At 60.4% G+C, this 55,488-nt stretch carries 55 protein-coding genes and 2 pseudogenes (1 of these 57 only partly in view); 38 read left to right on the plus strand and 19 right to left on the minus strand.

Translation table 11 applies throughout. The annotated features are described in order from the left end of the window. From J3P93_RS06780 to gap, 3 genes are all read right to left on the minus strand, one after another. A protein-coding gene (locus J3P93_RS06780; protein WP_434596042.1) for a FecR family protein crosses the window boundary here: on the minus strand, positions 1 to 127 show its beginning. Its footprint begins 839 nt before the window's first position; 127 of the gene's 966 nt are visible here — the first part of the coding sequence; the start codon lies at positions 125 to 127; the stop codon falls past the left edge of the window. Positions 128 to 235: 108 nt separating this feature from the next. Next, entirely contained in the window at positions 236 to 763 is a 528-nt protein-coding gene (locus J3P93_RS06785) for an RNA polymerase sigma factor (RefSeq protein ID WP_434596044.1), read from the minus strand. A 192-nt stretch (positions 764 to 955) separates the two neighbouring features. Further along, complete coding sequence (gene gap / locus J3P93_RS06790) at positions 956 to 1,957, minus strand: type I glyceraldehyde-3-phosphate dehydrogenase (protein ID WP_203419217.1); 1,002 nt, start codon at positions 1,955 to 1,957, stop codon at positions 956 to 958. Between the two features lie 220 nt (positions 1,958 to 2,177). Here gap and edd point away from each other — a divergent pair, with 220 nt between their 5' ends. The 11 genes from edd (at position 2,178) to J3P93_RS06845 (ending at position 15,778) form a co-directional block, all read left to right on the plus strand. Further along, on the plus strand, positions 2,178 to 4,004 hold the full coding sequence (gene edd, locus J3P93_RS06795) for a phosphogluconate dehydratase (RefSeq protein WP_203419216.1): 1,827 nt from the start codon (positions 2,178 to 2,180) through the stop codon (positions 4,002 to 4,004). Further along, on the plus strand, positions 4,001 to 4,951 hold the full coding sequence (locus J3P93_RS06800; protein WP_434596047.1) for a glucokinase: 951 nt from the start codon (positions 4,001 to 4,003) through the stop codon (positions 4,949 to 4,951). Before edd ends, J3P93_RS06800 begins: the two co-directional genes overlap by 4 nt. Positions 4,952 to 5,116: 165 nt before the next feature. Continuing rightward, entirely contained in the window at positions 5,117 to 5,848 is a 732-nt protein-coding gene (locus J3P93_RS06805; RefSeq protein ID WP_434596049.1) for a response regulator, read from the plus strand. Beyond that, positions 5,838 to 7,307 carry an ATP-binding protein gene (locus J3P93_RS06810; RefSeq protein ID WP_434596051.1) on the plus strand — a complete coding sequence of 490 codons (1,470 nt, stop codon included), beginning with the start codon at positions 5,838 to 5,840 and terminating at the stop codon, positions 7,305 to 7,307. The genes J3P93_RS06805 and J3P93_RS06810 overlap by 11 nt, the downstream gene beginning before the upstream one ends. A 224-nt stretch (positions 7,308 to 7,531) precedes the next feature. Further along, the gene (locus J3P93_RS06815) at positions 7,532 to 8,791 is read left to right on the plus strand and encodes an AGE family epimerase/isomerase (protein WP_434596053.1); all 1,260 of its coding nucleotides are present in this window, start codon (positions 7,532 to 7,534) and stop codon (positions 8,789 to 8,791) included. A 118-nt stretch (positions 8,792 to 8,909) separates the two neighbouring features. Next, on the plus strand, positions 8,910 to 10,211 hold the full coding sequence (locus J3P93_RS06820; protein ID WP_093099046.1) for an ABC transporter substrate-binding protein: 1,302 nt from the start codon (positions 8,910 to 8,912) through the stop codon (positions 10,209 to 10,211). 118 nt (positions 10,212 to 10,329) lie between these two features. Continuing rightward, a complete protein-coding gene (locus tag J3P93_RS06825) occupies positions 10,330 to 11,238 on the plus strand; it encodes a carbohydrate ABC transporter permease (RefSeq protein ID WP_042607263.1) in 909 nt (302 codons plus the stop codon). Then, the gene (locus tag J3P93_RS06830; protein ID WP_016773534.1) at positions 11,231 to 12,076 is read left to right on the plus strand and encodes a carbohydrate ABC transporter permease; all 846 of its coding nucleotides are present in this window, start codon (positions 11,231 to 11,233) and stop codon (positions 12,074 to 12,076) included. Before J3P93_RS06825 ends, J3P93_RS06830 begins: the two co-directional genes overlap by 8 nt. Positions 12,077 to 12,078: 2 nt before the next feature. After that, the gene (locus tag J3P93_RS06835) at positions 12,079 to 13,239 is read left to right on the plus strand and encodes an ABC transporter ATP-binding protein (RefSeq protein WP_434596056.1); all 1,161 of its coding nucleotides are present in this window, start codon (positions 12,079 to 12,081) and stop codon (positions 13,237 to 13,239) included. A gap of 221 nt (positions 13,240 to 13,460) precedes the next feature. After that, positions 13,461 to 14,810 carry a carbohydrate porin gene (locus J3P93_RS06840; RefSeq protein WP_434596058.1) on the plus strand — a complete coding sequence of 450 codons (1,350 nt, stop codon included), beginning with the start codon at positions 13,461 to 13,463 and terminating at the stop codon, positions 14,808 to 14,810. Positions 14,811 to 14,923: 113 nt separating this feature from the next. Beyond that, the gene (locus J3P93_RS06845; RefSeq protein ID WP_336355260.1) at positions 14,924 to 15,778 is read left to right on the plus strand and encodes a D-hexose-6-phosphate mutarotase; all 855 of its coding nucleotides are present in this window, start codon (positions 14,924 to 14,926) and stop codon (positions 15,776 to 15,778) included. Positions 15,779 to 15,900: 122 nt separating this feature from the next. Here J3P93_RS06845 and J3P93_RS06850 read toward each other — a convergent pair whose 3' ends face one another. Then, the gene (locus J3P93_RS06850; RefSeq protein ID WP_169842436.1) at positions 15,901 to 16,761 is read right to left on the minus strand and encodes a MurR/RpiR family transcriptional regulator; all 861 of its coding nucleotides are present in this window, start codon (positions 16,759 to 16,761) and stop codon (positions 15,901 to 15,903) included. Between the two features lie 226 nt (positions 16,762 to 16,987). On the opposite strand from J3P93_RS06850, the gene zwf reads away from it, so the two are divergent. The 4 genes from zwf (at position 16,988) to J3P93_RS06870 (ending at position 20,598) form a co-directional block, all read left to right on the plus strand. Further along, positions 16,988 to 18,454 carry a glucose-6-phosphate dehydrogenase gene (zwf, locus tag J3P93_RS06855; RefSeq protein WP_434596060.1) on the plus strand — a complete coding sequence of 489 codons (1,467 nt, stop codon included), beginning with the start codon at positions 16,988 to 16,990 and terminating at the stop codon, positions 18,452 to 18,454. Beyond that, the gene (pgl, locus tag J3P93_RS06860) at positions 18,441 to 19,154 is read left to right on the plus strand and encodes a 6-phosphogluconolactonase (protein WP_434596061.1); all 714 of its coding nucleotides are present in this window, start codon (positions 18,441 to 18,443) and stop codon (positions 19,152 to 19,154) included. The genes zwf and pgl overlap by 14 nt, the downstream gene beginning before the upstream one ends. Positions 19,155 to 19,171: 17 nt before the next feature. Beyond that, the gene (locus tag J3P93_RS06865; RefSeq protein WP_090285536.1) at positions 19,172 to 19,837 is read left to right on the plus strand and encodes a bifunctional 4-hydroxy-2-oxoglutarate aldolase/2-dehydro-3-deoxy-phosphogluconate aldolase; all 666 of its coding nucleotides are present in this window, start codon (positions 19,172 to 19,174) and stop codon (positions 19,835 to 19,837) included. Between the two features lie 185 nt (positions 19,838 to 20,022). Beyond that, positions 20,023 to 20,598, plus strand: a complete 576-nt coding sequence (locus J3P93_RS06870) for a hypothetical protein (RefSeq protein ID WP_434596064.1) — start codon at positions 20,023 to 20,025, stop codon at positions 20,596 to 20,598. Here J3P93_RS06870 and J3P93_RS06875 read toward each other — a convergent pair. After that, entirely contained in the window at positions 20,595 to 21,776 is a 1,182-nt protein-coding gene (locus tag J3P93_RS06875; RefSeq protein ID WP_434596066.1) for an aminotransferase class V-fold PLP-dependent enzyme, read from the minus strand. The genes J3P93_RS06870 and J3P93_RS06875 overlap by 4 nt on opposite strands. A gap of 31 nt (positions 21,777 to 21,807) precedes the next feature. Then, positions 21,808 to 22,044: a DUF3820 family protein gene (locus J3P93_RS06880; RefSeq protein WP_025112833.1), complete on the minus strand. Its 237-nt coding sequence runs from the start codon at positions 22,042 to 22,044 to the stop codon at positions 21,808 to 21,810. Positions 22,045 to 22,247: 203 nt separating this feature from the next. Here J3P93_RS06880 and J3P93_RS06885 point away from each other — a divergent pair, with 203 nt between their 5' ends. Further along, positions 22,248 to 22,715, plus strand: a complete 468-nt coding sequence (locus tag J3P93_RS06885) for a ferritin-like domain-containing protein (RefSeq protein ID WP_090285529.1) — start codon at positions 22,248 to 22,250, stop codon at positions 22,713 to 22,715. Positions 22,716 to 22,982: 267 nt separating this feature from the next. On the opposite strand, the gene J3P93_RS06890 is transcribed toward J3P93_RS06885, so the two are convergent. After that, positions 22,983 to 23,453 (minus strand): MaoC family dehydratase, encoded by a 471-nt coding sequence (locus tag J3P93_RS06890; RefSeq protein ID WP_003227420.1) that lies wholly within the window; start codon positions 23,451 to 23,453, stop codon positions 22,983 to 22,985. Between the two features lie 42 nt (positions 23,454 to 23,495). Beyond that, positions 23,496 to 24,440, minus strand: coding sequence for a lysophospholipase (locus J3P93_RS06895; RefSeq protein WP_434596069.1), 945 nt, complete (start codon positions 24,438 to 24,440; stop codon positions 23,496 to 23,498). Positions 24,441 to 24,640: 200 nt separating this feature from the next. Between J3P93_RS06895 and fadD2 the strand changes: the two genes are divergently transcribed. Further along, a complete protein-coding gene (gene fadD2 / locus J3P93_RS06900; protein ID WP_434596071.1) occupies positions 24,641 to 26,329 on the plus strand; it encodes a long-chain-fatty-acid--CoA ligase FadD2 in 1,689 nt (562 codons plus the stop codon). Positions 26,330 to 26,683: 354 nt separating this feature from the next. Then, positions 26,684 to 28,381 (plus strand): long-chain-fatty-acid--CoA ligase FadD1, encoded by a 1,698-nt coding sequence (gene fadD1 / locus J3P93_RS06905; RefSeq protein WP_090285522.1) that lies wholly within the window; start codon positions 26,684 to 26,686, stop codon positions 28,379 to 28,381. 155 nt (positions 28,382 to 28,536) lie between these two features. Here fadD1 and J3P93_RS06910 read toward each other — a convergent pair whose 3' ends face one another. Next, complete coding sequence (locus J3P93_RS06910) at positions 28,537 to 28,914, minus strand: hypothetical protein (RefSeq protein ID WP_007917843.1); 378 nt, start codon at positions 28,912 to 28,914, stop codon at positions 28,537 to 28,539. 194 nt (positions 28,915 to 29,108) lie between these two features. Between J3P93_RS06910 and J3P93_RS06915 the strand changes: the two genes are divergently transcribed. The 3 genes from J3P93_RS06915 (at position 29,109) to def (ending at position 30,957) form a co-directional block, all read left to right on the plus strand. After that, positions 29,109 to 29,300, plus strand: coding sequence for a CsbD family protein (locus J3P93_RS06915; RefSeq protein WP_090285520.1), 192 nt, complete (start codon positions 29,109 to 29,111; stop codon positions 29,298 to 29,300). Positions 29,301 to 29,464: 164 nt separating this feature from the next. Then, complete coding sequence (locus J3P93_RS06920) at positions 29,465 to 30,415, plus strand: YihY/virulence factor BrkB family protein (RefSeq protein ID WP_090285518.1); 951 nt, start codon at positions 29,465 to 29,467, stop codon at positions 30,413 to 30,415. 2 nt (positions 30,416 to 30,417) lie between these two features. Continuing rightward, positions 30,418 to 30,957, plus strand: coding sequence for a peptide deformylase (def, locus tag J3P93_RS06925; RefSeq protein ID WP_090285516.1), 540 nt, complete (start codon positions 30,418 to 30,420; stop codon positions 30,955 to 30,957). Between the two features lie 122 nt (positions 30,958 to 31,079). Here def and J3P93_RS06930 read toward each other — a convergent pair whose 3' ends face one another. Further along, on the minus strand, positions 31,080 to 31,496 hold the full coding sequence (locus J3P93_RS06930) for a GNAT family N-acetyltransferase (RefSeq protein ID WP_434596075.1): 417 nt from the start codon (positions 31,494 to 31,496) through the stop codon (positions 31,080 to 31,082). Positions 31,497 to 31,652: 156 nt separating this feature from the next. On the opposite strand from J3P93_RS06930, the gene J3P93_RS06935 reads away from it, so the two are divergent. From J3P93_RS06935 to J3P93_RS06960, 6 genes and pseudogenes are all read left to right on the plus strand, one after another. After that, positions 31,653 to 32,594, plus strand: coding sequence for a fatty acid desaturase (locus J3P93_RS06935; RefSeq protein WP_434596076.1), 942 nt, complete (start codon positions 31,653 to 31,655; stop codon positions 32,592 to 32,594). Positions 32,595 to 32,735: 141 nt separating this feature from the next. Next, on the plus strand, positions 32,736 to 33,524 hold the full coding sequence (locus J3P93_RS06940) for a phosphate/phosphite/phosphonate ABC transporter substrate-binding protein (protein ID WP_434596077.1): 789 nt from the start codon (positions 32,736 to 32,738) through the stop codon (positions 33,522 to 33,524). 113 nt (positions 33,525 to 33,637) lie between these two features. Next, on the plus strand, positions 33,638 to 34,165 hold the full coding sequence (locus J3P93_RS06945) for a sigma-70 family RNA polymerase sigma factor (protein ID WP_434596078.1): 528 nt from the start codon (positions 33,638 to 33,640) through the stop codon (positions 34,163 to 34,165). Then, positions 34,162 to 35,175: an ABC transporter substrate-binding protein gene (locus J3P93_RS06950; RefSeq protein WP_434596079.1), complete on the plus strand. Its 1,014-nt coding sequence runs from the start codon at positions 34,162 to 34,164 to the stop codon at positions 35,173 to 35,175. The genes J3P93_RS06945 and J3P93_RS06950 overlap by 4 nt, the downstream gene beginning before the upstream one ends. Before the next feature lie 659 nt (positions 35,176 to 35,834). Beyond that, a pseudogene (locus J3P93_RS06955) lies at positions 35,835 to 36,458 on the plus strand (PAS domain-containing protein); the annotation flags it as partial. A 162-nt stretch (positions 36,459 to 36,620) separates the two neighbouring features. Beyond that, positions 36,621 to 37,049, plus strand: a pseudogene (locus J3P93_RS06960) (methyl-accepting chemotaxis protein); the annotation flags it as partial. 198 nt (positions 37,050 to 37,247) lie between these two features. Here the strand turns inward: J3P93_RS06960 and J3P93_RS06965 are convergent. Together J3P93_RS06965 and J3P93_RS06970 are read right to left on the minus strand one after the other, a co-directional pair. Beyond that, the gene (locus J3P93_RS06965; RefSeq protein ID WP_434596080.1) at positions 37,248 to 38,672 is read right to left on the minus strand and encodes an MFS transporter; all 1,425 of its coding nucleotides are present in this window, start codon (positions 38,670 to 38,672) and stop codon (positions 37,248 to 37,250) included. A gap of 127 nt (positions 38,673 to 38,799) precedes the next feature. Next, a complete protein-coding gene (locus J3P93_RS06970) occupies positions 38,800 to 39,240 on the minus strand; it encodes a PACE efflux transporter (protein ID WP_434596081.1) in 441 nt (146 codons plus the stop codon). A gap of 123 nt (positions 39,241 to 39,363) precedes the next feature. Between J3P93_RS06970 and J3P93_RS06975 the strand changes: the two genes are divergently transcribed. Continuing rightward, the gene (locus J3P93_RS06975; RefSeq protein WP_434596082.1) at positions 39,364 to 40,236 is read left to right on the plus strand and encodes a LysR family transcriptional regulator; all 873 of its coding nucleotides are present in this window, start codon (positions 39,364 to 39,366) and stop codon (positions 40,234 to 40,236) included. A 155-nt stretch (positions 40,237 to 40,391) separates the two neighbouring features. Here the strand turns inward: J3P93_RS06975 and J3P93_RS06980 are convergent, their stop codons facing one another. Continuing rightward, positions 40,392 to 41,423: a LacI family DNA-binding transcriptional regulator gene (locus J3P93_RS06980; protein WP_434596083.1), complete on the minus strand. Its 1,032-nt coding sequence runs from the start codon at positions 41,421 to 41,423 to the stop codon at positions 40,392 to 40,394. A 216-nt stretch (positions 41,424 to 41,639) separates the two neighbouring features. On the opposite strand from J3P93_RS06980, the gene J3P93_RS06985 reads away from it, so the two are divergent. After that, positions 41,640 to 42,173, plus strand: a complete 534-nt coding sequence (locus tag J3P93_RS06985; protein WP_093099113.1) for a gluconokinase — start codon at positions 41,640 to 41,642, stop codon at positions 42,171 to 42,173. An 82-nt stretch (positions 42,174 to 42,255) separates the two neighbouring features. Next, entirely contained in the window at positions 42,256 to 43,608 is a 1,353-nt protein-coding gene (locus J3P93_RS06990) for a GntP family permease (RefSeq protein ID WP_093099116.1), read from the plus strand. A gap of 195 nt (positions 43,609 to 43,803) precedes the next feature. Here the strand turns inward: J3P93_RS06990 and alaC are convergent, their stop codons facing one another. Next, positions 43,804 to 45,012, minus strand: coding sequence for an alanine transaminase (gene alaC, locus J3P93_RS06995; RefSeq protein WP_434596084.1), 1,209 nt, complete (start codon positions 45,010 to 45,012; stop codon positions 43,804 to 43,806). Positions 45,013 to 45,150: 138 nt separating this feature from the next. Between alaC and J3P93_RS07000 the strand changes: the two genes are divergently transcribed. The 3 genes from J3P93_RS07000 to J3P93_RS07010 all read left to right on the plus strand — a co-directional run bounded on the left by J3P93_RS07000 (position 45,151) and on the right by J3P93_RS07010 (position 46,943). Further along, entirely contained in the window at positions 45,151 to 45,813 is a 663-nt protein-coding gene (locus tag J3P93_RS07000) for a LysE family translocator (RefSeq protein ID WP_434596085.1), read from the plus strand. Between the two features lie 69 nt (positions 45,814 to 45,882). Beyond that, positions 45,883 to 46,368, plus strand: a complete 486-nt coding sequence (locus J3P93_RS07005; protein WP_434596086.1) for a GyrI-like domain-containing protein — start codon at positions 45,883 to 45,885, stop codon at positions 46,366 to 46,368. Positions 46,369 to 46,454: 86 nt separating this feature from the next. Then, complete coding sequence (locus tag J3P93_RS07010; RefSeq protein ID WP_434596087.1) at positions 46,455 to 46,943, plus strand: GNAT family N-acetyltransferase; 489 nt, start codon at positions 46,455 to 46,457, stop codon at positions 46,941 to 46,943. A 135-nt stretch (positions 46,944 to 47,078) separates the two neighbouring features. Here the strand turns inward: J3P93_RS07010 and J3P93_RS07015 are convergent, their stop codons facing one another. Together J3P93_RS07015 and J3P93_RS07020 are read right to left on the minus strand one after the other, a co-directional pair. Next, a complete protein-coding gene (locus J3P93_RS07015) occupies positions 47,079 to 47,684 on the minus strand; it encodes a pyridoxamine 5'-phosphate oxidase family protein (protein WP_434596088.1) in 606 nt (201 codons plus the stop codon). Positions 47,685 to 47,702: 18 nt separating this feature from the next. Then, positions 47,703 to 48,188, minus strand: a complete 486-nt coding sequence (locus tag J3P93_RS07020; RefSeq protein WP_434596089.1) for a GNAT family N-acetyltransferase — start codon at positions 48,186 to 48,188, stop codon at positions 47,703 to 47,705. A 138-nt stretch (positions 48,189 to 48,326) separates the two neighbouring features. On the opposite strand from J3P93_RS07020, the gene J3P93_RS07025 reads away from it, so the two are divergent. From J3P93_RS07025 to J3P93_RS07035, 3 genes are read left to right on the plus strand one after another with little or no spacing between them, the layout of a single operon-like run. Continuing rightward, positions 48,327 to 48,752, plus strand: coding sequence for a YybH family protein (locus J3P93_RS07025; RefSeq protein ID WP_090285484.1), 426 nt, complete (start codon positions 48,327 to 48,329; stop codon positions 48,750 to 48,752). A gap of 40 nt (positions 48,753 to 48,792) precedes the next feature. Then, complete coding sequence (locus tag J3P93_RS07030; RefSeq protein ID WP_008081988.1) at positions 48,793 to 49,137, plus strand: YciI family protein; 345 nt, start codon at positions 48,793 to 48,795, stop codon at positions 49,135 to 49,137. After that, positions 49,130 to 50,359 carry an RNA polymerase sigma factor gene (locus tag J3P93_RS07035; RefSeq protein WP_434596090.1) on the plus strand — a complete coding sequence of 410 codons (1,230 nt, stop codon included), beginning with the start codon at positions 49,130 to 49,132 and terminating at the stop codon, positions 50,357 to 50,359. Before J3P93_RS07030 ends, J3P93_RS07035 begins: the two co-directional genes overlap by 8 nt. 130 nt (positions 50,360 to 50,489) lie before the next feature. Here the strand turns inward: J3P93_RS07035 and J3P93_RS07040 are convergent, their stop codons facing one another. Next, complete coding sequence (locus J3P93_RS07040) at positions 50,490 to 51,344, minus strand: LysR family transcriptional regulator (protein ID WP_434596091.1); 855 nt, start codon at positions 51,342 to 51,344, stop codon at positions 50,490 to 50,492. Positions 51,345 to 51,433: 89 nt separating this feature from the next. Between J3P93_RS07040 and J3P93_RS07045 the strand changes: the two genes are divergently transcribed. Further along, positions 51,434 to 51,871, plus strand: coding sequence for a multidrug/biocide efflux PACE transporter (locus J3P93_RS07045; RefSeq protein WP_434596093.1), 438 nt, complete (start codon positions 51,434 to 51,436; stop codon positions 51,869 to 51,871). 47 nt (positions 51,872 to 51,918) lie between these two features. Here J3P93_RS07045 and J3P93_RS07050 read toward each other — a convergent pair whose 3' ends face one another. Further along, positions 51,919 to 52,677, minus strand: coding sequence for an SDR family NAD(P)-dependent oxidoreductase (locus tag J3P93_RS07050; RefSeq protein WP_434596094.1), 759 nt, complete (start codon positions 52,675 to 52,677; stop codon positions 51,919 to 51,921). A 122-nt stretch (positions 52,678 to 52,799) separates the two neighbouring features. Between J3P93_RS07050 and J3P93_RS07055 the strand changes: the two genes are divergently transcribed. Further along, positions 52,800 to 53,696, plus strand: coding sequence for a LysR family transcriptional regulator (locus tag J3P93_RS07055; protein WP_434596095.1), 897 nt, complete (start codon positions 52,800 to 52,802; stop codon positions 53,694 to 53,696). Between the two features lie 125 nt (positions 53,697 to 53,821). Here the strand turns inward: J3P93_RS07055 and J3P93_RS07060 are convergent, their stop codons facing one another. Further along, a complete protein-coding gene (locus tag J3P93_RS07060) occupies positions 53,822 to 55,435 on the minus strand; it encodes an inorganic phosphate transporter (protein WP_434596096.1) in 1,614 nt (537 codons plus the stop codon). Positions 55,436 to 55,488 lie beyond the last annotated feature (53 nt).

Here is a 55,488-nt window from a genome sequence, read left to right on the forward strand (position 1 = left end):
CGTGGAACTGCCGGGTCTGCTCCTCGTCCGGGCTGCCGAGCACGATGAGCCAGTCCAGTGCCTGGTCCATTGCGTTGGCAGCGTCCTGCGCCGAATCCGGCGAAGGCGAGCGGTGGGTGTCCGTCACGGTGTTTCCTCAGGCTTCTGGCGAAGCAGTTTCCAGCTTCAAGCGTCAAGCTGCAAGCCAAAGCCGGATGCCTTGTGTTGCTGTTCGTTTTTACTTGCCGCTTGAAGCTTATAGCTTGCCGCTGCCGTCGAGGCGCTCAGCAACGCCGATGCAGATCGACATGATCAGTTTCAGTTCTTTTTGTACGGTGCTGAGGGAGACGTTCAGTTCGTCAGCAATCTCCTGATAACTGTTCCCGTGCAAACGGCTGAGGATGAAAATCTGCTGCTGGCGCGGGCTGAGTTGACCGAGGCTCACGTTCAGGCGCTCCAGCATCTGTTCGGCATGGGCGGCGTCTTCGGCGCTGCTGGCGGGGGCGGCGATGCTGTGCACTATGTCCGGCGGCACGTCATCGACCATGGTTCGCGCGTGGATTTTGCGCGCACGCAGATGATCCAGCGCCAGATTGCGCGCGGTCTGAAACACAAACGGTTCGAGGTGGTCAATGGCCCGCTCGCTCAAGGCGCGCGTGACGCGCAGGTAGGTTTCCTGCAGCAGGTCTTCAGCGGTACTGTGATTGTTGACCATGCGCTGCAGCGTGCGCAGCAGGGACGTGCGCTGGGCAAGGAAGACATGATTGAAGCGCGATTGACTCACGGGAGGACCTGATCCATTTCAAGCGAATGATAATGCTTATCATCTGGCCGAATGGTCAAGCAATGATTTCAAATGCCTCACAAGAGCCCTGTAGGAGTGAGCCTGCTCGCGATTGCGGTATCACATTCACCATTTTAGCTGGCTGACAGATAGCTATCGCGAGCAGGCTCACTCCTACAGAAGAGCGGCCGCTTACTCGGCGTTACACAACGCCAGGCAGTTATCCAGCATGCGGTTGGAGAAGCCCCATTCGTTGTCATACCAGGCCAGCACTTTCAGCAGTTTGCCGCTGGATTTGGTGTGGTTGGCGTCGAAGATCGACGACAGCGGGTTGTGGTTGAAGTCGCTGGAGACCAGCGGCAGCGTGTTGTAACCGAGAATTTTTGAATGCTGACTGGCGGCTTTGAGCAGGGCGTTGACTTCGTCGGCGCTGGCTTCTTTCTTCAACTGCACGGTCAGGTCCACCAGCGACACGTTGATCACCGGCACACGTACGGCCATGCCGGTCAGTTTGCCGGCCAGTTCCGGCAGCACCAGGCCTACCGCTTCGGCGGCGCCGGTCTTGCTCGGGATCATGTTCTGCGTGGCCGAGCGCGCGCGGTACGGATCGGTGTGATAGACGTCGGTGAGGTTCTGGTCGTTGGTGTAGGCGTGAATGGTGGTCATCAGACCGCTTTCGATGCCCAGCTCGCGGTGCAGCACCTGCGCGACCGGCGCCAGGCAGTTGGTGGTGCACGATGCATTGGAAATGATCTGGTGCGACTGGCGCAGAATGTCGTGGTTGACGCCGTAAACCACGGTGGCGTCGGCGCCTTTGGCCGGGGCCGAGATGATCACTTTGCGTGCGCCGGCGCTAATATGCGCGGCGGCTTTGGCGCGGTCGGTAAACAGACCGGTGCATTCGAACACCACGTCGATCTTTTCCGCCGCCCAGGGCAGTTCGGCCGGGTTGCGAATCGCGCTGACCGCGATGCGGTCGCCGTTGACCGTCAGGCTCTCGTTATCGTGCGCCACTTCGGCGTCGAAGGTGCCGTGAACGGTGTCGTATTTGAGTAGATGGGCATTGATCGAACTGTCGCCCAGATCGTTGATGGCGACGATCTGCAGATCCTGTCGATAGCCTTGGGTATACAGTGCGCGCAGGACATTACGGCCGATGCGGCCAAAACCATTGATTGCAATTCGAAGAGTCATGGAACAGCGCCGCCGTCGTTTTGTTGTTGGAATTACAAGATTATTCGCATAAAAATAGAAAACAAGCCTTTTTAGTGGCAATATTTTGTTTTATCTACAACGAGTGACCTGAATCAACTGGTCCGAATGGTCAAAAAAGCCGTCTGTCATTCCACCGACACCGGCCTTTGATCAGCATAGACAATCAGGTCGCCACATCCGTTAGCCTGGAGTTCTACACATGCATCCCCGCGTTCTTGAGGTCACCGAACGGCTTATCGCCCGCAGCCGCGCCACGCGTCAGGCTTACCTTGCACTGATTCGCGGCGCCGCCACTGACGGGCCGATGCGCGGCAAGCTGCAATGCGCCAACTTCGCCCATGGCGTGGCCGGCTGCGGCAGCGAAGACAAGCACAGCCTGCGGATGATGAACTCGGCGAACATCGCGATTGTGTCTTCGTATAACGACATGCTTTCGGCGCACCAGCCGTACGAAGTGTTCCCCCAGCAAATCAAGAACGCCCTGCGCGAAATCGGCTCGGTCGGCCAGTTCGCTGGCGGCACCCCTGCCATGTGCGACGGCGTGACCCAGGGCGAGCCGGGCATGGAACTGAGCCTGCCGAGCCGCGAAGTGATTGCCATGTCCACCGCCGTGGCGCTGTCGCACAACATGTTCGACGGTGCGCTGATGCTCGGCATCTGCGACAAGATCGTGCCGGGGCTGATGATGGGCTCGCTGCGCTTCGGTCATCTTCCAACCATTTTCGTGCCGGGCGGGCCGATGGTTTCGGGGATTTCCAACAAGGAAAAAGCCGACGTGCGGCAGAAGTACGCTGAGGGCAAGGCGACCCGCGAAGAGCTGCTGGAATCGGAGATGAAGTCCTACCACAGCCCGGGCACCTGCACCTTCTACGGCACCGCCAATACCAACCAGTTGCTGATGGAAGTCATGGGCCTGCACTTGCCGGGCGCGTCTTTCGTCAACCCGAACACGCCGCTGCGTGACGCGCTGACCCGCGAAGCCGCGCATCAGGTCACGCGCCTGACCAAGCAGAACGGCAACTTCATGCCGATCGGTGAAATCGTCGACGAGAAGGCGCTGGTCAACTCGATTGTTGCCCTGCACGCCACCGGCGGTTCAACCAACCACACCCTGCACATGCCAGCGATCGCCATGGCCGCGGGCATTCAGTTGACCTGGCAGGACATGGCCGATCTCTCCGAAGTCGTGCCGACCCTGAGCCACGTCTACCCGAACGGCAAAGCCGACATCAACCACTTCCAGGCCGCGGGCGGCATGTCGTTCCTGATCCGCGAACTGCTTGGCGCCGGCCTGCTGCACGAAGACGTCAACACCGTGCTTGGCCACGGTTTGAGCCAATACACCAAAGAACCATTCCTTGATAACGGTGAGCTGGTCTGGCGCGAAGGTCCGACCGACAGCCTCGACGAAAACATTCTGCGCCCGGTCGCCCGTGCGTTCTCGGCGGAGGGTGGTTTGCGCGTGATGGAGGGCAACCTCGGTCGCGGCGTGATGAAGGTCTCGGCGGTGGCGCTGGAAAACCAGATCGTCGAAGCGCCGGCGATGGTGTTCCAGGATCAGCAGGATCTGGCCGACGCGTTCAAGGCCGGTCTGCTGGAGAAGGATTTTGTTGCGGTGATGCGCTTCCAGGGCCCACGCTCCAACGGCATGCCCGAGCTGCACAAAATGACGCCGTTCCTCGGCGTGCTACAGGATCGCGGCTTCAAAGTCGCGCTGGTGACGGACGGGCGCATGTCCGGCGCGTCGGGGAAAATCCCGGCGGCGATTCACGTCAGCCCCGAAGCTTATGTCGGTGGCGCTTTGGCGCGGGTGCAAGAGGGCGATATCATCCGCGTCGATGGCGTCAAAGGCACCTTGGAACTGAAGGTCGACGCCGACGAATTTGCCGCGCGCGAACCTGCCAAAGGCCTGTTGGGCAACAACATCGGCAGCGGTCGCGAACTGTTCGGCTTCATGCGCATGGCCTTCAGCTCGGCGGAGCAGGGCGCCAGCGCCTTCACTTCTGCCCTGGAGACGCTTAATTGAAACTGGCTTTGGTCGGTGACATCGGAGGCACCAACGCACGTTTCGCGTTGTGGCAAAACCAGCAACTGCAATCGGTTCAGGTGCTGGCCACGGCCGACTTTGCCAGCCCGGAAGAGGCGATCAGCCTGTATCTGAGCGGGCTCGGTCTGGCGCCGGGGGCGATCGGCTCGGTGTGCCTGTCGGTGGCAGGTCCCGTCAGCGGCGATGAATTCAAGTTCACCAACAATCACTGGCGCCTGAGCCGCAGCGCGTTCTGCAAAACCTTGCAGGTCGAGCAGTTGTTGCTGACCAACGATTTTTCGGCGATGGCGCTGGGCATGACCCGCTTGCAGCCGGGCGAGTTCCGGGTGATCTGCGAGGGCACGCCGGAGCCGTTGCGACCGGCGGTGGTGATCGGCCCGGGCACCGGGCTGGGCGTCGGCACCTTGCTGGACCTCGGCGAAGGCCGCTTCGCGGCATTGCCGGGCGAGGGTGGTCATGTCGACCTGCCGCTGAGCAGCCCGCGGGAAACGCAACTGTGGCAGCACATCTACAACGAGATCGGCCATGTCAGCGCCGAGACTGCGTTGAGCGGCGGCGGCTTGCCGCGACTGTACCGGGCGATCTGCGCAGTCGACGGGCATGAGCCGACCCTCGACACGCCGGAAGCGATTACCGCGGCTGGTCTGGCGGGCGATCCGATTGCCCTCGAAGTCCTTGAGCAGTTCTGCTGCTGGCTCGGCCGCGTCGCCGGCAACAACGTGCTGACCACTGGCGCGCGCGGTGGGGTGTACATCGTTGGCGGGGTGATTCCACGCTTTGCTGACTTCTTCGCCAGCAGTGGTTTCGCCCGCTGCTTCGCCGACAAGGGCTGCATGAGCGATTACTTCAAAGGCATCCCGGTGTGGCTGGTGACGGCGCCGTATTCGGGCCTGGTCGGCGCCGGCGTGGCCCTCGACCAGGCTTGATACCGAGTCGCCTGCATCGCTGGCAAGCCAGCTCCCACAGATTTGTGAACGACACAGATCCTTGTGGGAGCTGGCTTGCCAGCGATGAGGCCAGAACAGACAACAAATTTCCAAGGTTCATCAGGCATAATCCGCCCCAATTCCAACAACAAGGATGCCTTCGAAGTGAGCTCAGTCAACAAGTCGATATTGTTGGTCGATGACGATCAGGAGATACGCGAGTTGCTGGAAACCTACCTGACCCGCGCCGGGTTTCAGGTACGCGCCACCGCCGACGGGGCCGGTTTCCGTCAGGCGCTCAACGAGGCGCCGAGCGATCTGGTGATTCTCGACGTCATGCTGCCCGACGAAGACGGCTTCAGCCTGTGCCGTTGGGTGCGCCAGCATCCGCGTCAGGCGCAGGTGCCGATCATCATGCTGACCGCCAGTTCCGACGAAGCCGACCGCGTGATCGGTCTGGAGCTCGGCGCTGACGATTACCTCGGCAAACCGTTCAGCCCGCGCGAGCTGCAAGCGCGGATCAAGGCCCTGCTGCGCCGCGCGCAATTCGCCCACGAACGCAGCGGCAGTGAAGTGCTGGCCTTCGACGAGTGGCGGCTGGACATGGTCAGTCATCGGCTGTTTCACACCGACGGCGAGGAAGTGATTCTCTCCGGTGCCGATTTCGCACTGCTCAAACTGTTCCTCGATCACCCGCAGGAAATCCTCGACCGCGACACCATTGGCAATGCCACCCGTGGCCGCGACCTGATGCCGCTCGATCGGATCGTCGACATGGCCGTCAGCCGCTTGCGCCAGCGTCTGCGCGACACCGAAAAACCGCCGCGGCTGATCCGCACCGTGCGCGGCAGCGGCTATCAACTGGCAGCCAACGTGGTTGCCGGCAATGCTCACTGAGTCGCTGCGCAGACTCGTCGCGAAAGTCCCAGTGCCACGCTCGTTGCTCGGGCGCATGTTGCTGTTGACCCTGCTCGCGGTGCTGTTTGCGCAAACCCTGTCGAGCGTGATCTGGGTTTCGCAGCTGCGCGCGACGCAGCTCGAAGGGCTGGTCACCAGCGCTCGCAGCCTGGCCCATTCGATGACCGCCAGCGTCAGCTATTTTCGCTCGCTGCCGGTGGCCTACCGGCCGCTGGTGCTCGACCAGTTGCGCAGCATGGGCGGTACGCGTTTTGTCGTGACCCTGAATGACAAACCGCTGGGCATGGACGTGCTGCCAGTCACCCCGCGCAAAGCGGCGGTGATGCAAGCGGTGGATGAAGTGCTGCGCCAGACCCTCGGGCATGACACCGATATCTCGGTGACCTTCGTCAGCCCCGAGGACCTGCGCATCTTCAATGCCGGCTTGAAGCTCGATGAGCTGCCGCGCTCGTGGGCGCATTACGCGCTGACGCTCGAGCCGGTCAATCCGCCGGTGCTGGTCACGCAAATTCAAATGGCCCCTGGCGAATGGCTGTACATCGCCTCGCTGTTGCCCGAGCCCTACACCAGTCTCGAAGAGCAAGGTCTGCCGTCGCAGCAGGTCTGGTTCATCGTGCTCACCAGCGGTTTTCTGCTGTTGTTCATTGGCCTGCTGGTGCACTGGCAGAGCCGCCCGCTCAAGCGTCTGGCGCGCTCGGCGCGGGATTTGTCGCTGGGCGCCGACGTCGAACCGGTGGCCGAGGGCGGCGGCAGCGAAGTGGTAGAAGTGGGCCGCGCGTTCAACACCATGCGCGAGCGCATCAGCCGTTACCTGACCGAACGCAGCCAGTTGTTCAGCGCGATTTCCCATGACCTGCGCACGCCAATCACCCGTTTGCGCTTGCGCGTCGAACTGCTCGAAGACGAAAAACTGCAAGCCAAGTTCGGCCGTGATCTGGATGAGCTGGAGCTGTTGGTCAAAGGCGCGCTGCAATGCGTCAAGGACACTGATATCCACGAGAACATCGAACCGGTGGATCTCAATCATGTGCTCGATTGTCTGGTCGAGCCGTACCTGGCACCGAACGGCAACGGCCGCGTGACCCAGCACGGCCGTGCGCTGACGGCGTATCCGGGCAAGCCATTGGCGTTGAAACGCTGCATCGGCAACCTGATCGATAACGCGCTCAAGTACGGGCAGAACGCGCATCTGCACATCGATGATGATGAAAGCGCGTTCGTGCTGCACGTCGACGACGAAGGCCCGGGCGTGCCGGAGCAGCGTTTGGAGCAGGTGTTCGAACCGCATTTCCGCTTGGCCGGGCAGCAGCAGGGTTATGGGCTGGGGCTGGGTATTGCGCGCAATATTGCTCACAGTCATGGTGGGGAAGTGACGTTGCAGAATCTGCGTGAAGGGGGGTTGCGGGTGACGTTGCAGTTGCCGCGCAGTGTGGATTAGTCAGACCGCGTTATCGTTCTTCGCGAGCAGGCTCGCTCCCACAGGTGATTGCGTTCCAACTGAAGGAATGCGGTGGAGTGTGGGAGCGAGCCTGCTCGCGAAGACGTCAGATGCATCAATACAAATGTCACAGGGCGGTGACAAACCCCGTCCCCTTCGTTACAAGCCCACCCCGGCCCGTTGTTTAGACTGCCCGCAGTCCTAACAACAAAAAGGGTCACTCCATGGACACCTTTCACCCAGGCTTCAGCAGTTGGCTGAACGCACCTGCCCACCAGCAATGGCTCGCCGCCGAAGGCTTGCGCCTGCTGGATTTCGCCAAGGCAGCACGACTTCCCGAAGGTTTCGGCAATCTCGACGAACGCGGCCGTTTGCCGGCAAACGCGCAAGCCGAAACCATGAACACCGCACGCATGACCCACAGCTTCGCCATGGCCCACATTCAGGGCCTGCCGGGGTTTGCCGAACTGGTCGACCACGGCATCGCCGCGTTGCGCGGGCCGTTGCGTGATGCGCTGCACGGTGGCTGGTTCGCGGTCGCCGAACACCGCGACGACAACACCGGCAAAAATGCCTACCTGCACGCCTTTGTCGCGTTGGCCGCCAGTTCCGCCGTGGTTGCACAGCGCCCCGGCGCCCAGGCTTTGCTGGATGACGCGATCGACATCATCGACACGTATTTCTGGAGCGAAGAAGAGGGCGCCATGCGCGAATTCTTCAACCGCGACTGGAGCGAAGAGGAGGCCTATCGCGGCGCCAACAGCAACATGCACGCCACCGAAGCGTTCCTCGCGCTCGCCGATGTCACCGAAGACCCGCGCTGGCTGGTGCGCGCCCAGCGCATCGTCGAACGCGTGATCCATGGTCACGCTGCGGCCAACGATTACAGGGTCATCGAACACTTCGATCGCGACTGGCAACCGCTGCGCGAATACAACCACGACAATCCCGCCGACGGCTTCCGTCCCTACGGCACCACGCCGGGCCACGGTTTCGAGTGGGCGCGGCTGTTGTTGCACCTCGAAGCGGCGCGGGTTCGGGCCGGCATGCTCACGCCGGGGTGGCTCGCCACTGACGCGCAAAAACTCTTCGACAACAACTGCCGCCACGGCTGGAACGTCGACGGTGCGCCGGGCATCGTTTACACCCTCGATTGGGCCAACAAAGCGGTGGTCCGCCATCGTTTGCACTGGACCCACGCCGAAGCCAGCGCCGCCGCGAGTGCCTTGCTCAAGCGCACCGGCGAGGCGCAATACGAGAACTGGTACCGACTGTTCTGGGAATTCTGCGATCTGCATTTCATCGACCGCTGCAACGGCAGCTGGCACCACGAACTCGATCCGCAGAACCGGCCAAGTGCCGATATCTGGCCGGGCAAGCCTGATCTGTATCACGCCTGGCAGGCCGTTTTGATTCCGCGATTGCCGCTGGCACCGAGCATGGCCATGGCTTTGGCGCAGTTATCCCAAGGCAGTCCTGTGTAACCATGTCGTGACATTTGCGCGTCCCTTCGTTACCTGCGAGGGGAAACGCTCTGTTTAAACTCCGTGCAGCGCAAGCACCAGACTTGCAATGCATAACAACAAGAAAGGTACATTTCGAATGAATGCGATTTCTCGCCTCGCTACTGTCATTTCTGTCGCCTCCCTGTTCCCGCTCGCAATCCTGCCGCTCAGTGTTTCCGCTGCCGAATCCAAAGGTTCGGTCGAAGTCGTGCACTGGTGGACCTCCGGTGGCGAAAAAGCCGCCGTCGATGTGCTCAAGGCTCAAGTCGAAAAAGACGGTTTCACCTGGAAGGATGGCGCTGTCGCCGGTGGTGGCGGTGCGACTGCCATGACCGTGCTGAAAAGCCGTGCCGTTGCCGGCAACCCGCCGGGCGTTGCGCAGATCAAAGGTCCGGACATCCAGGAATGGGCGTCAACCGGCCTGCTCGACACCGACGTTTTGAAAGACGTCGCCAAGTCGGAAAAGTGGGACAGCCTGCTCGACAAGAAAGTCTCCGACACCGTCAAGTACGACGGTGATTACGTGGCCGTGCCGGTGAACATTCACCGCGTCAACTGGCTGTGGATCAACCCGGAAGTGTTCAAGAAAGCCGGGATCACCAAGAACCCGACCACTCTTGAAGAGTTCTATGCCGCTGGCGACAAGCTGAAAGCCGCAGGCTTCATTCCGCTCGCCCACGGCGGTCAGCCTTGGCAGGACAGCACCGTGTTCGAAGCCGTGGTGCTCTCGGTCATGGGGGTCGACGGTTACAAGAAAGCCCTGGTCGATCTCGACAACAAAGCGCTGACCGGCCCGGAAATGGTCAAGGCGCTGACCGAGTTGAAGAAAGTCGCGACCTACATGGACGCTGACGGCAAAGGTCAGGACTGGAACCTCGAAGCGGCCAAGGTCATCAACGGCAAGGCTGGCATGCAAATCATGGGTGACTGGGCCAAGTCCGAATGGACCGCGGCCAGGAAAGTCGCCGGCAAGGACTACGAGTGCGTAGCGTTCCCGGGCACCGACAAAGCGTTCACCTACAACATCGACTCGCTCGCCGTGTTCAAGCAGAAGGACGCAGGTACTGCGGCCGGTCAGCAGGACATCGCTAAAGTCGTGCTGGGTGAAAACTTCCAGAAAGTCTTCAGCATCAACAAAGGCTCGATCCCGGTACGCAACGACATGTTGAACAACATGGACAAGCTCGGCTTCGACTCCTGCGCACAGACCGCTGCCAAAGACTTCCTCGCGGACGCCAAGTCCGGCGGCCTGCAACCGAGCATGGCGCACAACATGGCGACCACGCTGGCGGTGCAGGGCGCGTTCTTTGACGTAGTCACCAACTACATCAACGACCCGAAAGCCGACCCGGCCGATGCGGCGAAGAAACTCGGCGCGGCGGTTCAGTCAGCCAAATAGGCGCCTTGGCGGCGAGCTGCAAGCTACGAGCTTCAAGCTGCAAGTTAAAAGCTTGCGCGATGTCGGTCTTGCAGCTTGCAGCTTGTAGCTGTTCTTCTCTTTTTTTATGGATTTGCTCATGAGTTCTGTTGCTGTGTTCAGCAAGGCCTCGCCGTTCGATGCATTGCAGCGCTGGCTACCGAAACTGGTGCTGGCGCCGAGCATGTTCATCGTGCTGGTGGGCTTCTATGGCTACATCCTGTGGACGTTCATTCTGTCGTTCACTACCTCGACTTTTCTGCCCAACTACAAGTGGGCCGGTCTGGCGCAATACGCACGGTTGTTCGACAACGACCGCTGGTGGGTCGCGAGCAAGAACCTTGCGGTGTTCGGCGGCATGTTCATCGGCATCACCCTGGTGATCGGTGTGCTGCTGGCGGTGTTCCTCGACCAGCGCATCCGTCGCGAAGGCTTTATCCGCACCATTTACCTGTACCCGATGGCGCTCTCGATGATCGTTACCGGTACCGCCTGGAAATGGCTGCTCAACCCGGGCATGGGCCTGGACAAATTGTTGCGTGACTGGGGCTGGGAAGGCTTCCGTCTCGACTGGCTGATCGACCCTGATCGCGTGGTCTACTGCCTGGTGATCGCCGCTGTATGGCAGGCCTCGGGCTTCATCATGGCGATGTTCCTCGCCGGCCTGCGTGGCGTCGATCAATCGATCATCCGTGCCGCGCAAATCGACGGCGCGAGCATGCCGCGCATCTACTGGAAAGTGGTGCTGCCCAGCCTGCGTCCGGTGTTCTTCAGTGCGGTGATGATTCTGGCGCACATTGCGATCAAGAGCTTCGACCTCGTCGCCGCGATGACCGCGGGCGGTCCGGGTTATTCCTCCGACCTGCCAGCGATGTTCATGTATTCCTTCACCTTCAGTCGCGGCCAGATGGGCATGGGCTCGGCCAGTGCGATTCTGATGCTCGGTGCGATCCTCGCGATCATCGTGCCTTACCTGTATTCCGAGCTGAGGACCAAGCGCAATGACTAGTCTCGCTGCCAAACCTGCGATCAGCTTCAGCCGCATCGCGATCTACGCGGTGCTGATCCTCGCGGTATTCCTCTATCTGGTGCCGCTGGTGGTCATGTTGCTCACCAGCTTCAAGACCCCGGAAGACATCAGCACCGGCAACCTGTTGAGCTGGCCGACCGTGGTCAGCGGCATCGGCTGGGTCAAGGCCTGGGCTACCGTTGACGGCTACTTCTGGAACTCGATCAAGATCACCGTGCCGGCCGTGATCATCTCCACCGCCATCGGTGCGTTGAACGGTTACGTACTGTCGATGTGGCGCTTCCGTGGTTCGCAGCTGTTCTTCGGTCTGCTGCTGTTCGGCTGCTTCCTGCCGTTCCAGACCGTGCTGCTGCCGGCCTCGTTCACCCTCGGCAAGATGGGTCTGGCGAGCACCACCACTGGCCTGGTTTTCGTGCACGTGGTTTACGGCCTGGCGTTCACCACGCTGTTCTTCCGTAACTACTACGTGAGCATCCCCGATGCGCTGGTCAAGGCGGCGCGTCTGGACGGTGCCGGTTTCTTCACGATTTTCCGCCGGATCATTCTGCCGATGTCGACGCCGATCATCATGGTCTGCCTGATCTGGCAGTTCACCCAGATCTGGAACGACTTCCTCTTCGGTGTGGTGTTCTCCAGCGGCGATTCGCAGCCGATCACCGTGGCGCTGAACAACCTGGTCAATACCAGCACCGGCGCCAAGGAATATAACGTGGACATGGCAGCGGCGATGATCGCCGGCCTGCCGACCCTGCTGGTCTATGTGGTCGCAGGCAAGTATTTCGTGCGCGGGCTGACGGCCGGCGCGGTCAAGGGGTAATCATGGCAACGCTCGAACTTCGCAACGTCAACAAGACTTACGGTGCCGGCCTGCCGGACACCCTGAAGAACATCGAACTGTCGATCAAGGACGGCGAATTCCTGATCCTCGTCGGCCCGTCGGGCTGCGGCAAATCGACCTTGATGAACTGCATCGCCGGTCTGGAAACCATTACCGGCGGCGCGATCATGATCGGCGATCAGGACGTCAGCGGCATGAGCCCCAAGGATCGTGACATCGCCATGGTGTTCCAGTCCTACGCGCTGTACCCGACCATGAGCGTGCGCGAGAACATCGAGTTCGGCCTGAAGATCCGCAAGATGCCGCAGGCAGCGATCGACGAAGAAGTCGCGCGCGTGGCCAAGCTGCTGCAGATCGAACACTTGCTCAACCGCAAGCCGGGTCAGCTCTCCGGCGGGCAGCAACAGCGCGTGGCGATGGGCCGTGCGCTGGCACGTCGACCGAAGATCTACCTGTTCGACGAACCGCTGTCCAACCTCGACGCCAAGCTGCGCGTCGAGATGCGCACCGAAATGAAACTGATGCACCAGCGTCTGAAAACCACCACCGTTTACGTGACCCACGACCAGATCGAAGCGATGACCCTGGGCGATAAAGTCGCGGTGATGAAAGACGGAATCATTCAGCAGTTCGGTACCCCTAAGGATATCTACAACGATCCGGCCAACCTGTTCGTCGCCAGCTTCATCGGCTCGCCGCCGATGAACTTCATTCCGCTGCGCTTGCAGCGCAAGGACGGGCGTTTGCTGGCGCTGCTTGACAGCGGCCAGGCGCGTTGCGAGTTGCCGATGAGCATGCAGGACGCCGGGCTTGAAGACCGCGAAGTGATCCTCGGCCTGCGCCCTGAGCAGATCTGTCTGGCAAGCGGCGAGGGCAATGGCCTGCCGAGCATTCGTGCTGAAGTGCAAGTCACTGAACCGACCGGTCCGGACACCCTGGTGTTCGTCAATTTGAATGACACCAAAGTCTGCTGCCGACTGGCGCCAGACGTGGCACCGCAGGTGGGCGAGAGCCTGACGCTGCAGTTCGATCCGTCGAAAGTGTTGTTGTTTGATGCCAAAACCGGTGAGCGCCTCGGCACTGCCGGCCAACCGCAGACCGATGCGCGGCCTGCGAACGTGGCGCAATTCAAAGGCCGCTGAAAAACATGGTTGGAATGCTGTCCTGTGGGAGCTGGCCTGCCAGCGATGCGGGCAACTCGGTCGGTCGTCGAACCGGGTCGATGCCATCGCTGGCAGGCCAGCTCCCACAAGGATCGGTTCCACAAAAAGGAGCACGCGGTGGATTGCCTGTAATCCATCGCACTTTATGTAAACCGCGTTAGATAAAAACAGTTAATAACAATAAAGACGAGGATGTAGGGATGAAAAAGAAACACGTCAATGCCCGGTTGATCTGCCAGGTTTCTGCGGCGGCAGCACTGGTGCTGGCCGGTAACGCGATGGCGGCGGATGCGTTCAGCTCCGACTCCAAATGGATGACCGGTGACTGGGGCGGTGAGCGGACCAAGCTGATCGAGCAGGGTATCGACATCAAGGCTGACTACGTTGGGGAAGTCGGTGGCAACCTGAACGGTGGGTACAACGACGACAAGACCGCGCGTTACGCTGACCAGTTCGGTCTGGGCGTGGCACTCGACCTGCAAAAGCTGTGGGGCTGGGACAACACCCAGGCGAAGATCCAGCTGACCAACCGTAACGGTTACAACATCTCCAACGACCGCGTTGGCGATCCGCGTGCCGGCACCCTCAGCTCCTCGCAGGAAGTCTACGGTCGTGGGCACATGGTGCGTCTGACCCAGTTGTGGATTCAGCACCAGTTCTTCGACAACAAACTCGACGTCAAGGCCGGTTACTTCGGTGAAGGCGAAGACTTCAACACCTTCCCGTGCGACTTCCAGAACCTCGCGTTCTGCGGTTCGCAAGTGGGTAACTGGGCAACCAACATCTGGTACAACTGGCCCGTCAGCCAGGCTGCGATTCGTGTGAAGTACAACATCAACGACGAGCTCTACGCGCAGATCGGTGCGTACAACCAGAACCCGTCGCAGCTGGAACACGGCAACGGCTTCAAACTCAGCGGCAGCGGCACCAAGGGTACTGTTCTGCCGGTCGAACTGGTCTGGTCGCCGAAGGTCAACAGCCTGCCGGGCGAATACCGCGTCGGTTACTACAAGAGCACGGCTGATGCCGACGACGTTCGCGAAGACGTCAACGGTTTCGACGCAGCGACCACGGGCGACGCCTACAAGTCGCACAACAGCAAGAGCGGTTACTGGTTCGTCGCGCAACAGCAACTCACCAGCCACAACGGTGACGCCACTCGCGGCCTGAACATCGCGGCCAACGCGACCTTCCACGACAAGGACACCAACTTCATCGATAACTACCAGTCGGTGATGTTTGTCTACAAAGGTCCGTTCGATGCCCGTCCGAAAGATGACATCGGTATCGGTGCGGCGCGTATCCACGTCAACGATGACGTGAAGAAAAACGCCGAGCTGCTGAACGCTTCCAACGGTGTGTCGGACTACGACAATCCAGTGTTCTCGCCGATTCGTGAAACCGAATACAACTACGAGCTCAACTACGGCTTCCACGTCACCAACTGGCTGACCGTGCGTCCCAACCTGCAATACATCACTCATCCGGGCGGTGTGGATGAAGTGGACAACGCTTTGGTCGCTGGCCTGAAAATTCAGTCAACGTTCTAACGCGTCTGCGATAAGCTCCTCTCTATGTGCGCATATTTGCGGACAGCCCAGGCTGTCCGCTTTTTTTTGAGGGGCGGTAATCCCCGTAACACGTGAATTCGGAACCGTGGCCAATGCATGAGCATCCGCTGCAACGCTTCTTCAAATCCCTGCGCGAGCGACCGGTGTTCGCCTGGGAACGCTATCAGCTGCGCGATGTGCTGGTGATCGATCATCCGTTATGTCAGGCGGTGTTCAGTCGGCAGGGCGCGCAATTACTGCACTTTCAGCCGCGCGGGCAAAAACCGTGGTTGTGGTGCGCGGCGAAGTGGCCGCATGTCGGCGCGATCCGCGGCGGTGTGCCGGTGTGCTGGCCGTGGTATGGCCGTCATCCCAGCGAAAATGCGTGGCCGTCGCATGGCTGGGCGCGCCTGCTCGACTGGAAACTGCTCGACAGCAGCAGCGCCGAGGACGGCGTGCGCCTGCACTGGCAATTGCAACTGTGCGACTGGCAGGTCGACCTGCACGCGCACCTGGGCGAACGCATGGAATTGCGCTTGAGCACCGAGCATCAGGACGACATGCCGTGCCAGTTGAGCCAGGCTTTGCATGCTTACTGGCGTATTGGCGATGTTGGTGAGATAGCGCTGTCTGGGCTCGAAGGTGCGCAGGGTTATGATCAGTTGAATCGTCAGGTTTGCCAGCAGGAAGGCGAATTGCGCGTGGAGGGCGGCTGCCAGCGGGTGTTTCAGCATGACGGCGAATTGCAGCTCAAGGATCACGCCTGGCAGCGCGAGTTGTGCATCGATACCGGCGACAGCGGCGACACCGTGGTCTGGCATCCGGGCGCGCGGCCGTTGCTCGGGGTGAGCTGGGATGAGATATCCGAGTTTGTCTGTGTGGAAGCGGCGGCGGGCGGGACGGACAGCCTGCATCTGGCGCCGGGGGAAAAGGCGCATTTGAGTTTGCAGGCGTGGGCGGCGGCCTGATCGTTCCCACGCTCCGCGTGGGAATGCAGCCCGGGACGCTCTGCGTCCCCTTCGGAGCTGGAACGCGGAGCGTCCCTTGAGGCATTCCCACGCAGAGCGTGGGAACGATCAGCCGTCAGAGATCAGTTGAACTCATCCCCAACCGGATACCGGCTGGCATTCAAACTCTCTTTGATCTTGCGCAGATGCGGCTGGAAATCCACGCCACGGCGCAAGGTCATCCCCGTCGCCAACACATCCAGCACGGTCAACTGAATGATCCGCGAGGTCATCGGCATATAGATGTCGGTGTCTTCCGGCAGCGGAATGTTCAGGCTCAGGGTGCTGGCCTTGGCCAGCGGCGAATTCTCTGCGGTCAGGCCCAATACCGACGCGCCATTCTCGCGTGCGATACGTGCCACTTCCACCAGTTCACGGGTGCGCCCGGTGTAGGAAATAATCACGAACAGCTCGCCGGTGTGCGCCACCGAAGCGATCATTCGCTGCATCAGCACATCGGCGTGCGCGGTCACCGCCAGGTTGAAGCGGAAGAACTTGTGCTGCGCATCCAGCGCCACCGGGGCCGAAGCGCCGAGGCCGAAGAAGTGGATTTGCCGGGCCTGGATCAACAGGTCGACGGCGCGGCTGATCAGGTTCGGGTCGAGTGCCTGACACGCGCTGTCCAGCGAGGCGATGGCGCTGCCGAAGATCTTCTGCGTGTAGGCTTCGGGATTGTCGTCGGCCTCGACCGCGCGGCTGACGTACGCCGCGCCGCTGGCCAGGCTCTGCGCCAGTTGCAGCTTGAGTTCGGGGTAGCCGCTGACACCGAACGAGCGGCAGAAACGGTTGACCGTCGGCTCGCTCACCGATGCCGCCTGGGCGAGGGCGGCGATGCTGAAGCGGGTGGCCTGCTGCGGGTTGAGCAGAATCACCTCGGCGACCTTACGTTCGGCCTTGTTCAGCTCTTCAAGGCGACTCTGGATCTGTTCCAGTAAATTTCGCACGCGGTCCATATGGAATTCCTGATTCACCGACGCAAAGGTGCGCCGGGCTATGCAAATTGGGCCTTTGATATGGCCCGTAACGGTGGCCTATCCTACTGATGCGTCCGAGCGTCCACCACTCGGAATCTGTATTTTGCGAAAATGTTGTGGTTATTACTACATTTTCCCTTGAGTGATGCCTTGAAAAAAGGTATTTGTAGCTTAACTTGATAAAAGAACAAACATCATGCCTTCGATTACGGTTGAACCGTGCACCTTTGCCTTGTTCGGCGCCCTTGGCGATCTCGCCCTGCGCAAGCTGTTTCCTGCCCTTTATCACCTCGATGGCGCTGACCTGTTGCACGAGGACACGCGCATCATCGCGCTGGCCCGTGAAGCCGGCAGCGAGCAGCAACACATGGCGTTCATCGCCGCCGAACTGCGCCGCTACGTCGGCAAAGAGCTGAACGAAACCGTGGCCGAGCGTTTTCTCGCGCGCCTGACTTACCTGCACGTCGATTTCCTCAAGGCTGAAGACTATGTTGCGCTGGCGGAACTGGCCGGCAGCAGCCAACGCATGATTGCCTACTTCGCCACGCCGGCAGCCGTATACGGCGCGATCTGCGAGAACCTGGAGAAAGTCGGTCTGGCCGCGAACACCCGCGTGGTGCTGGAAAAGCCGATCGGCTCCGACCTCGAATCTTCGCGCAAGGTCAATGACGCCGTGGCGCAGTTCTTCCCGGAAGACCGCACCTACCGTATCGACCACTACCTGGGCAAAGAAACCGTTCAGAACCTGATCGCCCTGCGTTTCGCCAACAGCCTGTTCGAAACCCAGTGGAACCAGAATTACATCTCCCACGTGGAAATCACCGTGGCTGAGAAGGTCGGCATCGAAGGCCGTTGGGGCTATTTCGACAAGGCCGGCCAGTTGCGCGACATGATCCAGAATCACCTGTTGCAGCTGCTCTGCCTGATCGCCATGGACCCGCCGGCCGACCTGTCCGCCGACAGCATCCGTGACGAGAAAGTGAAAGTGCTCAAGGCGCTGGCGCCGATCAGCCCGGAAGGCCTGACCACGCAAGTGGTGCGCGGCCAGTACATCGCCGGCTACAGCGAAGGCAAATCCGTTCCGGGTTACCTCGAAGAACCGAATTCCAATACCCAGAGCGACACCGAAACCTTCGTCGCCCTGCGTGCCGACATCCGCAACTGGCGCTGGGCCGGCGTGCCGTTCTATTTGCGCACCGGCAAGCGCATGCCGCAGAAGCTGTCGCAGATCGTCATCCACTTCAAGGAACCGTCGCACTACATTTTCGCCCCGGAGCAGCGCCTGCAAATCAGCAACAAACTGATCATCCGCCTGCAACCGGACGAAGGCATTTCCTTGCGTGTGATGACCAAGGAGCAGGGCCTGGACAAAGGCATGCAGCTGCGCAGCGGGCCGCTGCAACTGAATTTCTCCGACACCTGGCGTAGCGCGCGGATCCCCGATGCCTACGAGCGGTTGTTGCTGGAAGTGATGAACGGCAATCAGAACCTGTTTGTCCGTAAAGATGAAATCGAAGCCGCGTGGAAGTGGTGTGACCAGCTGATCGCCGGGTGGAAAAAATCCGGTGACGCGCCCAAGCCGTACGCGGCCGGGTCGTGGGGGCCGATGAGCTCCATCGCACTGATCACGCGGGACGGGAGGTCGTGGTATGGCGATATCTGATGTGCAACTGCCTGCGGGCGTCAATGCCCATGAATTCAACAGCCCGATGTCGTTGGCCGAAGGCCTGGCGCTGAACGTGGCGGCGCAATTGCGCGAAGCCATTGGCGCACGTGGCAACGCGGTATTGGTGGTGTCCGGCGGTCGTAGCCCGGTGGCGTTTTTCCAGCACCTGGCGAAAGCGGATCTGGACTGGTCGAAGGTCATCGTGACCCTCGCCGACGAGCGCTGGGTGCCGGTCGAACACGCCGACAGCAATGCCGGCCTGCTCAAGCAATACCTGCTCAAAGGGCCGGCGGCCAAGGCGCAATTTCTCAGTCTCTACAGCGCGGCAGCCAACGTTGAGCAGGCCGCCGAACAGGCTGACCGTTTGCTCGCCGAGCTGCCGCCGATCGACGTGCTGGTGCTGGGCATGGGCGACGACGGCCACACCGCGTCGCTGTTCCCCGACAGCCCCAATCTGACCGAAGCCTTGCAGGCCGACGGCACGCGCCGTTGCTGGCCGATGCTGGCGCCAAGCGTGCCGCGTCAACGCCTGACCATGAGCCGGGCACTGCTGGCCTCGGCGAAACACAAGATCCTGTCGATTTCCGGTCAGTCGAAACTGACCACCCTGAATGCCGCGCTGGCATCCGATGACGTCGCGGCCATGCCGGTGCGCGCATTCCTGCAACCTACGTTAGAGATTTACTGGTGCCCATGAGCCAAGGAACAGCCGCTATGACAATTGCATCCCCAACCGTTTCCATGGCGGACAAAGTTGCCCTGATCGACAGCCTCTGCGCCAAGGCGCGGATCCTGCCGGTGATCACCATCGCCCGCGAACAGGACGTGCTGCCACTGGCCGACGCCCTCGCCGCCGGTGGCTTGACCGCGCTGGAAGTGACCCTGCGTTCGCAGTTCGGCCTCAAGGCCATCCAGATCCTGCGCGAACAGCGTCCGGAACTGATGACCGGTGCCGGCACCGTGCTCGATCGCAACATGCTCGCGGCGGCGGAAGCGGCCGGTTCGCAATTCATCGTCACTCCAGGCATCACCCGTGACCTGCTCGAAGCCAGCGTCGACAGCCCGATTCCGCTGTTGCCGGGGATCAGCAACGCCTCCGGCATCATGGAAGGCTACGGTCTGGGTTATCGCCGCTTCAAGCTGTTCCCGGCGGAAGTCAGCGGCGGCGTGGCGGCGATCAAGGCCCTTGGCGGCCCGTTCGGCGAAGTGAAATTCTGCCCGACCGGCGGCGTCGGCCCGGCCAACATCAAGAGCTACATGGCGCTGAAAAACGTCATGTGCGTGGGCGGTAGCTGGATGCTCGATCCGGAGTGGATCAAGAACGGCGACTGGGCACGTATTCAGGAGTGCACCGCTGAAGCCTTGGCGCTGCTGGACTGATACCGCCGGATTCAATTGTTACCTGACACTTCGTTGTGTGTTCTACGGCTTTACGGTGCGCTTGGTCGGTGCACCGTTTTTTTTGCCTGAAAAAAGCGCCAGGAAATCATGCGATACACAGTTACCGCACGGCCGTTTTGGCGTGGCGCTAATCTGCGTTCATCTTACGGAAGAGAGAACGCCTCATGGACGACCATCAATCTGTAGCTCTATCAATCGAATCTCTGCCCCCGCGACAGTTGCCCGTTGCTCGCAGCTTCCATCAACACGAAGCCTCGCCAAGCGTGCGCAACATCAGCCGGGGTCTCGAAGGCCCGCCGCTGCTGTTGCGGCTGGTATTGGTCGACGCCATGACTGGCGCGCCGGTCGTTGGCGCACTTGTGCGGATCGAGCAGCACATCGGCGCCGAGACGTTGTGCGGTAGCCAGTCGACCGACAATCAGGGCATCGTGCGTTTCACCAGTCTCTACCCGGATCGGCACAGCGCCTTGCCTTGCCTCGCTCTGAGCGTCGCCATCGCCAGCGACGATCAACAACCGCAGCTTTATCAGGAGGCCTGGGCAGGCCGCGTGCATCTGCCCGGCGTCTGTAATTGCGCAGTTGCAGATGACGATGCGCCGTGGCTGGCGCTACGACCGATCACAGACCATGGCCTGGATGACGGCCACTACGGTAGCGTGACGATTGGCGTAGACACCTTCGCCCTGTCATCGCAAATCGGTCTGGCGGGCTACGACAAGCAGCCCGTCACGCCGTTCTAGCGCAGTTCGTGCAGCGCGCGTACCAGCCGCTGCATGTCTGCCGCTGTGGTGGTCAGCCCCGGTGTGACGCGGATGCTCGGTCCGCTGGCAGCGCCGTGGCGGACCACGGTGAACAGGTTGTAATCGTTGAGCAATCGCTCGGCCATCGCCTGTTGATCATCGTGGTGGGTGAAGCGCAGCGAAGTGATGCCGCAATACAGGCGCGGATCGTCCGGGGTCATCACTTCGATGCCCGGCAAATGCCGTACCGCGCTGACCCAGAGGTTGCGCAGGTAATTGAGGCGCGCACCCTTGGCGGCGGCGCCACCGAGTGAGGCGTGTTCCTCGAACACCAGCGGCAAGGTCATCAGCGCCGGTATGTTCGGCGTGCTGTAGGAGGTGCGGGCACGTACGTCGTTCGCCGGGAAATGCATCTCGCCCATGTCCGGATCGATGTCGGCCAGACGCTGCGGCGCGATGTAGAGGAAGCCGAGGGTCAGCGGGGCGCCAATCCACTTGTGCAGGTTGTAGCCGGCGAACGCAATGCCGAGCGCGTCGAGATCGAAATCGATCTGGCCAAGGGCGTGGGCGCCGTCGAGGATGATGTCGACGCCATGTTCTTTCGCCAGCGCAGCAATGGCCGCTACCGGCATGACCAGGCCGGTGCGGTGGGTGACGTGAGTCAGCGCCATCAATTTCAGTTTTGGCTGGCGAGTGAACGCTTCGCGGTAGGTCTCCAGCAGGCTGTCGAAACTGGCCGGGTGCGCATGGGCAATTTCGATCACCTCGGCGCCGCGCTGCCGGGCGAGCCAGCGCATGGCGCCTTTGACCGTGTCGTATTCCAGATCGCTTATGAGTACCTGATCGCCGGGCTGCAAACAGTTGTAGTTGCGGATCAGCGATTGCAGGCCGTCGGTGGCGTTGCGGGTGAAGGCCAGGCTCTGCGCATGCACACCGATCAATTCAGCCAGCTGTGCACGAATATCGAGGTTGTCGTGCTGCTCGAAACGCTGGCGCACGTACACCGAATTGCTGGTATTGATCAGCTCGATATTGCGCTGGTATTCCTCGATCACCGTGCGCGACATGCGCCCGAAATAACCGTTTTCCAGGTTCACGGGGCCGGGTTGAACATCGTAACGGTCGGCGAACGTTCGCCAGAAGGCTTCGTCACGGGCGCGGCGGGTGTTATCGGGCATGATCAACGAGCTCAGAGAAGAGGAGGGCGCATCAATGGCGCGGGGCAGGTTTGCCGTGTTTGGCGCGCAGCGGCTCGAGCAGATCGGAGAGGCCGTTATGGTCGATCTCGTGCATCAGCGCGAGCAAACCACCCAGCTCGCCGTGCGGAAAACCTTCGCGGGCGAACCAGTTCAGGTAAGGGCCCGGCAGGTCGGCGATGATCCGCCCCTTGTATTTGCCGAAGGGCATTTCGCGGGTGATCAGCAATTCGAGTTTTTCAGGATTCATCGGTTTTCGTCTGACTTCAAAGCAATCTGCAAAATACAGGCATTCTGCATGCAGGCCAAATGACAGATCATGCAAAACACCAGCATACAGATGGTTCAATGTTTTATAACTTATTGAAATTAAACGATTTATTTTTGAAAGCGAAGCTGGCACGCACACTGCAATATTCCTTGCATCTTCAACCAACCGCAAGGAATTGGAAAATGACTGACGTAAACAAAGAAGCCATTTCTGTACTCAACGACCTGATTGAAACCTGCAAGGACGGTCAGGAAGGGTTCAAGACTTGCGCCGAAGACATCAAGCACCCAGAACTGAAAACCCTGTTCGTACAGCGCTCCGCCGACTGCGCCACTGCCGCTGCCGAGCTGCAGGCGCAAGTGCGTTCGCTGGGTGGCGATCCGGAAACTTCCACCAGCGTCAGCGGTGACCTGCACCGTCGTTGGGTCGACGTCAAAGCCATGTTCACCGGCAAGGACGAAGAGGCTGTGCTGAACGAAGCTGAGCGCGGTGAAGACCATGCGCTGAAGGCTTATCGTGAAGCGATCGAGAAGATCAACAAGCACAACCTGGTAGGCATTAAGGATCTGGTTGAACGTCAGTACCACGGCGTCCAACGCAACCACGACCAGGTGAAAGCCCTGCGTAATCAGGCTCGCGCTAACTCTTAAGGGTTAGGCGCCTGATAAAAAACGCCAGCGTGTCTGGCGTTTTTTTGTGCCTGGCTGAAAGGCCCCTCACCCTAGCCCTCCCGAAACGTCGGACCGCCCGGAGGGAGAGGGGACTGATCGAGGTAGATGACAGAAGTCAGCCGACTTGGGCGATCTGAGGTGAATTCAGATTTTGAAAGCCACAAAGATCAGCTCCCTTTCCCCCTCGCCCCCTGGGGGAGAGGGCTGGGGTGAGGGGGAAGCAATCTGCCTGACACCCCCCATCCATCAGCCAATACTGATCGCCGGCAACGTCGGCAACGTCACCGTCTGCTGTTTGCGTGGTGCGAGAATTTCGGCCTCGCCATCCACCACCAACTCATCCCGCTGGTTGAACACGCGAGTGGCAATGCGCACACGAAACTTCGGCAGCTTCTCGAGGATTTCCAGGCGCACGGTCAAGGTGTCGCCAATCTTCACCGGCTTCTGAAAGCTCATCTGCTGGCCGATATAAATAGTCCCCGGCCCAGGCAGTTCGCACGCTACTGCCGCGCTGATCAGCGCACCGCTGAACATGCCGTGGGCGATACGCTCCTTGAACATGCTCGCCGCGGCAAACTCGGCATCCAGGTGCACCGGGTTGTGGTCGCCCGACATCGCGGCGAACAGTTGAATGTCGCGCTCTTCGACGGTCTTGCTGTAGCTGGCGGTCTGGCCGACTTCGAGGGCTTCGTAAGGGATGTTGGTAACCTGGGTCATCGGTCTCGATTCCTGTGGCGGACTCAGTCAATCCGCAAAAAATTATTCGCTGCGTTGCGGGCGCGGATGGCTCAGGGCCTGATCGATCCAGGCCAGCACATCGGCGATCACTTCGCCGCGGTTGATTTCGTTGAACAATTCGTGCCGGGCCTGCGGGTAGATCTTCAGTTGCAGGTGCTGGCTGCCGGCCGCGCGCAAGGCGTTGGCCAGATCTGTCAGACGCTTGCCTTCACTCACCGGATCACATTCGCCGCCGATGACCAGCAGCGGCAGGCCCGGATCGATCTGCGCGAGATTGGACGCTTTGCTGATCTGCTGCAAGCCGCCGAGCAGGTCGATCCACAATTGATTGGTGCAGCGAAAGCCGCACAGCGGGTCGTTGATGTAACGGTCGACTTCGGCCGGGTCACGGCTGAGCCAGTCGAACGGCGTGCGCACCGGTTTGAATTTTTTATTGAACGAGCCGAATGACAGCCACTCGATCAGCGCGCTGCGGCCCTTGCCGCCCTGACGCAGTTTTTCCAGGCGGGCGATCTGCCGCGCGGCACGGTACAGGGCGACTGGTTGAAAATTCGAGCCACTGAGAATCGCCCCATGCAGGCTGGCGCTGTGGTGCAGCAGATAACCCTGGGCGAGATAGCTGCCCATGCTGTGCCCAAGCAGAATGATCGGCACGCCGGGGTGCTGCTGGCCGATGTGTTGGTTGAGGCTGGCCAGATCGCCGAGGACTTTGCACCAACCGTCAGCATCGGCGTAATGGCCGAGAGTGCCTTGGCTGGCGGTTCTGCCATGGCCACGCAAATCCGGTGCGTATACGCCATAACCTTTGTCGCAAAAGGTTTCAGCGAGGCGTGCATAGCGGCCGCTGTGTTCCGCCATGCCATGGGCCACGAGAATCAGCGCTTTCAACGGCCCCGCGGGCAGCCATTGATTGACGAAGAGCCGGCTGCGGTCACTCGCGTCCAGCCAGAAGGTGTCGTGAATCATGGCGCTTCCTTTGCTCAAAGTCCGCACATTGTATAGCGCGTCTGATCAGCCCACGCCACGGCAGGAAGATTCACACGATCAATGACGGCTTTGCTCATATTTGCCTGAATGGCCATAGCTGCTAGTGTCCGTGAAGCTCCGCTTGTTCAGAAATGACAGAAGCGGCTCCCGGATCGGCTCAGGTAAAGAGGACAAGAACAATGCGACCTGATTTCTGGAACGACAAGCGCCCGGCCGGCGTACCGCTGGACATCGACATGACTGAGTTCAAGTCGGTGATCGAAGTGTTCGAGCGTTCCTGCAAGAAATTCGCTGATCGCCCGGCGTTCAGCAACATGGGCATCACGCTGACCTACGCCGAGCTTGAACGCCAGAGCGCCGCGTTCGCCGGTTATCTGCAGGCGCATACCGATCTGGTTCCGGGCGATCGCATCGCCGTGCAGATGCCCAACGTCCTGCATTATCCGATTGCCGTGTTCGGTGCGCTGCGCGCCGGGCTGATCGTGGTCAACACCAACCCGCTGTACACCGCGCGGGAAATGCGCCACCAGTTCAAGGACTCCGGTGCTCGCGCGCTGGTGTACCTGAACGTGTTCGGGCAGAAAGTCCAGGAAGTACTGCCGGACACCGACATTCAATACCTGATCGAAGCGAAGATGGGCGACCTGATGCCCATCGCCAAGGGCTGGCTGGTCAACACCGTGGTCAGCAAAGTGAAGAAAATGGTCCCGGCCTACTCACTGCCGCAGGCGATCTCCTTCAAAAGCGCACTGCGCCTGGGCCGCGGCCTGGGGATCAAACCGCTGAAGGTCACGCTCGACGATATCGCCGTGCTGCAATACACCGGCGGCACCACCGGTTTGGCCAAGGGCGCAATGCTTACTCATGGCAACCTCGTCGCCAACATGCAGCAAGTGCGCGCCTGCCTCGCCCAACTCGGTCCGGATGGCCAGCCGCTGTTGCGTGAAGGCCAGGAGGTGATGGTGGCGCCGCTGCCGCTGTACCACATCTATGCGTTCACCGCGAACTGCATGTGCATGATGGTCTCGGGCAACCACAACGTTCTGATTACCAATCCGCGGGACATTGCCGGCTTCATCAAGGAGCTGAAAAACTGGCGTTTTTCGGCGTTGCTGGGTCTGAACACTTTGTTCGTCGCGCTGATGGAGCACCCGGATTTCAAGACGCTGGATTTCTCCAGCCTGAAACTGACCAACTCCGGCGGCACCGCGCTGGTCAAGGCCACGGCCGAGCGCTGGGAGCAGGTCACCGGTTGCCGCATCACCGAAGGTTACGGCCTCACCGAAACCTCGCCGGTGGCCTGCACCAATCCCTACGGCGATCAATCCCGCCTGGGCACGGTCGGCCTGCCAGTGCCGGGCACACTGTTGAAAGTGATCAGCGATGACGGCGCCGAGCAGCCGTTGGGCGAGCGCGGCGAGCTGTGCATCAAGGGCCCGCAAATCATGAAGGGCTACTGGAACAAGCCCGAAGCCACCGCCGAAGTGCTGGATGCCGAAGGCTGGTTCAAGTCTGGCGACATTGCCGTGATCGACCCCGATGGTTTTGTGCGTATCGTCGATCGCAAGAAAGACATGATCATCGTTTCCGGCTTCAACGTGTATCCAAACGAAATCGAAGACGTGGTCATGGCCCACCCGAAAGTCGCCAATTGCGCGGTGATCGGCGTGCCGGACGAGCGCTCGGGCGAGGCGGTGAAGCTGTTTGTGGTGGCGCGTGAAAGCGGCGTCAGCCTCGAAGAGCTGAAGGCCTACTGCAAAGAGAATTTCACCGCCTACAAGGTGCCGAAACACATCGTCTTGCGTGAGTCATTGCCGATGACGCCTGTCGGCAAGATTCTGCGGCGGGAGTTGCGGGATATTGCCTGACCGGTGAATGGCCGCGCTTGGCGCGGACCGCGAGCAGGCTTACTCCTACAGGGGTTGTATGTAATCTCTGTAGGAGTGTTCCTCCTCGCGATTTGTTTGGCACCCATGAAAACCGGGGCTTTCAAGGGGTTCTAGGATTTTTGCTCTAAAATGACTGCTAGATAGTCTTGAGTCATCAATATGACTGTAGGGGCCGCTTTTGGCTCTAGTCGACCCTCGGCAAAGCTGCTACTCTCGGCGCGCTTTGTGACTTCTCGGCCTGTGTAAAAGCCAGATTCACCAATACAAAACACACACCAATAATAATCGCATCAAATGCGGTGAAGAATTCGCGTTGCTGAGGAGTGGGCTTCCATGATCGAAGACTTTTGGAAGGATAAATACCCGGCTGGAATCGCTGCCGACATCAATCCGGACGAGTATCCGAACATTCAGGCAGTGTTGAAGCAATCCTGCCAGCGCTTCGCCAACAAACCGGCTTTCAGCAACCTCGGCAAGACGATCACCTACGGTGAATTGTACGAATTGTCCGGGGCGTTTGCCGCGTATCTGCAACAGCATACCGATTTGCAGCCCGGCGATCGAATCGCCGTGCAACTGCCCAACGTGCTGCAATACCCGGTCGCCGTTTTCGGTGCGATTCGCGCCGGGCTGATCGTGGTCAACACCAACCCGCTGTACACCGCGCGGGAAATGGAACACCAATTCAACGACTCCGGTGCCAAGGCGCTGGTGTGCCTGGCGAACATGGCGCACCTGGCCGAAGCCGTGGTGCCGAAAACCGGCGTCAAGCACGTCATCGTCACCGAAGTCGCCGACCTGTTGCCGCCGCTCAAGCGCCTGCTGATCAACAGCGTCATCAAGTACGTGAAGAAAATGGTGCCGGCCTATCACCTGCCCAAAGCCGTCAAGTTCAACGACGTGCTGAGCAAGGGGCACGGTCAACCCGTGGCCGAAGCCAATCCGCACAGCGGTGATGTCGCGGTGCTGCAATACACCGGCGGCACCACCGGCGTGGCTAAGGGCGCGATGCTGACCCACCGCAACCTCGTCGCCAACATGCTGCAGTGCAAGGCGCTGATGGGTTCCAACCTCAATGAAGGTTGCGAGATCCTGATCACGCCGCTGCCGCTGTACCACATCTATGCGTTCACCTTTCATTGCATGGCGATGATGCTGATCGGCAACCACAACATCCTGATCAGCAACCCGCGCGACCTGCCGGCGATGGTCAAGGAACTGTCGAAGTGGAAGTTCAGCGGCTTTGTCGGCCTCAACACGCTGTTCGTCGCGCTGTGCAACAACGAAGCGTTCCGCAAGCTGGATTTCTCCGCGCTGAAAGTCACCCTGTCCGGCGGCATGGCCCTGCAACTGGCCGCTGCCGAACGCTGGAAAGCCGTAACCGGCTGCGCCATCTGCGAAGGTTACGGCATGACCGAAACCAGCCCGGTGGCCACGGTCAACCCGATCCAGCACATCCAGATCGGCACCATCGGCATTCCCGTGCCATCGACCCTGTGCAAAGTCATCGACGACGCCGGTGTCGAGCAGCCGCTGGGTGAGATCGGTGAGCTGTGCGTCAAAGGCCCGCAAGTGATGAAGGGTTACTGGCAGCGTCAGGAAGCCACCGATGAAATGCTCGACAGCGATGGCTGGCTGAAGACCGGCGACATCGCGCTGATCCAGCCGGACGGCTACATGCGCATCGTCGATCGCAAGAAAGACATGATTCTGGTCTCCGGTTTCAACGTCTATCCGAACGAGCTGGAAGACGTGCTGGCGACCTTGCCGGGCGTGCTGCAATGCGCGGCCATCGGCGTGCCGGACGACAAGTCGGGTGAAGCGATCAAGATTTTCATCGTCGCCAAACCGGGCGTGACCCTGACCAAGGAACAGGTCATGGACCACATGCGCGCCAACGTCACCGGCTACAAGGTGCCGCGTTCGGTGGAGTTCCGCGATGCGCTGCCGACCACCAACGTCGGCAAGATCCTGCGCCGCGAATTGCGCGATGAAGAGCTGAAGAAGATCAAGGCCAAGTCCGCCGCGTAAACAAAAAGCCCCGCAAATGCGGGGCTTTTTGTTGGTGAGTCGATCGTTCCCACGCTCTGCGTGGGAATGCCGCCCCGGACGCTCTGCGTCCAGCACTGCAGGGACGCGGAGCGTCCCGAGATGCATTCCCACGCGGAGCGTGGGAACGATCAGTCCTACTGACGAAACGGCGCAAAATTCACATTGGTCCCCGCCGGCCGCATGTCCTGCAGATACGAATCCTTGTCCGCACTCAGCTCCAGGCTCAACGCCGCCTTGCGCTTGCCTTCGTTGCGAATCACCAGACCTTCGAGCTTTTCGCGCAGAAACACGGTCGGCACTTTCAGGTGCAGCAGTTCGTCGGTCGCCGGGGTGTGCATCAGCAGGTGAATCCACTCGTACTGACCGATCGCCAGGCGCGACACCGGCAGGTCGAACCACCAGATATTGCGGTTGCGGTTCAGTTCGGCAAAGTGGCAGTTGTTGGTGCCAAGCACGGCGCCGCCCAGTTCCTTGTTGCGACGGGCGATGGCTTGCGTTTTATCGAGTTTCATAACATTCCTGCGGTATCGGTCTTTGGCGCCTGGCGCCCATAGCTGCGCATTCTCAAGGCAACGCCGACAAACATAAAGCGCAACCTGCGCGCCGCGACGAAATGAGGGGCAAATAATTGAAACTTGCAGCGAAACGCGCCAGTCAATCGTTACGTACTGACTTTTCTTCCCCTTATGCGTCACGGAGAAACACCATGAGTAGCACAGGCGATAAAGTAAAAGGCATGGCCAACGAAGCCGTCGGTAACGTCAAGCAAGGCGTCGGCAAGGCTACCGATAACTCCAGACTGCAAGCCGAAGGCAAGGTCCAGGAGAGAAAAGGCGAAGCCCAGCAGGCAGTTGGCAACACCAAGGACGCAGTGAAGAAAGGCGTCGACAAGGCGTAATCCAGCCTTGAACGAATCACACGAGCGGCCATCCAAGGATGGCCGTTTTTGTATCAAAAAACCTGCGGATGCCGACGAAGATCGCCAAACAGGCTAACGTGATGTAAAAAACGGCCCCTGAGTCGCCACGACTTCAACCTGTACTGCGGCGAAAGGAGACGCGAATGATTTTCCCGAACATGAAAGGTCTGCCCCTGCACCGGGTGATGGTGCGCACGGTCACTGAATTCGTCGACGACGAAATGTCGACCTATGCCTCGGCACTGGCCTACCAGATGCTGTTCTCGCTGTTCCCGTTCATTCTGTTCCTGATCGCGCTGATCGGTTTCCTGCACTTGCCGGATTTCTTTTCCTGGCTGCGCCTGCAGTCGGAACTGGTCTTGCCGCCGCAGGCGCTCGAGCAGGTCAACCCGGTGATCGACCAGTTGCAGCAATCCAAGGGCGGCCTGCTTTCAATCGGTATCGTCATCGCGCTGTACACCGCCTCGGCTGGCGTGCGCCTGATGATGAGCGCGATGAACGCTGCATACGACGTGGTCGAGGGGCGGCCGATCTGGAAGCGCTTCCCGCTGTCGATCGTCTACACCGTCGGCATTGCCGGCATGCTGTTGATTGCCGCCGCATTGATGGTGCTCGGGCCGCAGGTGATGGGTTGGATCGCCGCGCAGGTCGGTCTGGAAGAAGTCATCGTGACTATCTGGACCATCGCGCGCTGGCCGGTAATCGTGGTGCTGATGATGATTGCCGTGGCCCTGATCTACTACGTCATGCCCGACGTCAAACAGGAATTCCGCTTCATCACCCCAGGTTCGGTGCTGGCCGTAGTGGTGTGGATCCTGGCGTCGTTGGGGTTCGCCTTCTACGTTAAAACCTTCGCCAACTACAACGCGATGTATGGCAGCATCGGGGCGATCATCGTGCTGTTGCTGTATTTCTATATCTCCGCCGCCGTGCTGCTGCTCGGCGCGGAAATGAACGCGGTGATCGAGCACATGTCCAGCGAAGGCAAGGAGAAGGGCGAGAAAGACCCGGGCGAGCCAGAAGAACATCCCAAACAACATGTCTCAGGCCTGGGCCGCGATCATTCGCTCAAGCCGGACACTGACGAAGTCTGACCATGATCCGTGAAATTCTCAAAATGGGCGACGAGCGCCTGCTGCGCATCGCCCCGCCGGTACCGCCGGAAATGTTCAACAGCGCCGAGCTGTGGCAACTGATCGACGACATGTTCCAGACCATGGAAAGCGTCGGCGGCGTCGGCCTGGCCGCGCCGCAGATCGGCGTCGATCTGCAACTGGTGATCTTTGGTTTCGAGCACAGCGAGCGCTATCCGGATGCTGAAGCGGTGCCGCAGACGATCCTGATCAACCCGCTGATCACACCGTTGAATCCGTATACGGAAGAGGGCTTCGAAGGTTGTCTGTCGGTGCCGGGTTTGCGCGGGGCGGTGGATCGCTATCAGCAGATTCGCTATGAAGGTTTCGATCCGAAGGGCGAGCCGATTGTGCGTGTAGCCTCAGGCTTTCATGCGCGGGTGGTGCAACATGAGTGCGACCATCTGATCGGCCGGCTGTACCCGTCGCGCATCACCGATTTCAGCAAGTTCGGTTTTACCGAAGTGATGTTTCCGGACCTTGATCCCAACGCGGACGACTAGCTCAGGATCAACACATTCCCCTTGTAGGAGTGAGCCTGCTCGCGATAGCGGTATATCAGTGACATTTTCACCGAATGACACACCGCTATCGCGAGCAGGCTCACTCCTACAGGGGATTGTGGTCAGGCTGGAGAATTGAGCCCCATCGCAATCATCGGCTTGCTGCGCGCATACCGGCTCAACCGTTCCGCCATCGCCTGCGGCAGCGCCGGGTCAAACCTGAAGCCACGCCGCTCATAGAACCCGCGCAAATCCGGATGACAGAACAGCCACACCGGCTCGCTCACCGCTTGAGTGGCCGCCGCGATCAACTGCGCGGCAATCCCTTGCTCGCGGCACTGAGGATCGACGAACAAGCCGGTCAACCAATGCCCACCCGCCACCGGGCGCAGGCACAGCGCCGCGACGATGTCCCCACGCCGGGCCACCCACAACTGCGCATCGCGCACGGCTTTCATCGAGGACTGGTGGCTGCGGTAGAACTTGTTCATCAACGGCCAGAGCGACGCGTCGAGCAAGGTGTAATGGGTATCGGGCATGGGCAGGGCTGTACTGGGCAAAGCGGCGATTATAAAAGAGCGTGGGCAAACCGGCCAAATGATCACCGGCACCGATCATCCATGCGCCGAAAAATAATCTGCAAGATTGCACGCTGTCGTTGCACAGAAGGGAACAGATCCCAGCCGAGCAACGCCATGCCGAATTACTTTGACGCCAGCCATCGCACGCAAATCGAAACCCTGCGCCAGCGTTTTACCGCCCGCAGCGAATGGCCGACCTGGCTGTTATTGATCGGCGTGTACGGCGCCTGGTTCGCCGTGTTGTGCAACAGCGCATGGCTCGGCGTGGCCGGCAGCACGCTGCTGCTGATTCCACTGCTGGTGTTGTGGCTGTCGTTGCAACACGAATTGCTGCACGGGCATCCGACGCGCTGGGTGCGCTTGAACAAGCTACTCGGCTATGCGCCGTTTGCCGTTTGGTACCCGTACACGCTGTATCGCGACAGCCATTTGCGTCATCACTGCGACGAGGACCTGACCGTACCGGGCCTCGACCCGGAGAGCCGTTACCTGACTCATGGCGACTGGCAGGCCAGCTCCTTGTTCGAACGCGGTGTGCACTGGCTGAACAAAACCGTGTTCGGGCGCTTGCTGATCGGTGCGCCGCTGGCGTTGCTGGCGCTGGCCAAAGAGCAGGGGCAACGCTTGATGGCGGGCGATCGACAAGCCTGGCGGATGTGGCTGACCCACGGGTTCTTCACCGCGCTGATGCTCACCTTCATTGCCCGTTTCAGCGTGCTGCCGGTGTGGCATTACCTGCTGCTCATCAGCGTGCCGGCGCTGGCGATCGCGATGATTCGCTCCTACCACGAACACCGCCCGCATGCGCAACCGCAGCAGCGCACGGTACTCAACGAAGCCGCCTGGCCGTGGCGCTGGCTGTTCCTAAATCTCAACTTTCATCTGGTGCATCACGATTTACCGGGGCTGGCGTGGTATGACCTGCCCAAGGCGTATTACGCGCAGCGCGAGCGTTGGGTCGCGCGTAGTGGCGGATTTGTCGTGCACGGTTACGGCCAGTTGTGGCGGCAGAATGGTCTCAGGCCGATCGACAGCCCGCAGCATCCTTTTCACTGACTTCAAAAACGCCGGATAACCCCTGTGGGAGCTAGCCTGCTAGCGATAGCGGAGCTACAGCCACCGCTGATGGTGACTGACAGATTGCAATCGCTAGCAGGCTAGCTGCCACAGGTTTTCTCTCTGTATGGATAAATGTCTATGGCCCACCACGCCGAACTGCGCATGTACGCCGCCCCCGAGGCGATCCACGCCGCCAATGAACGCTGGCTCACACGCATCCTCGAACATCTGGGGCACTCGCGCCGCGCTGCGCATGACCTCTCTTTAGCCGAACTCTGGTTATCTGCGAATCTGCTGCTTACGCAAACCTGCGGCTATCCGCTGATGACTGCACTGCGTGGACAGGTGCGCGTGGTCGGTCGGCCGCGCTACGAATTGCCCGACGCCACGGCTGGCAATCATTGCAGCCTGATTGTCTGCCGCGCCGACGAGCCGCGTCAGACGCTGGCGGAGTTTCGCGGCAGTCGCGGGGTGATCAATAGCGAAGGCTCCAACAGCGGCATGAATCTGTTTCGCCAGCGGCTGGCGTCGTTGCATCAACAAGGACGATTCTTTGCTTCGGTGAGTATCAGTGGCGGGCATCGCGACAGTCTGCGCGAAGTGCGTGAGGGCCGCGCTGATCTGGCGGCGATCGACAGCGTCACCTTTGCCTGCCTCGCTCGATATTCGCCTGAAGAAGTCCGCGGGTTGCGTGTGCTGACGCGCAGTGCCGACAGTCCGACGTTGCCGTTCATCACTGTGCGCAGTGCCTCGCTCGAGCGCATTGAACAATTGCGTGAAGTCATGAATCAAGCGCTGCGCGAACTGCCCGAGGTGGTGCAGACACTCGGGTTGCCTGAGGTCCTGCCGGCCAGCGAAAGCGACTACCAAATCCTGCTCGACTACCAGCGAGAGGCCGAGGCGTTGGGTTACGCTCAGCTGCGCTAACTCAAAAGGGAATATAAAAATTCGTTTTAAGTCTTTTTAACGAATAAGGCGCCTTGCTACGATCGCGCCACCGGAACACCGGACATTCAGCGACCCCTCATCCAGGAGCCCCTATGTCCGGCGCCGATAATGCCCACCGCCAAACCGTCGAACTTCTGTTTCGCGCTCACTATGGCTGGCTCTGCAGCTATGTGCGCCGGCAATCGCCTGACGCCGCCGGCAGCGAAGACCTCGCTGCGGAAACCTTCGCGCAGTTGCTCCAAACCCCTGCGCTGAAGGCGATTCGCGAACCGCGCGCCTTGCTTGCGACCATCGCGCAGCGCCTGCTGTATCAGCGCTGGCGGCGTGCGCAACTTGAGCGCCGCTATCAGCAGCAGTGCGACAGCGCCTGCGTCGCGTCGCCGGAAGACCTGGCCCAACTGACGCAAGCCCTCGCTCGTCTCGATCACAGCTTGCAACGCTTGCCGGCCAAAGTGCGCACGACCTTTCTGCTCGCGCGCGTTGATGGCCTGACCTACCCACAAATTGCTGCCGAACTGGGCGTCTCCCAGCGTTCGGTGAGTGTCTACGTGAGCCGTTCCCAAGCGCTGTGCGATCGCCACAGCGCCAATCAATCACTATCAGACTTGAGGTCCGCATGAGATCGATCAAAACCCTGCTCGGCCGTTTAATGCTGGCGCTGAGCCTGAGTGTCGGCACGCTGGCGGCGGCGGAGAAAACCGCGCCGATCCACTTTGGCGACATCACCTGGGAGAGCGGCAGTTTCATCACCGAAGTGCTGCGCCTGATCGTCGAGAAAGGCTACGGCTACCCGACCGACACGCTGCCCGGCAGCACCGTCAGCCTTGAAGCTGCGCTGGCGAAAAACGATATCCAGGTGATCGGCGAAGAATGGGCCGGGCGCAGTCCGGCGTGGGTCAAGGCTGCCGCCGAAGGCAAGGTGTTCGGCCTTGGCGATACGGTCAAAGGTGCCACTGAAGGCTGGTGGGTGCCGGAGTATGTGATCAAGGGCGATCCGCAGCGCGGGATCAAAGCGCTGGCACCGGATTTGAAATCGGTGGCGGATCTGCCGCGTTACAAGGATGTATTCCGTGACCCGGAAGATCCGTCGCGCGGGCGCTTCCTCAACAGCCCGACCGGCTGGACCTCGGAAATCGTCAACAGCCAGAAACTCAAGGCCTACGCCTTGAACGACAGCTTCGTCAATTTCCGCACCGGTTCCGGTGCGGCGCTGGATGCCGAAGTGGCGTCTTCGGTGAAGCGCGGCAAACCCGTGCTGTTCTACTACTGGTCGCCGACGCCGCTGCTCGGCCGCTTCAAACTGGTCAAACTGGAAGAGCCGCCATTCGACGCCGAAGCCTGGAAGACCCTGGCTGACGCGAACAACCCCAATCCCAAGGGCACGCGTTCGATGCCCGCACGTTTGGCCATCGGCGTCTCGGCGCCGTTCAAGCAACAGTACCCGCAACTGGTGACGTTCTTTGAAAAGGTCGACCTGCCGATTGATCTGCTCAACCAGACACTGGCAGGCATGAGCGAAAAACGCTTGCAGCCGCGCGCGGTGGCCGAGGCGTTCCTGCGCGATCAACCGCAGGTCTGGCAGCCGTGGGTACCTGCCGATGTGGCGACCAAGGTGACTGGAAGTCTGTAAGTCGTTTCTGTTGTTTTTTGTAGCGTTTTCGCGAGCAGGCTCGCTCTCACAGGCGAGACGCATTCTGATTTGGCGGCGCGCTTGCTCGCGAAAGCGTCAGTCCCGACGAGATTTCTCCGCGCGCTGAACCGATTCTTGTGCAAAAAATGCCAGATACTGGCCGACTAGTGGCCTTGCGCACGGCGGCGGTCTGGCTATGCTTGTCGTAACTAACTATGTCGATCGTCATGTCAAAACCCGACTGACAGACATCGTTGGCTCGTGATTCATGCTGCCAGAGTGCGCAACCCAAGGCACCGACACTGAACCAACAAGGAGCGTCGCCGACATGGAAGTTCTTCAATGCGTTAGGGCTGGCCCGCGTGCGGGCTATCAAGAGAAGGATGTCTTGATTAGAACGTCGCTGCATGGACGCTCCGATTGATCATCATTTATCACCTGACAACTTCCTCCCGTGGAGGAAGGCGTGTGCCTGTTCCACGGAACGTAGTGGTGGATCTTGAAAGACCAGAACTTTCATCAAATCGAAAGACCGCGCGGAAGGTGATACAACCATGTTCAACCTACATCACAAGGCTGACCTGCAGGAAATCGAGCGCTTCAGTTGCGCGCTGACCGAGACCAACGCCAAGTTGGCCGCGATCAGCCGCTCGATGGCGATGATCGAGTTCAGCCCTGACGGCATCGTCCTCGATGCCAACGACAACTTCTGCAAGACCATGGGCTACAGCGCCGCGGAAGTACGCGGCAAACACCATCGGATCTTTTGTGAAGAGAGCTATTACCGCAGCGAGGACTACGCCAGGTTGTGGCGCGATCTGGCCCGTGGCGAACCGCTGAGCGGGACATTCCTGCGCTTGAACAAGAGCGGTCGGGAGATCTGGCTCGAGGCCAGTTACATGCCGGTGTTTGGCCCAGACAAAGAAGTCAGAAGCGTGATCAAAGTTGCTGCCGATATCACCGCGCGTATCAACAAGGAACATGAAGAAGAAGCGATGCTGGCGGCAATCAGCCGCTCGATGGCGGTGATCGAGTTCACTCCCGAAGGCAATGTCATCGCCGCCAACGATAACTTTCTGCAGACCATGCAGTATTCGCTCAACGAGATTATCGGTCAGCATCACAGCCTGTTCTGTCACCGCAGCGAATCCGAGTCGGCGCAATACAAGGCGTTCTGGGCGTCGCTCAATCGCGGCGAATATCACTCGCACCGCTTCGAGCGCAAGAACAAGTCCGGGCACATGGTTTATCTGGAAGCCTCGTACAACCCGCTGTTCGATGCCAAGGGCCGCTTGTACAAAGTGGTCAAGTTCGCCAGCGACATCACCCGCCAGATGACCACCTTGCAGCGCGCCGCCGAATCGGCCCACAGCACGTCGGTACAGAACGACGCCTGCGCGCAAAAAGGCTCGCAGGTCGTGCAGCAGACCGTGAAAATCATTCAGGACATCTCCCGCGACCTCAACGAAGCCGCCGTCAGTATCGATGCGGTGAGTAAACAGTCGGACATCATCGGCACCATCGTCCAGACCATTCGCGGCATTGCCGACCAGACCAACTTGCTGGCGCTTAATGCTGCAATCGAGGCCGCACGCGCCGGCGAACATGGCCGCGGCTTCGCGGTAGTCGCGGACGAAGTGCGCAGCCTCGCGGCGCGGACCAGTCAGGCGACCCTGGAAATTGTCGATGTGGTGCGCAGGAACTATGACCTGTCGCTGAGCGCAGTGTCGAGCATGCAATCGAGCCTGAGCCGAACCGGGCTGGGAGTGGAATTGGCGAACGAGGCGGGGGAGGTGATCCTGGAGATTCAGCAGGGCTCGCGGCACGTGGTGGATGCGATCAGCCAGTTCAATGAAACCCTGCAACTGAACTGAATTGCTACAGTCCCCCTGTAGGAGTGAGCCTGCTCGCGATAGCGGTGTGTCAGCGACAAGTTTGCTGGCTGACACTCCGCTATCGCGAGCAGGCTCACTCCTACATTGTTTTTTATGTAGCCTTTCGATCAAAGCGCAGCAAGAAACGTGTTCGCCGCGTTGCTCATCTCCTGCAGGATGCCGTCGTGCAGGCACCGCTCAGCGATGGGCAATATTCTCCAGCGCCAGATTACGCGTGCGCGGTCCAAATCCCCCGATGGTCAACATCACGATCAGCATGCTGCAAACAATGAAAGCCAGCACGCCCGGCGTACCGAAGTTGTCGAGAAACAAGCCGATCAACAAACTGCTGAACACTGTCGACAAGCGACTGAACGAATAGCAGAAGCCGACCGCGCGGGCGCGGATGTTGGTCGGGAACAGTTCGCTCTGGTACGAGTGATAGCTGAAGCTCAGCCAGGCGTTGCAGAAGGTAATCATCACCCCGCAGAAGATCAGCCCGACGGCGCTGGTCTGCAGGGCGAACAGGGTGCCGAAGGTCATTGCGCCAAGGGCCGAGCCGACGATCTGCCATTTGTTCTCGAAGCGGTTGGCGAACTTCACGAACAACAACGGCCCGAGCGGGTAGGCGAGGGTGATGATGAAGGCGTACAGCAAACTGTGGGTGACGCTGACGCCTTGGCCCGAGAGCAGCGCCGGCAGCCAGTTGCCGAAACCGAAGAAGCCGATCGCCTGAAAAATATGGAACACGATCAGCATCAACGCGCGGCGGCGATACGGCGGTTGCCAGATATCAGCGAAACGGCCCTTGCCTTCAACGTCGACCGGCACCGCTTCCGGCGCGTCCAGAGCTTTGCCGTGATCTTTTGCGCAGCGCGCTTCGAGGTTATCGAGAATCCGATTGGCTTCGTCGAAACGGCCATGCTGCGCCAGCCAGCGCGGCGATTCTGGCAGGCGTTTGCGCAGCCACCAGATGAACAGCGCAAACACAGCGCTGGCCAGCACCACCCAACGCCAGCCGGAAACACCGAACGGCGCCTGCGGCACCAGCCACCACGACATCAATGCCACCGCCGGCACCGATAGGAACTGCACAAAAAACGCAAAGGCAAACGCCGAGCTGCGCATGCGTTTGGGCACCAGTTCCGACAAGTAGGCGTCGATGGTCACCAGTTCGATGCCCAGGCCGATCCCCACCAGAAAGCGCATGCCGATAATGCCCAGCGCTGAGGTCTGGATGCCCATCAAAACCGTTGCCACCGTGTACCAGATCAGCGCGAAGGTGAAGATCGCCCGGCGACCGAAGCGATCCGCCAAGGGACTGAGCAGGCTGGCGCCGAGGAACAGGCCAAGGAACGTCGCCGAGGCGAATGCTGCCTGATCGGAAAAACCGAACACGCCCTGATTGCCGGTGGCAAACAGGCCGTCGCGGATCAGGCCGGGGCTGATGTAGGCAGTCTGGAACAGATCGTAGAGTTCGAAGAAACCCCCGATCGACAACAGCGCCACCAGCCGCCAGATCGTCGCCACGGCGGGGAGGCGATCGATGCGGGCGGAAATCTCGGCGGCGCGGACCGGGTCGATGCCGTCGCTGTGTGCGGCGGCGAAGGCGTGAGCAGTCATGGGCAGATCCATTTTTTTATTTGATGGAAAAGCTTAGCCTGCTATCGGAGTTCACGGATTGTGAATATCCGCGTTTAACAACGCGCCACAACACTTTTCTTGCAATATTCGCTTACGAATTAACGATTTATGCTGCAGCGGCCGAATCCGGCAGTGCCGAGGCGGGCAAACCGAACACCCGATCGAACAGCCAGTTGAAGGCAAAGGTGTAGCACGGGATGAAAATGATCAGCGCCAGATCCAGCAGAAACGCCTGCACCAGGCTGATGTTCATCCACCATGCGATCAACGGAATCAGAAACACGATCAACGTCAGTTGAAAGCCAACCGCATGGGCAATGCGCCGTTTAACCGTGCGGGTGCGCGAGACCTGACGGCTTTCCCAGCGTTCGAACAGCGAGGTGTAGATGAAATTCCAGGTCACGGCGATGCTGGTGATGATCACCGCCAGCGGCCCGGTGCTGCCCGGCGATGTGCCCGACAACAAGGCCAGACCGAGGGCCGAGAAGGTCATGCCGATCACTTCGTAGAGCGACACGTAGACCAGTTTGCGTTTGACGCCTTGCATTGGGAATTTGCCTCTTTGTTGCCGAATGACAGCCAGCGGGGCTGGCGAAGGCGACGAAAGATAGCTTCAATATAGATGACAGAAAAAGTCAGCTCTTTTCAGTTTTATTGATAGGTGTGCCGGTTGAACTTCAATAGCGACAGCATCGAATTGTTTCTCGCAGTGATCGAGCGCGGCTCGTTCTCCTCCGCCGCACGGGCGCTGGGCAAAGTCCCCTCGGCAGTGAGCATGGGCATCGGCAACCTTGAAGCCGAGCTTGGCTATCTGCTGTTCGATCGCAGCCATCGTGAACCGCAACCGACCGCCATGGCCCTGTCCCTGGTACCGCACGCACGGCTGATCGCCGAGCAGCTCAAACAGTTGCAAGTGCACGCGGTCGAGCTGTCGCTGGGGCTGGAGAGCAAGTTATCGATTGGCGTGGTGGCGGATATTGACCGGCGCCGTTTGCTCGGGGCGATCAAGGTGATTGCCGAGCGCTATCCGCTGCTCGACATCGAAGTGCTGACGGCGCCGCAGGATGACGTATTGGCGATGCTGCACAGCGGTCGAGTCGGTCTGTGCCTGGCGTTCGCCGGGTTGCGCATGAACGTGCTGGAGCGGTTTCATTTTGTCGGCAATGAGCGACTGGTCGCCACGCTGGCGGCGGACAGTCCGTTGTTGCAGGGGCGTGATGTGTTTCTCGAAGATCTGGTACAGGTGCGGCAGATCATCGTTGCTAGCCGGGATCTGCCGATCAGCGAAACGCGGCCGCTGGTGGCGCAATCGTACTGGCGCACCGACAGCCTGGAAGCGGCAATGGACATGGTCGAGGCGGGGTTGGGCTGGGGTAATTTTCCGCTGTCGGTGGTGCAGCCGCGACTGGACGCGGGGCGCTTGCAGCGGCTGAATTTCCGCAATATTGAGAACGGCCTGGTGATGCCGGTGCATGCGGTGTGGCTCAAGAGCCAGCCGTTGCAGAAGGGCGCGCTGGCCTTGGTCGACCTGCTCAGCCATTGAATTTGGTAGAGATCCTTTGTCGATCGTTCCCACGCTCCGCGTGGGAATGCCGCAACGGACGCTCCGCGTTCGGCTCTGGAGGGACGCAGAGCGTCCCGGGCTGCATTCCCACGCAGAGCGTGGGAACGATCGGTAACTCTGCATTTTTTGCGGGGTTATGTACTTTCGCGAACCTTCAGCTCAAACCCCATGTCCTCCACCGGGCGCGGCACTTTATTGCCCGCCATCAGCGTCAGCATCTGCTCCGCCGCGCGTCGGCCGATCGCCTCGCGCGGGGTGTTGATGCTGCTCAGGCGCGGCACCATGTGCTCGGACATCGGCAGGTCATTGAAACCGAGAATCGCCACCTGCTCGGGGATCTTGATGCCATTGCGCAGCGCTTCGAGCAAGGCGCCCTGGGCGAGGTCGTCGTTGCCAAAGAAAATCGCATCGACATCCGGATGCGCCGCCAGTAATTGCAGAAACAACTCGCCGCCCAAGCCCACCGATGAAGATCGCGGCGTCAGCACTTCCAGATCCGGGTCGTAGCGGCCGGCCTTCTGCAACGCCCGGCGAAAGCCCTCACCGCGCAGCAGCGTGCGCTGATCGAGTTGTGCGCCGATGTAGGCCAGGCGTTTGCGTCCGCGAGACAGAAGATGTTCGGCGGCGGTTTCCCCAGCGCTCAACTGTGAAAAGCCCACGCAGTTCAAACCGACGCTGCTGTCCAGCTCCATCATGTACACGCAGGGAATATTGCTCGCCTCGATCATCCGTCGCGAGCTCTCGGTGCGATCAAAACCAGTCAGCAGAAAGCCGCGCGGCTGGTAGGCCATGTAGTTGCGCAGCAGGTTTTCTTCTTCATCGCGCGAGTAGTGGAAGTTGCCGATCAGCACTTCGAAGCCCTTCGGCGTCAGCACCCGATGAATGGCTTCCAGCGTGTCGATGAACAGCAGGTTGGACAGCGACGGCACCAGCACGACGACCGAATGGCTCTGCGCCGAGGCCAGCGCGCGGGCGGCCGGGTTGACCACGTAGTTGAGTTCGAGCGCGGCTTTCTGCACTTTTTCCACCAGTTCGGTGGCCACAGTACTGACGCCGCGCAGGGCACGGGAGGCGGTAATCGGGCTGACGCCGGCCAGGCGGGCAACTTCATTAAGGGTAGGACGGCCGGTGGTGCGGGTATTTTTATCGTTCTTGGGGGAGGTCATCGGGCGGCTTGCCAAACAAAAATCAAGGCACTAAGGTAGCGCTGTCCTGATGCAGCTGCAAATGCGTGAGCGAGGTCCTGCCTGATCTTGGCTCTTTGGCGTTGGGAACGAACCTGCTGCAACCCAAAAAAACGACAAGAAGGCGTCGGCAACTTCTGCCTGTGCACTAGAGTCATAGCTAGCAAAGGTAGCGCTGTCTGCGCGCTGAGGTGTTATATGAGTCATCCCATCACCGCCCTGGTCATCATGGGCGTTGCCGGTTGCGGCAAGACGTGCGTCAGCGAGGCCCTGTGCCATTTGAGCGGCGCCACTGCCATTGAAGGCGATACTTTTCATCCGGCCGCGAACATCGAAAAGATGAGCGCGGGGATCCCCCTGAACGACGACGACCGTGCCGGCTGGCTCGACAGCCTGTGCGATGAACTGCGTCGCGTCGATGCGTCGGGCAAACGCCCGGTGCTGACCTGCTCGGCCCTCAAACATATCTATCGCGAACGCCTGCGCAGCGCCTTGCCGGGCCTGGGCTTCGTGTTCCTGGAACTGACCCCTGAAGTCGCCGCCGAACGTGTCTCGCACCGTCCGGGCCATTTCATGCCGGCCACGCTGATCGAAAGCCAGTTCGCCACCCTCGAATCGCCCAAGGGCGAGCCGCTGACCCTGGCACTCAACGCCTCGGTACACAGCGTCGAAGAGCTGGCACTGCAGGCTCACGTCTGGTGGCAGGCCCACGGTCTGAAACAGGCGGTATGAGTATGTTGAAAAAGACAGCGCTGTCCTCCCGACTTCTGTTCAACCCGCTTTAATAACAACAACAATCCAGGAGACACCCCCAATGTTCGGCATGTCCCACGAGACGTTCCTGCTGCTCGATGCAGTGGTCACGGTAATCGGTCTGATTATCCTGATCACCAAATTCAAGATTCACCCCTTTATCGCTCTGACCATTGCGGCCGCGTTCCTCGGCCTGACCTCGGGCATGCCGATCGGCACCATCATCAAGGCGTTCCAGGACGGCTTCGGTGGCGTGCTCGGTTTCGTCGGCATCATTCTGGCGCTGGGCACCATGCTCGGCAAAATGATGGCCGAATCGGGCGGGGCGGATCAGATTGCCCAGACCCTGATTCGTGCGTTCGGCAAGGACAAGGTCCAGTGGGCGATGATGTTCGCCGCATTTCTGGTCGGCATCCCGCTGTTCTTCGAAATCGGCTTCGTATTGCTGATTCCGCTGGTGTTCATCGTGGCGCGTCGTACCGGTGTGTCGATCATCAAGATCGGCATCCCGCTGCTCGCCGGCCTGTCCGCTGTACACGGTCTGGTGCCACCGCACCCGGGCCCGCTGCTGGCCATCGGCGTGTTCGGCGCTGACATCGGCAAGACCATTCTCTACGGTCTGATCGTTGCGCTGCCGACCGCGATCATCGCCGGTCCGATCTTCGGTACGTTCATCGCCAAGCACATTCCCGGTCACCCGAATCAGGAACTGGTCGATCAACTGGCCCGCGAAAACGACTCGACCGATCTGCCAAGCTTCGGCATCACCCTGGTCACCGTGCTGCTGCCGGTGTTCCTGATGCTGCTGAAAACCTTCGCTGACGTGGCGCTGCCGGACGGCAACTTCTTCCGCACCTGGATGGACATGATCGGCCACCCGATCTCGGCACTGCTGCTGGCATTGCTGCTGTCGCTGTACACCTTCGGCTACAAGCAGGGCATCGGTTCCAACCAGATGCTCAAGTGGCTGGATGCGAGCCTGGCGCCAACCGCTGCGATCATTCTGATCATCGGTGCCGGCGGCGGCTTCAAGCAGATGCTGGTGACCAGCGGCGTGGGCGACGTGATCGGTCACATGGCGGTCAGCGCACAGATCTCGCCGATCCTGCTGGCGTGGCTGGTGGCCGCGGTGATCCGTATCGCGACCGGTTCGGCCACCGTGGCGACCATCACTGGTGCCGGCATTGTAGTGCCGGTGGTGGGGATGATTCCTGGCGTCAACCGTGAGCTGCTGGTACTCGCGACCGGCGCCGGTTCGCTGATCCTGTCGCACGTTAACGACGCTGGTTTCTGGCTGGTCAAGCAGTACTTCAACATGACCGTGGCCGAAACCTTCAAGACCTGGACGGCGATGGAAACCATCCTGTCGGTGGTCGGTCTGGGCTTTATCCTGCTGTTGTCGCTGTTCGTTTAAACAGCTTCTTGCAGGCACAAAAAAACCGCAGCGATGCGGTTTTTTTGTGGATGAAATTTCAGGACTTTACACCGCTGATCGTTCCCACGCTCCGCGTGGGAATACAGCCCGGGACGCTCCGCGTCCCAAAGCGGACGCAGAGCGTCCATTGATGCATTCCCACGCGGAGCGTGGGAACGATCGAAGGTGTGTCAGTTATTTCGGGGCCAGGCCATCCGCGCGGAACATCCCGCGAATCCCGCGCACCGCCTGGCGGATGCGGTCCTGGTTTTCAATCAGCGCGAAGCGCACGTGATCATCGCCATACTCGCCAAACCCCACCCCCGGCGAGACGCAGACCTTGGCCTCGGCGAGCAGTTTCTTGGCGAATTCCAGCGAACCCAGGTGCGCATACGCCTGGGGAATCTTCGCCCAGACATACATCGATGCCTTCGGATTCTCGACCATCCAGCCCAGCTCATGCAGGCCCTTGACCAGCACGTTGCGGCGCTGGCGATACTGCTCGGCGATGTCGCGCACGCACTGCTGATCGCCTTCCAGCGCAGCAATCGCCGCGACTTGCAGCGGGGTGAACGTGCCGTAGTCGTGGTAGCTCTTGATCCGTGCCAGAGCGTTGACCAGTTCCGGGTTGCCGACCATGAAACCGATGCGCCAACCGGCCATGTTGTAACTCTTGGACAGGGTGAAGAACTCCACCGCAATGTCCTTGGCGCCCGGTACCTGCATGATCGACGGGGCTTTCCAGCCGTCGTAGACGATGTCGGCGTAGGCCAGATCGTGGATCACCAGCACGTCGTACTGCTTGGCGAGGGCGATCACCCGTTCGAAGAAATCCAGCTCCACGCACTGCGCGGTCGGGTTCGACGGGAAGCCCAGAATCATCATTTTCGGCTTGGGGATCGAGCCGCGAATCGCCCGTTCCAGTTCGTCGAAGAAGTCCACGCCCGGCACCAGCGGCACCGAACGCACCTGGGCGCCGGCAATCACCGCGCCGTAGATATGAATCGGATAGCTCGGGTTCGGCACCAGCACCGTGTCGCCCTGATCCAGGGTCGCCAGCATCAAATGCGCCAGGCCTTCCTTGGAACCGATGGTGACAATGGCTTCGCTTTCCGGATCGATATCGACCTCGTAGCGTTGCTTGTACCAGTTGGAAATCGCCCGGCGCAGGCGCGGAATGCCTTTGGAGGTCGAGTAACCGTGGGTGTCTTCGCGTTGGGCGACTTGCACGAGTTTTTCGACGATGTGCGGCGGCGTGGCGCCGTCGGGGTTGCCCATGCTCAAGTCGATGATGTCTTCACCACGACGCCTGGCGGCCATCTTCAGCTCGGCGGTGATGTTGAAAACGTACGGGGGGAGTCGATCTATGCGCGCAAAGCGGCGCGGCGAACCTTGTTCGGCCATTGTTGCCTCGGATAACGTAAGCGCCCGGAACCGTCCGAGCGACGCTGGTCACTGCGGTGACCTGTGGCGGAAGATAAGGGCGCTGATGGCATACTGTCCAGCCTGTTTGTAAACATTTTCTCCGAAGGAAATCGGTCAATGGAATTCACCAGCGGCTTCTTGCTGAGCCTTTCGCTGTGCCTGGATATCGGCGTAGCCAACATCGCGATGATTACCCTGGCCATGCAGCGCGGTTACTTTCAGGGCTTTGCGCTGGGTTTGGGCACCTGCGTCGGTGACTTGATTTACGCGGTGCTGGCGCTGGCCGGGATGACCGTGTTGTTGCAGTACGAAACCGTGCGCTGGGTGCTGTGGATCGGTGGTTCGGCGCTGCTGATCTACTTTGCCGGGAAGATGATTTACTCGGCGATTCATCATGAGGCGTTGCTTCCCGAGACGGCAGAAGTGGGGCAGAGCTCCCATCGCAAGGAGTTTTTCCGCGGGATCTTTCTCGCCATGTCGTCGCCGAGTGCGATTCTCTGGTTTGCGGCGGTCGGCGGCACATTGATCGCCCGATCCGGTGGCGGTGGCGCGATTAGCTCGGCGTTGTTTCTCGGCGGTTTCCTCTGCGCCGGGCTGCTGTGGTCGGCCGGTCTGTGCTTCGCCGCCAGCCACGGCGGCAAGCTGTTGGGCGACAAGCTGTTGCGCTATTCGTACATGGCATCGGCGGCGATCTTCTGCTATTTCGCGGTCTATGTGATCCTTTCCGGCTATAACGAGTTTGTCGGTTCGGGCGCCGCCGAGCAGTTGCATACGCTGTAAGCGTGCGAAACGGTTCGGGCTTTCTATACTCCCAGCCCAACCCACTTTTGTGTACCAAGGAGTCGTGTCATGGATGAGCAAACATGCGTCGAAGTGGCAGAACCTCGCTTCGAACACGGGGCGTTTCTGCTGATCGCTGGATTCGGCGGACGGTTTACCCAGGATTCCACCGAAGACATCCCGGCGTTGTGGGAAAAACTCATCCCGCACCTCGGGAAAATTCCCGCGCAAGTCGGTGAAGTGACCTATGGCGTTTGCTGCAACGCGGACGGCGAGGGCGGCTTCGAGTACATCGCCGGCGTGCAGATCGACAAGCTTGATGATCTGCCGGAGAAGTACCGCTGGGTTGAAATCCTCCCGCAGCATTACGCGGTCTTCGAGCACAAGGGGCCATTGGAGCAACTGCCGGAAACCTTTCAGTACATCTGGAACACCTGGCTGCCGCAGTCCGGCCGTGAAACAGCGGACGCCCCGGAGTTCGAGCGCTACAGCGAGGATTTCAATCCGAAACTGCTCACCGGCACGCTGGAAATCTGGTTGCCGCTCAAAGCCTGAGAGCTACCCATCGAGGCGGATCATGTCCGCCCCGGATGATCTGCTTTATGCTTGGCGACCTCAATTCCAATGATTTCCGAGTTGCCATGAACACCGTCATCCGTAACGTCACCGCCGCCGATCTGGACCGCTGCTACGCCATCGAAACCGTTGCCTACGAAGGCGACGAAGCCGCGACCCGCGAAAAGATCGCCAAGCGCATCGCCACCTGGCCGGAAGGTTTTATCGTCGCCGAGGTGGATGGCGAGGTGGCCGGTTTCGTCAATTCCGGCGCGGCGTTCGATGTGCAGATGTCCGACGAAGCGTTCAAGGAACTGATCGGCCACGACCCGAAAGGGCCGAACGTGGTGATCATGTCGGTGGTCGTGCATCCGGATTATCAGGGCCAGGGTCTGGCGAAGCGTTTGATGGCCGAGTTCATCGAACGCATGCGCGGGATGGATAAAGCGACGATTCACCTGATGTGCAAAGAGCAGCACATCCCGCTGTATGCCGGGTTTGGGTTTGCCTATATCAAACCCTCGGAGTCCGACCACGGCGGCATGGCGTGGCACGAGATGATCCTGACCCTCTGACGAGCACCGAACCTGATCGTTCCCACGCTCCGCGTGGGAATGCCTCTTGTGACGCTCTGCGTCACGCTTTTGGGACGCGGAGCGTCCCTTGCTGCATTCCCACGCGGAGCGTGGGAACGATCATCGACGGGGGGGTCAATAGAGGGTGTCGCGCACCCGCTTCGGGGCTTCAGCGTCGTAGGTTTCGGCATCGAACTGGCCGTCATTCAGGCGCTTGTGAAACGCGCCGGCACTTGGCAACGCCGAGCGTGGAAGATGGGTTTGCGGGTTCCAGGCGTCGGAACGGACGAACGCTTTCGAACAATGAAAAAACGCCGCCTCCACCGTCACCAGCAACACCGTTTTCGCCGCTTTGCCATTCACCGCAAAACTCTCCAGCATCTCAGGCACCGCGCTGATCTGCGCGGTGCCGTTGACCCGCAGCGTTTCGCCAATCCCCGGAATGATGAACAGCAGCGACACCCGCGGATCATGCAGCACATTGCGCAACGTATCGATGCGGTTGTTGCCCGGGCGATCGGGCAGGGCCAGGGTGCGTTCGTCGATGATCCGCACGAACCCGGGCTTGTCGCCGCGCGGTGAGTTGTCGAGGCCATCGGCGCCTGTTGAGCTGACGATCACCAGCGGTGACAGGCGCACCATCGCCTGGTAATCGTCGTTGAGAAAGCCGATCTGCTTGCGCACCGCGCGTTCGTGCGGCTGGCCGTATATCGCCTCGAGTGCTGCGATTGAATCAATCATCGTGCCTCCCTCTACGACTCAGAAAAACAGCCCCATGCGCCGCTCGTAACCGATCCGGCCCTTGTACGCCTCGCCGCTGTCGACGTAGCCGTGTTTGGCGTACAGCGCGATGGCCGCTTGGTTGTCGGCGTCCACCGACAGTTCCAGTCCCCGGATTTCCGGCCAGGCTTCACGCGCGACGGCGGGCAGAGCTTGTAGGCATGCCTTGCCGTAACCTTTGCCTTGCGCACGGTGATCGACCTGCAACGCATGCAATGTGGCGCTGTGTTCGTTGGCCCAGTCGGGCAGTACCGGCGGACGCTTGAGCAGCAGGAACGCTACCGGCACCTCGTCTGCCAACAGGGCAAAACCTTTCACCCCGGGGCCGGGTTTCGACAGCAGCGTGTGCAACGCGCCGTGAATGTCGCCGGAGAACTTGATCTGTTCGGCATGGATTTCAATCGCCTCGACTTGCTGACGCTGCAAGGCGTTCAGGTTGTCGTACGGCACGAGTCTGGCTGACACGGGAATTTCCTTTTTCCTACAAAGTGAGCCTCGGATTCTAGCGATATTGGCGTCGTGAAATATTTTTGTTTGGCCTGTCGATCTGCAAAAAGCACAAACGACTAAGGGTGTCTTCCCACAAAAACCACGGAGAACACCATGAACGCACACAGCGAAATCCAGACCCTGATCAATACCTATCGCGAAGCGGTGATGACCAAGGACGTCGAAAAAGTCATGGCCTTGTACGCCGACGACATCGTCTCGTTCGATGCGATCAAGGCCCTGCAATTCAAGGGTAAAGCGGCGTACCGCGCGCATTGGGTCGAGTGCATGGAAATGTGCCCCGGCCCGCACGTTTTCGAGTTTCAGGAAATCGCCATCGAAAGCGCCGACACCATCGCCTTCGCTCACTGGGTTGCCAATTGCGGCGGGACCAACGAGAAAGGCGAAACCCAGAGCTGCTGGATGCGCGTCACTGCCTGTTATCGGCAGGTTGGTGGAGCGTGGAAAATCGTCCATGAGCATTGGTCGGCGCCGTTCGATCCGATGAGCGGCGCGACCCTGTTCGATGTGCAGCCCTGATCTTCAGCCATAGTTGAACCGTTCGAATCAGGAGAACGCCATGAAGTATTTATGCCTGGTCTACAGCGACGAGCGCCTGCTGCATTCGTCGCCCGACAGCCCCGAAGACGCCGAATGCTGGGCCTACGCCGAGTCGATCCAGGGCAGCGGACGCATGGTCGCCGCCGAAGCGCTGGAGTCGGTGCAGACCGCCACTACGGTCAGAATGCGCAACGGCAAGCTGTCGATCACCGATGGGCCGTTTGCCGAAACCAAGGAGCAACTGGCCGGGTTCTACCTGATCGATGCCAAGGACCTCAACGAAGCGATCCAGGTTGCCGGCAACATTCCGGCAGCGCGGGTCGGCAGCGTTGAGGTGCGACCGGTGCGGCAGTTGAATGTCTGACGTACGGGCGCGGGTCGAGCAGGTTTACCGTCAGGATTCACGACGGATTCTGGCGACGCTGATCCGCCTGCTCGGTGATTTCGACCTCGCCGAAGAAGCCTTGCACGAGGCGTTCTTCGTCGCGGTGGAACGTTGGGAGCGCGACGGCGTGCCGGACAACCCGCGCACCTGGCTGGTCTCGACCGGGCGCTTCAAGGCGATTGATGTGTTGCGTCGGCGCGCACGGTTCAAGGCTTCGCAACCGTTGTTGCTGGCGCAACTGGAAGAACTCGAACAGGCCGACTGGAGTGGCGAGGACGTGGAAGACGATCGCCTGCGCCTGATCTTCACCTGCTGTCACCCGGCGCTGGCGGCGGATGCGCAAGTGCCGCTGACCTTGCGCGAAGTCTGCGACCTGACCACCGAGGAGATCGCCCGCGCCTTTCTTTCTGCGCCGGCGGCAATCGCCCAGCGCATCGTGCGCGCGAAAGCCAAAATCCGCGACGCGAAAATCCCCTATCAGGTGCCGAGCCTGAAAGAGTTGCCCGAACGACTCGACAGTGTGTTGCGGGTGATTTATCTGGTGTTCAACGAAGGTTATTCGGCATCGATCGGCCTTGAGCTAACCCGCGAAGATCTCACGCGCGAGGCAATTCGCCTCGGGCGCCTATTGATGGAGTTATTGCCGGAGCCGGAAGTGATCGGGCTGCTGGCGCTGATGCTGCTGCACGAATCGCGGCGACCGGCACGCACCTCGCCGAGCGGCGAACTGGTGCTGCTGGATGATCAGGATCGCGCGTTGTGGGACGCAGGGTTGATCGCCGAAGGCTGTGCACTGGTTGAGCGCGCGCTGAGTACTCGGCGGTTCGGCCCGTATTGTTTGCAGGCGGCGATTGCCGCGGTACACGCCGAGGCGCCGGACGCAGCGCAAACCGATTGGGTGCAGATCGTCGGGCTGTATGACGTGTTGCTGCGGGTGCTGCCATCGCCGGTGATCGAGCTGAATCGCGCGGTGGCGGTGGCCAAACGCGATGGGCCGGGGGCCGGGCTGAGTCTGATTGAAGGGATTTTGCAGCGCGGCGACTTGCAGGGTTACCACCTGGCACATTCGGCGCGGGCGGAGTTTTGTCGACAGTTGGGCCGGGTGGATGAGGCGCGCATAGCCTATTTGCGTGCTCTTGAGCTGACTCGACAAGAACCTGAGCGGCGTTTTATTGAAGGGCGTCTGAGCGAATTGGACTGACCTGAGATCTCACCGACCGTGCCGGCCTCATCGCTAGCAGGCTAGCTCCCACAGGTGTCGAGGATGTCCATGAGTATCGTGCACGACTCGGGCATTGTGGGAGCTAGCCTGCTAGCGATTGGCAGCGCCACTATTCCAGCATCTTCCCCAACAACCAGCTCCCCGCCGGCCCCGGTGGATACAGGCGTGACCACAGCGCATCGACAAACACCGGTTTCGGCCAGCCGCGCACGTTCAGTTCCACCAGCAGCTCATTGCCATAGCGCTGCGCCAGCCAGCGCGGCAGCGGTGCCCAGCCAAACCCTTTCTCGGCCATTTCCATCAGCATCAGATAACTCGGCGCCGACCACACCCGGCCTTTGCCACGGCTGTCATACGGATTGACGATGGTCGCCAGGCGCAACTCGCGATGCTCCTCGAGCAGTTGCTGATCCACCTGTTCAAGCTTCGCCAGCGCATGCTCGCGATTGACGAACAGGGCAATCTCCGTGCGTTCGGCCACGGTCGAGGTCACCAGGTCGGGTGGATAACTTTCCTGCATTTCCGCGAAGGCCAAGTGCGCGCGGCCGCGCTGGACCAGTTCGATCAAGTCCTCGCATTCAGCGATCAGACATTCCAGTTGCAGGTCCGGATAGCGCTGCTCGAACTCCACCAACGCCGCCTCGAAGCGATAGGACTGATAGGTGTCGGAAATCGCCACCGTCAGCTTCGGCTCGACGCCTTGCGACAATTGCCGTGCGGTCATTTCCAGACGATTGCTCGCCGCAAGAATCGCCTCGGCCCGTTGCAGCAGCACGTGCCCGGCCGGGGTTAGCGTCGGTTTGCGGCTGCTGCGGTCGAACAGCACAACGTCCAGATCAATCTCAAGACTCGCCACCGCCGCGCTGATGGTCGATTGACTGCGCCCCAGCTTGCGCGCCGCCGCGGAAAACGAACCTTGCGTCGCCGCTTGCACGAACGCCAGCAGCACTTCCTGCGAGATCATCAACTATCGCCTTGATCGATGGTTATTGGTTATGAAGTATCGGTGCGAGGGTCGATCATGGCAACCATCTTTACTCAAGGAGCCCGGCCATGACTGCCGACAAATCCATCACTGAACGTATTTTGCAGGCCATTGGTTTCGAGCTGTTGGCGATCCTGATCTGCACGCCGTTGCTGGCGAGGCTGTTGCAAAAGCCGCTGCTCGACATGGGCGCGGTCACTGTCCTGATTGCGCTGCTGGCGCTGGGCTGGAACGTGGTGTTCAACCGGTTCTTTGATCGGGTGTTGGTGCGTCTGAATGTTGCCCATAACGCCTGGGTGCGGGTGGCGCATGCGCTGCTGTTTGAAGGCGGTTTGATCGTGATGGGCGTGCCGTTGATCGCCTGGTGGCTGTCGGTCAGCCTGTGGCAGGCGCTGCTGCTCGATATCGGTGTGCTGCTGTTTTTCCTGCCGTACACCTATGTTTATCACTGGGGTTACGACGTACTGCGCGAGCGCTTCGTATCGCGCAACGTCTGTCAGGGTTAAACGCAAAAATCGCAGCCACTGAAGGCTGCGATTTTTTTCGTTTCAAATCAGAGAAACATGCCGCCGGAAGCCTCGACACGCTGGCCGTTGATCCACCGACCACCCTCGGACAGCAACAGCGCCAACGCGCCGCCAATATCGTCCGGTTGCCCGGCACGGCCCAGCGCGGTGTTGCTGGCGACCATCGCATTCAACGCTGAATTGTCGCGCACGGCACCGCCACCAAAATCAGTCTCGATGGCGCCCGGCGCAAGAACGTTCACGCCGATCTGCCGTGCGCCCAGCTCCTTGGCCTGATAACGCGTCAGCACTTCCATCGCGCCTTTCATCGCCGCATAAGCGCCGTAACCGGGCAGGCTGAAGCGGGTCAGGCCGCTGGAAACATTGATGATGCGCCCGCCATCGTTGATCAGCGGCAGCAACTGTTGAGTCAGAAAAAACGGCCCCTTCAACTGCACATTCATCAGCAGATCGAACTGCTCTTCGGTGGTGTCGGCGAACAAGGCATGTACGCCAATTCCGGCATTGTTGACCAGAAAATCGAAGCGCTGACGGTCGAAGGTGTGCTGCAAGGCCTGCTCAACCCGCGCGCCGAACTCGGCAAAGCTTTCGCTGCGGCCGACGTCCAGTTGCAGCATGACCGCATTGGCGCCGAGCGCTCGCAGTTCGCTGACCAGCGCCTGCGCCTCGTCAGCGCGGCTGTGGTAAGTGCCGATGATGTCGATGCCTTGCGCGGCGAGGTGCAGTGCAGCGTTCTTGCCGAGGCCACGGCTGGCGCCGGTGATCAATGCGATTTTACGGTTCATGGGGCTTGCTCCGATTGCGTTGAGTGGGGATGGATCAAAGTTTATTTATCCGCCCCAAGCTGATAAACAGGCTGAAAGCGGAATCACTGATCGGATCAGCCGAACAATCGCGGGGCGCCAAAATGAACAAACTGGAACTGCTGCGCACCTTCGTGCGGGTCAGCGAACTGTCGAGTTTCACCCTCGCCGGCGAGAGCCTGGGTCTGCCGCGCTCAACCGTGTCCGAACATGTGCAAGCGCTGGAAGCCCTGCTCGGTACACGCCTGTTGCAGCGCACCACGCGCAAAGTGCAAGCGACCCAGGACGGCATGGTCTTGTACGAGCGCAGCAAGGATCTGCTGTCGCACATGGACGAGATTGAAGGCTTGTTCCGCCAGGACGAGGCCTCGCTGACCGGGCGCATCCGTGTCGACATGCCGAACATTCTCGCCCGGCGTCTGGTCATGCCGCGCCTGCCGCAGTTCATGCAGCAGCACCCGAATCTACAACTGGAAATCAGCAGCACCGACCGCCGTGTCGATCTGCTCAGCGAAGGCTTCGATTGCGTGCTGCGGGTCGGCGCGCAACCGGATCAATCGGTGGTGGCGCGGCACCTCGGCGATTTTTCGATGATCAACTGCGCCAGCCCCGCGTACCTCGAACGCTACGGCGTGCCGCAAACCCTGGAGGACCTCGCGCAGCATCGGCTGGTGCATTACGTCGGGGTGCTGGGGTCGCGTTCGGAAGGTTTTGTCTACGAGGAGGGCGGCGAGGTGCGGCGATTGCCGATGGCCGGCAGCATCACGGTCAACAGCACCGATGCTTACGAGGCGGCGTGCCTCGGTGGCTTTGGCCTGACTCAGGTACCGCGCACCGGCATGCAGCCGCATCTGGAAAACGGCGAACTGGTTACCGTGCTGCCGCAATACACCGCACCGTCGATGGCGATTTCATTGCTGTATGCGCGGCAACGGCATTTGCCGCTGCGGGTGCGGGTGTTCATGGATTGGCTGGGGGAGGTGGTTCAATCGACGCTTTGACGGGGTCACCACAATCCCCTGTAGGAGTGAGCCTGCTCGCGATAGCGGTGTGTCAGATAAATCAGCGTTGACTGACACACCGCTATCGCGAGCAGGCTCACTCCTACAGGGGGATTCTCATTTGCTCAGAAAATCTGGGTGAACAGCCAATACAGGCTGCCCGACAGCAGGATCGCCGCCGGCAAGGTCAGCACCCACGCCATCAGCAAATTGCGGATGGTCTTCATCTGCAACCCGCCACCATTGGCGACCATGGTCCCGGCCACGCCGGATGACAGTACATGGGTGGTCGAGACCGGCAGGCCGAACATGTCCGCTGCGCCGATGGTCAGCATCGCCACGGTTTCCGCCGAGGCACCTTGCGCATAAGTCAGGTGGGTCTTGCCGATTTTCTCGCCGACGGTCACCACGATGCGTTTCCAGCCGACCATGGTGCCGAGCCCCAGCGCGATGGCCACGGCGATCTTCACCCATAGCGGAATGAAGCGTGTGGCGTTATCGATCTGCTGTTTGAACAATTGCAGTTTGCTGCTGGTGTCGGCGTCGAAGTTGCCAACCTTGTTCTTGTCCATCAGGCGAATGCTTTCGCTGGCCAGGTACATGTCGTTGCGCACGTTGCCCATGGCTTCGGCGGGCACTTTGGCCAGCGAACCGTAGCCTCTGACTTGCTCGCCGATGTGTCCGGTCAACGCGGCAAGGGCCGGAATCAGTTGCGGTGTGGCTTCCTTGCTGCGCACGTAATCGGAAAGGATCGGACGCGGATCGGCCGGTGCCGGCAGCGGTGAGCTTTTCACCAGCGCCTGCTGGGTGACTTGCGCCACCGCGGCGAACTGCAGCGATTGTTCTTCCGGCATGGTGCGGTTCAAGGCGTAGGCCATCGGCAAGGTGCCGACCAGAATCAGCATGATCAGGCCCATGCCTTTCTGCCCGTCGTTGGAGCCATGGGCGAATGACACGCCGGTGCAGGTGGCGATCAGCAAACCGCGAATCCACAGCGGCGGCGGGGTGTTGCCCTCGGGTGCCTTGTACAGCGAGCGATTCTTGACGAAGGCGCGCAGGGCCAGCAGCAACAGCGCCGCGCAACCGAAACCCACCAGCGGCGACAGCAGCAAGGCGTAACCGATCTTGGTCGCCTGCGCCCAGTCGACACCACTGGTGCCGTCGCGGCCGTGCATCAGCGCATTGGCCACACCGACGCCGATGATCGAGCCGATCAGCGTGTGCGAAGACGACGCCGGCAAGCCCAGCCACCAGGTGCCGAGGTTCCACAGAATGGCGGCGATCAGCAAAGCGAAAATCATCGCGAACCCAGCCGACGAACCGACCTGCAGAATCAACTCCACCGGCAACAGGGCGATGATGCCGAACGCCACCGCGCCGCTGGAAAGCAGCACGCCAAGGAAATTGAAAAAGCCCGACCAGACCACTGCCACATTCGGCGGCAGCGAGTGGGTGTAGATCACCGTCGCCACCGCGTTGGCCGTGTCGTGGAAGCCGTTGACGAACTCGAAGCCCAGCGCAATCAGCAGCGCTACGCCGAGCAGCAGAAACGGCGTCCAGGTGGTGACCACCGTGCCGAGTTCGTGCATGTCGTGCATCAGGCTGTAGGCGGTGAACAGCATGCCCATCGCCAGTACCGCGAAAAAGATCACATAGGTGAACGGGCTGGGTTTCTTGTCCAGCGCCGGCCGGCCGCTGGCGGCAGGGGCGGGGCTGGCGGTCAGGGAGGGAGTAGCCATGAGCGGACAATCCTGAGCGAGGGAAGGAATGTCGCCCATGATCGTTGCAGAAT

Source organism: Pseudomonas sp. R3-57 (genome assembly GCF_051132065.1).
In the GTDB taxonomy this organism is placed as follows: domain Bacteria; phylum Pseudomonadota; class Gammaproteobacteria; order Pseudomonadales; family Pseudomonadaceae; genus Aquipseudomonas.

What these genes read in the sequence shown, in the direction of transcription:
- J3P93_RS06930 (WP_434596075.1), bottom strand. Translation starts at nt 31,496, where the DNA reads ATGCCCGATACCCATTACACCTTGCTCGACGCGTCGCTCTGGCCGTTG.
- J3P93_RS06910 (WP_007917843.1), bottom strand. Translation starts at nt 28,914, where the DNA reads ATGAAACTCGATAAAACGCAAGCCATCGCCCGTCGCAACAAGGAACTG.
- J3P93_RS06830 (WP_016773534.1), top strand. Translation starts at nt 11,231, where the DNA reads ATGACTAGTCTCGCTGCCAAACCTGCGATCAGCTTCAGCCGCATCGCG.
- gap (WP_203419217.1), bottom strand. Translation starts at nt 1,957, where the DNA reads ATGACTCTTCGAATTGCAATCAATGGTTTTGGCCGCATCGGCCGTAAT.
- J3P93_RS06965 (WP_434596080.1), bottom strand. Translation starts at nt 38,672, where the DNA reads ATGACTGCTCACGCCTTCGCCGCCGCACACAGCGACGGCATCGACCCG.
- J3P93_RS06810 (WP_434596051.1), top strand. Translation starts at nt 5,838, where the DNA reads ATGCTCACTGAGTCGCTGCGCAGACTCGTCGCGAAAGTCCCAGTGCCA.
- fadD2 (WP_434596071.1), top strand. Translation starts at nt 24,641, where the DNA reads ATGCGACCTGATTTCTGGAACGACAAGCGCCCGGCCGGCGTACCGCTG.
- J3P93_RS06815 (WP_434596053.1), top strand. Translation starts at nt 7,532, where the DNA reads ATGGACACCTTTCACCCAGGCTTCAGCAGTTGGCTGAACGCACCTGCC.
- J3P93_RS06885 (WP_090285529.1), top strand. Translation starts at nt 22,248, where the DNA reads ATGACTGACGTAAACAAAGAAGCCATTTCTGTACTCAACGACCTGATT.
- J3P93_RS07050 (WP_434596094.1), bottom strand. Translation starts at nt 52,677, where the DNA reads ATGAACCGTAAAATCGCATTGATCACCGGCGCCAGCCGTGGCCTCGGC.
- J3P93_RS07040 (WP_434596091.1), bottom strand. Translation starts at nt 51,344, where the DNA reads ATGATCTCGCAGGAAGTGCTGCTGGCGTTCGTGCAAGCGGCGACGCAA.
- J3P93_RS06845 (WP_336355260.1), top strand. Translation starts at nt 14,924, where the DNA reads ATGCATGAGCATCCGCTGCAACGCTTCTTCAAATCCCTGCGCGAGCGA.
- J3P93_RS07030 (WP_008081988.1), top strand. Translation starts at nt 48,793, where the DNA reads ATGAAGTATTTATGCCTGGTCTACAGCGACGAGCGCCTGCTGCATTCG.
- J3P93_RS07045 (WP_434596093.1), top strand. Translation starts at nt 51,434, where the DNA reads ATGACTGCCGACAAATCCATCACTGAACGTATTTTGCAGGCCATTGGT.
- J3P93_RS06940 (WP_434596077.1), top strand. Translation starts at nt 32,736, where the DNA reads ATGGCCCACCACGCCGAACTGCGCATGTACGCCGCCCCCGAGGCGATC.
- J3P93_RS07060 (WP_434596096.1), bottom strand. Translation starts at nt 55,435, where the DNA reads ATGGCTACTCCCTCCCTGACCGCCAGCCCCGCCCCTGCCGCCAGCGGC.
- J3P93_RS06825 (WP_042607263.1), top strand. Translation starts at nt 10,330, where the DNA reads ATGAGTTCTGTTGCTGTGTTCAGCAAGGCCTCGCCGTTCGATGCATTG.
- J3P93_RS06880 (WP_025112833.1), bottom strand. Translation starts at nt 22,044, where the DNA reads ATGAATCCTGAAAAACTCGAATTGCTGATCACCCGCGAAATGCCCTTC.
- J3P93_RS06920 (WP_090285518.1), top strand. Translation starts at nt 29,465, where the DNA reads ATGATTTTCCCGAACATGAAAGGTCTGCCCCTGCACCGGGTGATGGTG.
- J3P93_RS06820 (WP_093099046.1), top strand. Translation starts at nt 8,910, where the DNA reads ATGAATGCGATTTCTCGCCTCGCTACTGTCATTTCTGTCGCCTCCCTG.
- J3P93_RS06895 (WP_434596069.1), bottom strand. Translation starts at nt 24,440, where the DNA reads ATGATTCACGACACCTTCTGGCTGGACGCGAGTGACCGCAGCCGGCTC.
- J3P93_RS07035 (WP_434596090.1), top strand. Translation starts at nt 49,130, where the DNA reads ATGTCTGACGTACGGGCGCGGGTCGAGCAGGTTTACCGTCAGGATTCA.
- J3P93_RS06875 (WP_434596066.1), bottom strand. Translation starts at nt 21,776, where the DNA reads ATGCCCGATAACACCCGCCGCGCCCGTGACGAAGCCTTCTGGCGAACG.
- J3P93_RS06985 (WP_093099113.1), top strand. Translation starts at nt 41,640, where the DNA reads ATGAGTCATCCCATCACCGCCCTGGTCATCATGGGCGTTGCCGGTTGC.
- J3P93_RS07015 (WP_434596088.1), bottom strand. Translation starts at nt 47,684, where the DNA reads ATGATTGATTCAATCGCAGCACTCGAGGCGATATACGGCCAGCCGCAC.
- J3P93_RS06870 (WP_434596064.1), top strand. Translation starts at nt 20,023, where the DNA reads ATGGACGACCATCAATCTGTAGCTCTATCAATCGAATCTCTGCCCCCG.
- J3P93_RS06990 (WP_093099116.1), top strand. Translation starts at nt 42,256, where the DNA reads ATGTTCGGCATGTCCCACGAGACGTTCCTGCTGCTCGATGCAGTGGTC.
- J3P93_RS07025 (WP_090285484.1), top strand. Translation starts at nt 48,327, where the DNA reads ATGAACGCACACAGCGAAATCCAGACCCTGATCAATACCTATCGCGAA.
- J3P93_RS07005 (WP_434596086.1), top strand. Translation starts at nt 45,883, where the DNA reads ATGGATGAGCAAACATGCGTCGAAGTGGCAGAACCTCGCTTCGAACAC.
- J3P93_RS07055 (WP_434596095.1), top strand. Translation starts at nt 52,800, where the DNA reads ATGAACAAACTGGAACTGCTGCGCACCTTCGTGCGGGTCAGCGAACTG.
- zwf (WP_434596060.1), top strand. Translation starts at nt 16,988, where the DNA reads ATGCCTTCGATTACGGTTGAACCGTGCACCTTTGCCTTGTTCGGCGCC.
- J3P93_RS06945 (WP_434596078.1), top strand. Translation starts at nt 33,638, where the DNA reads ATGTCCGGCGCCGATAATGCCCACCGCCAAACCGTCGAACTTCTGTTT.
- edd (WP_203419216.1), top strand. Translation starts at nt 2,178, where the DNA reads ATGCATCCCCGCGTTCTTGAGGTCACCGAACGGCTTATCGCCCGCAGC.
- J3P93_RS06865 (WP_090285536.1), top strand. Translation starts at nt 19,172, where the DNA reads ATGACAATTGCATCCCCAACCGTTTCCATGGCGGACAAAGTTGCCCTG.
- J3P93_RS07010 (WP_434596087.1), top strand. Translation starts at nt 46,455, where the DNA reads ATGAACACCGTCATCCGTAACGTCACCGCCGCCGATCTGGACCGCTGC.
- def (WP_090285516.1), top strand. Translation starts at nt 30,418, where the DNA reads ATGATCCGTGAAATTCTCAAAATGGGCGACGAGCGCCTGCTGCGCATC.
- fadD1 (WP_090285522.1), top strand. Translation starts at nt 26,684, where the DNA reads ATGATCGAAGACTTTTGGAAGGATAAATACCCGGCTGGAATCGCTGCC.
- J3P93_RS06915 (WP_090285520.1), top strand. Translation starts at nt 29,109, where the DNA reads ATGAGTAGCACAGGCGATAAAGTAAAAGGCATGGCCAACGAAGCCGTC.
- J3P93_RS06970 (WP_434596081.1), bottom strand. Translation starts at nt 39,240, where the DNA reads ATGCAAGGCGTCAAACGCAAACTGGTCTACGTGTCGCTCTACGAAGTG.
- pgl (WP_434596061.1), top strand. Translation starts at nt 18,441, where the DNA reads ATGGCGATATCTGATGTGCAACTGCCTGCGGGCGTCAATGCCCATGAA.
- J3P93_RS06835 (WP_434596056.1), top strand. Translation starts at nt 12,079, where the DNA reads ATGGCAACGCTCGAACTTCGCAACGTCAACAAGACTTACGGTGCCGGC.
- J3P93_RS06840 (WP_434596058.1), top strand. Translation starts at nt 13,461, where the DNA reads ATGAAAAAGAAACACGTCAATGCCCGGTTGATCTGCCAGGTTTCTGCG.
- alaC (WP_434596084.1), bottom strand. Translation starts at nt 45,012, where the DNA reads ATGGCCGAACAAGGTTCGCCGCGCCGCTTTGCGCGCATAGATCGACTC.
- J3P93_RS06935 (WP_434596076.1), top strand. Translation starts at nt 31,653, where the DNA reads ATGCCGAATTACTTTGACGCCAGCCATCGCACGCAAATCGAAACCCTG.
- J3P93_RS06950 (WP_434596079.1), top strand. Translation starts at nt 34,162, where the DNA reads ATGAGATCGATCAAAACCCTGCTCGGCCGTTTAATGCTGGCGCTGAGC.
- J3P93_RS06890 (WP_003227420.1), bottom strand. Translation starts at nt 23,453, where the DNA reads ATGACCCAGGTTACCAACATCCCTTACGAAGCCCTCGAAGTCGGCCAG.
- J3P93_RS06980 (WP_434596083.1), bottom strand. Translation starts at nt 41,423, where the DNA reads ATGACCTCCCCCAAGAACGATAAAAATACCCGCACCACCGGCCGTCCT.
- J3P93_RS07000 (WP_434596085.1), top strand. Translation starts at nt 45,151, where the DNA reads ATGGAATTCACCAGCGGCTTCTTGCTGAGCCTTTCGCTGTGCCTGGAT.